46 protein-coding genes and 1 riboswitch (2 of these 47 only partly in view) are annotated in these 56868 nt (G+C 69.3%); of the genes, 16 read left to right on the top strand and 30 right to left on the bottom strand.

Annotated elements, in window-relative coordinates:
- From ABTV91_RS16550 to ilvC, 5 genes are all read right to left on the bottom strand, one after another.
- Positions 1-1182, bottom strand: partial view of a 2-isopropylmalate synthase gene (locus tag ABTV91_RS16550; RefSeq protein WP_433852406.1) — the 5' portion only. The gene continues 372 nt to the left of window position 1, outside the view; the window shows 1182 of its 1554 coding nt (coding positions 1-1182); the start codon lies at positions 1180-1182; its stop codon lies beyond the left edge, outside the window.
- Positions 1179-2297 carry a threonine dehydratase gene (locus ABTV91_RS16545; protein ID WP_433852405.1) on the bottom strand — a complete coding sequence of 373 codons (1119 nt, stop codon included), beginning with the start codon at positions 2295-2297 and terminating at the stop codon, positions 1179-1181. The genes ABTV91_RS16550 and ABTV91_RS16545 overlap by 4 nt, the downstream gene beginning before the upstream one ends.
- Before the next feature lie 162 nt (positions 2298-2459).
- A complete protein-coding gene (locus tag ABTV91_RS16540; RefSeq protein WP_433852404.1) occupies positions 2460-2717 on the bottom strand; it encodes an ACT domain-containing protein in 258 nt (85 codons plus the stop codon).
- A complete protein-coding gene (gene ilvG, locus ABTV91_RS16535) occupies positions 2701-4428 on the bottom strand; it encodes an acetolactate synthase 2 catalytic subunit (RefSeq protein ID WP_433852403.1) in 1728 nt (575 codons plus the stop codon). Before ilvG ends, ABTV91_RS16540 begins: the two co-directional genes overlap by 17 nt.
- Positions 4429-4465: 37 nt before the next feature.
- On the bottom strand, positions 4466-5440 hold the full coding sequence (ilvC, locus tag ABTV91_RS16530; RefSeq protein WP_433852402.1) for a ketol-acid reductoisomerase: 975 nt from the start codon (positions 5438-5440) through the stop codon (positions 4466-4468).
- A gap of 91 nt (positions 5441-5531) precedes the next feature.
- Between ilvC and ABTV91_RS16525 the strand changes: the two genes are divergently transcribed.
- Positions 5532-5915, top strand: a complete 384-nt coding sequence (locus ABTV91_RS16525; RefSeq protein WP_433852401.1) for a hypothetical protein — start codon at positions 5532-5534, stop codon at positions 5913-5915.
- Positions 5916-6251: 336 nt separating this feature from the next.
- Positions 6252-7067: an AfsR/SARP family transcriptional regulator gene (locus tag ABTV91_RS16520; RefSeq protein ID WP_433852400.1), complete on the top strand. Its 816-nt coding sequence runs from the start codon at positions 6252-6254 to the stop codon at positions 7065-7067.
- Positions 7068-7099: 32 nt separating this feature from the next.
- Here ABTV91_RS16520 and ABTV91_RS16515 read toward each other — a convergent pair whose 3' ends face one another.
- The 15 genes from ABTV91_RS16515 to ABTV91_RS16445 form a co-directional block, all read right to left on the bottom strand.
- On the bottom strand, positions 7100-8389 hold the full coding sequence (locus ABTV91_RS16515; RefSeq protein WP_433852399.1) for a type II secretion system protein: 1290 nt from the start codon (positions 8387-8389) through the stop codon (positions 7100-7102).
- Complete coding sequence (locus ABTV91_RS16510; protein ID WP_433852398.1) at positions 8386-9471, bottom strand: hypothetical protein; 1086 nt, start codon at positions 9469-9471, stop codon at positions 8386-8388. Before ABTV91_RS16510 ends, ABTV91_RS16515 begins: the two co-directional genes overlap by 4 nt.
- Complete coding sequence (locus ABTV91_RS16505) at positions 9468-12086, bottom strand: hypothetical protein (protein ID WP_433852397.1); 2619 nt, start codon at positions 12084-12086, stop codon at positions 9468-9470. Before ABTV91_RS16505 ends, ABTV91_RS16510 begins: the two co-directional genes overlap by 4 nt.
- Positions 12087-12172: 86 nt before the next feature.
- Positions 12173-12892, bottom strand: a complete 720-nt coding sequence (locus ABTV91_RS16500) for a type II secretion system protein (protein ID WP_433852396.1) — start codon at positions 12890-12892, stop codon at positions 12173-12175.
- A 14-nt stretch (positions 12893-12906) separates the two neighbouring features.
- Positions 12907-14163, bottom strand: coding sequence for a type II secretion system F family protein (locus tag ABTV91_RS16495; protein WP_433852395.1), 1257 nt, complete (start codon positions 14161-14163; stop codon positions 12907-12909).
- Positions 14160-15869: a GspE/PulE family protein gene (locus ABTV91_RS16490; RefSeq protein ID WP_433852394.1), complete on the bottom strand. Its 1710-nt coding sequence runs from the start codon at positions 15867-15869 to the stop codon at positions 14160-14162. Before ABTV91_RS16490 ends, ABTV91_RS16495 begins: the two co-directional genes overlap by 4 nt.
- Positions 15856-17265 (bottom strand): AAA family ATPase, encoded by a 1410-nt coding sequence (locus ABTV91_RS16485; protein WP_433852393.1) that lies wholly within the window; start codon positions 17263-17265, stop codon positions 15856-15858. The genes ABTV91_RS16490 and ABTV91_RS16485 overlap by 14 nt, the downstream gene beginning before the upstream one ends.
- A gap of 8 nt (positions 17266-17273) precedes the next feature.
- Entirely contained in the window at positions 17274-18170 is an 897-nt protein-coding gene (locus ABTV91_RS16480; RefSeq protein WP_433852392.1) for a tetratricopeptide repeat protein, read from the bottom strand.
- Positions 18170-19930 (bottom strand): pilus (MSHA type) biogenesis protein MshL, encoded by a 1761-nt coding sequence (gene mshL, locus ABTV91_RS16475; RefSeq protein ID WP_433852391.1) that lies wholly within the window; start codon positions 19928-19930, stop codon positions 18170-18172. Before mshL ends, ABTV91_RS16480 begins: the two co-directional genes overlap by 1 nt.
- Positions 19931-19969: 39 nt before the next feature.
- Positions 19970-20707 (bottom strand): type II secretion system protein, encoded by a 738-nt coding sequence (locus tag ABTV91_RS16470; RefSeq protein WP_433852390.1) that lies wholly within the window; start codon positions 20705-20707, stop codon positions 19970-19972.
- A gap of 25 nt (positions 20708-20732) precedes the next feature.
- On the bottom strand, positions 20733-21362 hold the full coding sequence (locus tag ABTV91_RS16465; RefSeq protein ID WP_433852389.1) for a hypothetical protein: 630 nt from the start codon (positions 21360-21362) through the stop codon (positions 20733-20735).
- Complete coding sequence (locus ABTV91_RS16460) at positions 21359-21898, bottom strand: hypothetical protein (protein WP_433852388.1); 540 nt, start codon at positions 21896-21898, stop codon at positions 21359-21361. Before ABTV91_RS16460 ends, ABTV91_RS16465 begins: the two co-directional genes overlap by 4 nt.
- Positions 21895-23304 (bottom strand): hypothetical protein, encoded by a 1410-nt coding sequence (locus tag ABTV91_RS16455; RefSeq protein WP_433852387.1) that lies wholly within the window; start codon positions 23302-23304, stop codon positions 21895-21897. Before ABTV91_RS16455 ends, ABTV91_RS16460 begins: the two co-directional genes overlap by 4 nt.
- The gene (locus ABTV91_RS16450) at positions 23301-23846 is read right to left on the bottom strand and encodes a hypothetical protein (protein ID WP_433852386.1); all 546 of its coding nucleotides are present in this window, start codon (positions 23844-23846) and stop codon (positions 23301-23303) included. Before ABTV91_RS16450 ends, ABTV91_RS16455 begins: the two co-directional genes overlap by 4 nt.
- Positions 23847-23853: 7 nt before the next feature.
- Positions 23854-24669, bottom strand: coding sequence for a prepilin-type N-terminal cleavage/methylation domain-containing protein (locus ABTV91_RS16445; RefSeq protein WP_433852385.1), 816 nt, complete (start codon positions 24667-24669; stop codon positions 23854-23856).
- A 288-nt stretch (positions 24670-24957) separates the two neighbouring features.
- Between ABTV91_RS16445 and ggt the strand changes: the two genes are divergently transcribed.
- Positions 24958-26661 (top strand): gamma-glutamyltransferase, encoded by a 1704-nt coding sequence (ggt, locus tag ABTV91_RS16440; protein WP_433852384.1) that lies wholly within the window; start codon positions 24958-24960, stop codon positions 26659-26661.
- Between the two features lie 105 nt (positions 26662-26766).
- Here the strand turns inward: ggt and ABTV91_RS16435 are convergent, their stop codons facing one another.
- On the bottom strand, positions 26767-28347 hold the full coding sequence (locus ABTV91_RS16435; RefSeq protein ID WP_433852383.1) for a BCCT family transporter: 1581 nt from the start codon (positions 28345-28347) through the stop codon (positions 26767-26769).
- A 381-nt stretch (positions 28348-28728) separates the two neighbouring features.
- Positions 28729-28830, top strand: a riboswitch (TPP riboswitch).
- A gap of 101 nt (positions 28831-28931) precedes the next feature.
- On the opposite strand from ABTV91_RS16435, the gene thiC reads away from it, so the two are divergent.
- From thiC to ABTV91_RS16415, 4 genes are all read left to right on the top strand, one after another.
- Positions 28932-30857, top strand: a complete 1926-nt coding sequence (gene thiC / locus ABTV91_RS16430; RefSeq protein WP_433852382.1) for a phosphomethylpyrimidine synthase ThiC — start codon at positions 28932-28934, stop codon at positions 30855-30857.
- Between the two features lie 503 nt (positions 30858-31360).
- Positions 31361-33697 (top strand): winged helix-turn-helix domain-containing protein, encoded by a 2337-nt coding sequence (locus tag ABTV91_RS16425; RefSeq protein ID WP_433854212.1) that lies wholly within the window; start codon positions 31361-31363, stop codon positions 33695-33697.
- A gap of 112 nt (positions 33698-33809) precedes the next feature.
- The gene (locus ABTV91_RS16420) at positions 33810-34712 is read left to right on the top strand and encodes a helix-turn-helix domain-containing protein (protein WP_433852381.1); all 903 of its coding nucleotides are present in this window, start codon (positions 33810-33812) and stop codon (positions 34710-34712) included.
- A 45-nt stretch (positions 34713-34757) separates the two neighbouring features.
- The gene (locus ABTV91_RS16415) at positions 34758-37613 is read left to right on the top strand and encodes a TonB-dependent receptor (RefSeq protein ID WP_433852380.1); all 2856 of its coding nucleotides are present in this window, start codon (positions 34758-34760) and stop codon (positions 37611-37613) included.
- A 378-nt stretch (positions 37614-37991) separates the two neighbouring features.
- On the opposite strand, the gene ABTV91_RS16410 is transcribed toward ABTV91_RS16415, so the two are convergent.
- The 3 genes from ABTV91_RS16410 to ABTV91_RS16400 form a co-directional block, all read right to left on the bottom strand.
- Complete coding sequence (locus ABTV91_RS16410; RefSeq protein ID WP_433852379.1) at positions 37992-39107, bottom strand: HDOD domain-containing protein; 1116 nt, start codon at positions 39105-39107, stop codon at positions 37992-37994.
- A gap of 161 nt (positions 39108-39268) precedes the next feature.
- Positions 39269-39805 (bottom strand): inorganic diphosphatase, encoded by a 537-nt coding sequence (ppa, locus tag ABTV91_RS16405; RefSeq protein WP_433852378.1) that lies wholly within the window; start codon positions 39803-39805, stop codon positions 39269-39271.
- A gap of 213 nt (positions 39806-40018) precedes the next feature.
- The gene (locus ABTV91_RS16400) at positions 40019-40600 is read right to left on the bottom strand and encodes a hypothetical protein (RefSeq protein WP_433852377.1); all 582 of its coding nucleotides are present in this window, start codon (positions 40598-40600) and stop codon (positions 40019-40021) included.
- Between ABTV91_RS16400 and ABTV91_RS16395 the strand changes: the two genes are divergently transcribed.
- A complete protein-coding gene (locus ABTV91_RS16395) occupies positions 40599-41183 on the top strand; it encodes a hypothetical protein (protein ID WP_433852376.1) in 585 nt (194 codons plus the stop codon). The two genes, ABTV91_RS16400 and ABTV91_RS16395, sit on opposite strands and share 2 nt — an antisense overlap.
- A 47-nt stretch (positions 41184-41230) precedes the next feature.
- Positions 41231-41908, top strand: coding sequence for a Vgb family protein (locus ABTV91_RS16390; protein ID WP_433852375.1), 678 nt, complete (start codon positions 41231-41233; stop codon positions 41906-41908).
- A 387-nt stretch (positions 41909-42295) separates the two neighbouring features.
- Here ABTV91_RS16390 and ABTV91_RS16385 read toward each other — a convergent pair whose 3' ends face one another.
- Entirely contained in the window at positions 42296-44350 is a 2055-nt protein-coding gene (locus tag ABTV91_RS16385) for a sodium-translocating pyrophosphatase (RefSeq protein ID WP_433852374.1), read from the bottom strand.
- Between the two features lie 331 nt (positions 44351-44681).
- Here ABTV91_RS16385 and ABTV91_RS16380 point away from each other — a divergent pair, with 331 nt between their 5' ends.
- Positions 44682-45200 (top strand): hypothetical protein, encoded by a 519-nt coding sequence (locus ABTV91_RS16380; RefSeq protein WP_433852373.1) that lies wholly within the window; start codon positions 44682-44684, stop codon positions 45198-45200.
- Between the two features lie 41 nt (positions 45201-45241).
- Here the strand turns inward: ABTV91_RS16380 and ABTV91_RS16375 are convergent, their stop codons facing one another.
- Both ABTV91_RS16375 and ABTV91_RS16370 read right to left on the bottom strand, forming a co-directional pair.
- Positions 45242-45370 (bottom strand): hypothetical protein, encoded by a 129-nt coding sequence (locus ABTV91_RS16375; protein ID WP_433852372.1) that lies wholly within the window; start codon positions 45368-45370, stop codon positions 45242-45244.
- Positions 45371-45480: 110 nt separating this feature from the next.
- Entirely contained in the window at positions 45481-46737 is a 1257-nt protein-coding gene (locus tag ABTV91_RS16370) for a 6-phosphofructokinase (RefSeq protein WP_433852371.1), read from the bottom strand.
- 150 nt (positions 46738-46887) lie between these two features.
- Between ABTV91_RS16370 and ABTV91_RS16365 the strand changes: the two genes are divergently transcribed.
- The 3 genes from ABTV91_RS16365 to ABTV91_RS16355 all read left to right on the top strand — a co-directional run bounded on the left by ABTV91_RS16365 (position 46888) and on the right by ABTV91_RS16355 (position 49947).
- Complete coding sequence (locus ABTV91_RS16365; protein ID WP_433852370.1) at positions 46888-47451, top strand: adenylate kinase; 564 nt, start codon at positions 46888-46890, stop codon at positions 47449-47451.
- Between the two features lie 308 nt (positions 47452-47759).
- Positions 47760-49250 (top strand): UDP-N-acetylmuramate:L-alanyl-gamma-D-glutamyl-meso-diaminopimelate ligase, encoded by a 1491-nt coding sequence (gene mpl, locus ABTV91_RS16360; RefSeq protein WP_433852369.1) that lies wholly within the window; start codon positions 47760-47762, stop codon positions 49248-49250.
- Positions 49251-49338: 88 nt separating this feature from the next.
- The gene (locus tag ABTV91_RS16355) at positions 49339-49947 is read left to right on the top strand and encodes an LON peptidase substrate-binding domain-containing protein (protein ID WP_433852368.1); all 609 of its coding nucleotides are present in this window, start codon (positions 49339-49341) and stop codon (positions 49945-49947) included.
- A gap of 394 nt (positions 49948-50341) precedes the next feature.
- Here the strand turns inward: ABTV91_RS16355 and ABTV91_RS16350 are convergent, their stop codons facing one another.
- A complete protein-coding gene (locus ABTV91_RS16350; protein WP_433852367.1) occupies positions 50342-52345 on the bottom strand; it encodes a bifunctional DedA family/phosphatase PAP2 family protein in 2004 nt (667 codons plus the stop codon).
- Positions 52346-52480: 135 nt separating this feature from the next.
- Between ABTV91_RS16350 and ABTV91_RS16345 the strand changes: the two genes are divergently transcribed.
- Positions 52481-53143, top strand: coding sequence for a phosphotransferase (locus tag ABTV91_RS16345; protein WP_433852366.1), 663 nt, complete (start codon positions 52481-52483; stop codon positions 53141-53143).
- A gap of 277 nt (positions 53144-53420) precedes the next feature.
- Here the strand turns inward: ABTV91_RS16345 and ABTV91_RS16340 are convergent, their stop codons facing one another.
- A complete protein-coding gene (locus ABTV91_RS16340; protein WP_433852365.1) occupies positions 53421-54107 on the bottom strand; it encodes a hypothetical protein in 687 nt (228 codons plus the stop codon).
- A gap of 120 nt (positions 54108-54227) precedes the next feature.
- Here ABTV91_RS16340 and ABTV91_RS16335 point away from each other — a divergent pair, with 120 nt between their 5' ends.
- Positions 54228-55046 carry an SDR family oxidoreductase gene (locus ABTV91_RS16335; protein WP_433852364.1) on the top strand — a complete coding sequence of 273 codons (819 nt, stop codon included), beginning with the start codon at positions 54228-54230 and terminating at the stop codon, positions 55044-55046.
- Between the two features lie 139 nt (positions 55047-55185).
- On the opposite strand, the gene ABTV91_RS16330 is transcribed toward ABTV91_RS16335, so the two are convergent.
- Positions 55186-56178: an ion transporter gene (locus ABTV91_RS16330; protein WP_433852363.1), complete on the bottom strand. Its 993-nt coding sequence runs from the start codon at positions 56176-56178 to the stop codon at positions 55186-55188.
- A 72-nt stretch (positions 56179-56250) separates the two neighbouring features.
- On the opposite strand from ABTV91_RS16330, the gene ABTV91_RS16325 reads away from it, so the two are divergent.
- A protein-coding gene (locus tag ABTV91_RS16325; protein ID WP_433852362.1) for an acetylornithine transaminase crosses the window boundary here: on the top strand, positions 56251-56868 show its 5' portion. Its footprint extends 609 nt past the window's final position; 618 of the gene's 1227 nt are visible here — the first part of the coding sequence; its start codon is at positions 56251-56253; the stop codon falls past the right edge of the window.

Genomic DNA, 56868 nt, shown 5'->3' with positions numbered 1-56868 from the left:
GTAGCCGTCGCCGCCGGAGTTGCCCTGCATCAGGGTCTGCAGGTCGGCGTCGGTGACCACGCGCTGCTGCTCGCACAGCGCCTTGAACTGGTCGAACACCAGCTTCAGCTCTTCCTCTTCCAGCCAGTAGCCCAGCGCACGCAGGCGCGCCTCGACCGCGGCGCGGCCGCTGTGGCGGCCCAGCACCATCTGCGAGGACTCCCAGCCCACGTCTTCCGGGCGCATGATTTCGTAGGTGTTGCGGTTGCGCAGCATGCCGTGCTGGTGGATGCCCGATTCGTGCGCGAAGGCGTTGGCGCCGACGATGGCCTTGTTGCGCTGGACCGGCATGCCCACCAGGCGCTGCAGCAGCTGCGAGGTCGGCACGATGCGGCGGGTGTCAAAGCCCGTGTCGAAGTTGTAGAAGGCGTTGCGTACCTTCAGCACCATGGCGATCTCTTCCAGCGCGCAGTTGCCGGCGCGCTCGCCGATGCCGTTGATCGAGCCTTCCACCTGGCGCGCGCCGCCCTCGATGGCGGCCAGCGAGTTGGCCACGGCCAGGCCCAGGTCGTTGTGGCAGTGGGCGCTGAAGATGACCTTGTCGGCGCCGGCGGCGTTGCCGATGACGTGCTTGAACATCGCGCGGATCTCGTCCGGCGTGGTGAAGCCGACGGTATCGGGCAGGTTGATGGTGCGCGCGCCGGCGGCGATGGCCACCTGCGCCACCTCGGTCAGGAAATCCAGTTCGGTGCGGGTGGCGTCCTCGGCCGAGAACTCCACGTCGTCCACGTAACCGCGCGCCATCGTCACGTGCTTGTGCACCGATTCCAGCACCTGTTCCTTGCTCATGCGCAGCTTGTGCTCGCGGTGCAGCGGGCTGGTGGACAGGAACAGGTGCAGGCGCGGGCGTGCCGCCGCTTCCAGCGCCTTGACCGAGGTCTCGATGTCGGCGGCCAGGCAGCGCGACAGCACCGCCAGCACCGGCTCGCGGACCTCGCGGCCGATCAGCGCCATGGCCTCGCGGTCGGATTGGGAACTTGCCGGGAAACCGGTTTCGATCACGTCCATGCCCAGCTCGGCCAGGGCGCGCGCCATCACCAGCTTCTGCGGTGGGGTCATGCTGCAGCCCGGTGACTGTTCGCCATCGCGCAGGGTCGTGTCGAAGATGGTAATTCGGGGGGTGTTGATGGTTGGAGTAGTCACCAGAGGGTCTCCTCGACAGCGGGTGCGATGATGTTGGGGTGTTCGTTTCGGGTGGGCCGCGGCGCGTTGGGGGCGACGCGGCTTCTAAGTCGTTCGGCGTTGCGCCGTCGCGGTTTGCGCGGCGGGCTGGGGCGCACTTCGGACAACAGCGTGGACAGCACGGTGGCGTCGATGTTGCCGCCGGAGACCACGGCGCACTTGCGCCTGCCGGCCACGCGGCGGCCGGCGGCCAGCGCCAGCGCGCCGGCGCCTTCGGCGATCACGTGTTCTTCCAGCGCCAGCCGCACCAGGGTTTCGCGCAGCTCGGCCTCGCGCACGATGACCACGTCGTCGAGCAGGCTGGCGCACAGGCGGCGGGTGAGGAAGCCGGGGATCTTGACCTTGACGCCGTCGGCCAGCGTGGCAACCGGCGCGATCTCGCGCACGTCGCCCTTGATCGCGCGCGCCATCGAATCCACGCCCTCGACCTGCGCGCCGACGATGCGCACGCCCTGCGATTTCAGCGCCAGCGCCACGCCCGAGGCCAAGCCGCCGCCGCCGATCGGCACGATCACCACGTCCGGCGCGTGCGGGGCGATCTCGATGCCCAGCGTGCCCTGGCCGGCGATCACGTCCGGGTCGTCGAACGCGGACAGGAAGCGGTAGCCGTTCTGCTCGGCCAGTTCGCGGGCGAAGGCGTAGGCCTCGTCGTAGCTGTTGCCATGCTGGCGAACGGTGGCGCCCCAGTGCTGCACGCCGGCGATCTTGGTGGCCGGCGCGCCATGTGGCATCACAGTGATGGCCTGCACGCCGAGGCGGAAGGCGGCCCAGGCCACGCCCTGGGCGTGGTTGCCGGCCGAGGCGCAGATGACCGGGCGTTCGTCGCCGCGCTCCAGCGCCGCCAGCATCGCGTTCAGCGCGCCGCGCACCTTGTAGGAGCCGGTGCGCTGCAGGTTTTCGAGCTTGAGCCAGGTGCCGAAGCGCTCGGCGTAGTGCAGCGGGGTGGGCGGCAGGAAGCGGCGCAGGCGTGCCTGCGCGGCCAATACGTCGGCGACGCTGACGTTTACGCCGCCGGCGCTGACGTTTACGCCGCCGGCGCTGTCGGCATCTGCGGTGGCGCGGCCGCGGTCAGGCATTGCCGGAAAGCGGGGAGCGGGGAAGCGGGAACGGGGAAAGAAGTTGCGCGGCGCTGCGTCGAAGAAGACGCCTCCGCTGCGGACGCGCAGGAACGGCGCACAGGGAACAGGCATTCCCCGTTCCCTGTTCCCCGTTCCCGCGCCGTACGGCTACGTCGGGGTTCATGCCGCTACCCCGGCCGGGTCCAGCGCCACGATCCGTACCGACTCGCAGTCGTAGACCTTCTCCAGCTGCCGGCACAGCGTTTCCGGCGGGCGCTCGCCGCTGACTTCCATCTGCACATGCCAGCGGCCGGCGTCGGTGGCCTCGCGGCTGCCGGCGATGTTGCGCGGGGAGAAGCCCCGGCGTTCGACCATGCCTAGCACGCGCAGCAGCGCGCCTTCGGCGGGCGTCAGCACCAGGTCAAGCCGGTATTGCATTGGAACTCTCCTGAGTGGCCTTGGCGTGGGCGGGGTTGCCTTCCAGCATGGTGCTGTTGGCGTTGTTCGGCGGCACCAGCGGCCACACGTTGGCGCGCGCGTCGATGGCCACGTGCAGCAGCGCCGGGCCGGGGGTGTCGAGCAGCGCGGCCAGCGCGTCCTCGACGTCGGCGCGCTGGGTGATGCGCGTGGCCGGGATGCCGAACACCTGCGCCAGCGCGGCGAAATCCGGGTTGTCGGACAGGTCGATCTCGCTGTAGCGCTCGGCGAAGAACAACTCCTGCCATTGCCGCACCATGCCCAGCGAGGAATTGTCCAGCAGCACGATCTTCACCGGCAGGCGGCAGCGGGCGATGGTGACCAGCTCCTGCACGTTCATCATGAAACTGCCGTCGCCGGAGACCAGCACCACGGTGCGGTCCGGGCAGGCGAACTGCGCGCCCATCGCCGCCGGCAGGCCGAAGCCCATGGTGCCCAGCGCGCCGGAGGTCAGGTGGTTGCGCGGGTGGTTGAAGCGGCAGTGCTGGGCCACCCACATCTGGTGCTGGCCGACGTCGCAGGCGATGACGGTGTCCGGCGGCGCGATCTCGCTCAGGCGCTTGAGCAGCGCCGGCGCGTAGATGTCCTGGCCGGGCGCGTCGTAGCGGGCGGCGAATTTCTCGCGGTTGGCGGCGCAGCGCGCACGCCAGCCGTTGCAGTTGCCGCGGATGCCGGACAGCGCGCGCAGGCCGGCCTTGAGGTCGCCGGGCACGCCGATGTCGGCCTCGCGCAGCTTGCTGATCTCGTAGGCGTCGCCATCCAGGTGGATGACGCGCGCGAACGGCGCGAACTCGGCCAGCTTGCCGGTGGCGCGGTCGTCGAAGCGGGCGCCGACCACGACCAGCAGGTCCGACTCCTGCACCGCCATGTTGGCGGCGCGGGTGCCGTGCATGCCCAGCATGCCCAGGTACTGCGGATGGTTGGCCGGTAGCGCGCCCAACCCGCGCAGGGTCAGCACGGTGGGAATGCCGGAGGCCTCAACGAACTGGCGGAAATCCTCCACCGCCTCGGCCAGGGCGATGCCGCCGCCGCCGTAGATGACGGGCTTTTCGGCGGCGGCGATCATCTCCACCGCCGCGGCCAGGCGCTGCGCGTCCGGTGCCGGCACCGGATCGACCGAGGCCGGCACGTGGTCGGGCAGGTGCGTGGCATCGGCCAGCTGCACGTCCTTGGGCAGGTCGATCAGCACCGGCCCGGGGCGGCCCTCGCGGGCGACGCGGAACGCTTCGGCCACCACCTGCGGCAGGTCGTCGACGCTGCGCACCAGCCAGCTGTGCTTGACGATGGGCATGGTCATGCCGAACACGTCCAGCTCCTGGAACGCATCGGTGCCCAGCAGCGGCGTGCCGACCTGTCCGGTCAGGCACACCATCGGTACCGAGTCGAGCATCGCGTCGGCGATGCCGGTGACCAGGTTGGACGCGCCGGGGCCGGAAGTGGCCACGCATACGCCGACCTTGCCGCTGGCGCGGGCGTAGCCGTTGGCGGCCAACGCCGCGCCCTGCTCATGGCGCACCAGGATGTGCTTGAGGGTGGAATCCACCAATGCGTCGTAGAACGGCATGATGGTGCCGCCCGGGTAGCCGAACAGCGTCTGCACGCCTTCGGCCTCCAGGGCCTGCGTCAACCAGCGTGCGCCGTTGCGTGGCGCGCCGTGGGTGGGAGTGTTCATGCAGCGACCTTTGCCTTTGCGGGTGGGGGACCGCGGGTTACGCGCTCTGCGCCTGCAGCCAGACCATCTTGGCGCGCAGTTCCTTGCCGACCTTCTCGATCGGGTGCTCCAGGTCGGCCTGCTTGAACCGGTTGTAGTTCGGCAGGCCCGCTTCGTATTCGGCCACCCAGTTCTTGGTGAAGGTGCCGTTCTGGATGTCGGTCAGCACGTCCTTCATGCGCGCCTTGGTGCCGGCGTCGATCACCCGCGGGCCGCTGACGTAGTCGCCGTACTGCGCGGTCTCGGAGACGAATTCCAGCATGCGGGTGATGCCGCCTTCGTAGAACAGGTCCACGATCAGCTTCAGTTCGTGCAGCACTTCGTAGTAGGCGATCTCCGGCTGGTAGCCGGCTTCCACCAGGGTCTCGAAGCCGGCCTGCACCAGCGCCGAGGCGCCGCCGCACAGCACCGCCTGCTCGCCGAACAGGTCGGTCTCGGTCTCTTCCTTGAAGGTGGTGCGGATCAGGTTGGCGCGGGCGCCGCCCAGGCCGGCCGCGTAGGCCAGCGCGAACTGCTCGGCCTTGCCGCTCCTGTCCTGGTAGACCGCCCAGATGCACGGCACGCCGCGGCCGATCTCGTACTCGCGGCGCACCAGCGCGCCCGGGCCCTTGGGCGCGACCAGCACCACGTCCAGGTCCTCGCGCGGGGCGATCATGCCGTAGTGCACGTTCAGGCCGTGGGCGAACAGCAGGCACGCGCCCTGCTTCATGTTCGGCGCCAGCACGTCCTCATAGAGCTTCTTCTGCACCATGTCCGGGGTCAGCACGGCGACCAGGTCGGCGTCCTTGACCGCTTCGGCCGGCGCCTTGACCGCGAAGCCGTCGGCCTGGGCCTTGGCTTCGGTTGGGCCGCCGGCACGCAGGCCGACGGTCACGTCGAAGCCGGACTCACGCAGGTTCAGGGCATGGGCGCGGCCCTGGCTGCCGTAACCGATGACGGCGATCTTGATCTGGGGCAGTTCGTTGGAGCTCATGGGACTTGGTTCCTTGCAGTGATAGATGGAGCGCAAAAGAAAACGGCCGTCGCGTCAGGACGCGGCGGCCGTCGGGGGAGGGAGGAGCGCCATGCACGCCGCGGCGGTGCGCATGGCATCGCGGGCGGTGTGTTTCTGCGTGGCGGTATCGGTGGTGAACATGGTTTCAGTTGAAATGGATGCTGGAAACGAAAAACCCCGCACCGGGGCCGGTGCGGGGTCTTTGATCGAATCTGGCTTTTTTCTGCTACGCGCCAGCTCGTCCCGCACCTGTGGGTTCGGTAATAAGCACGAGTACGAGCAGCGCCGCGGCGGAGGCCGGGATGCGGGTCGGGTTGGCGGTGGTGTGGCGTTGCAGCATGGGGTCGAGATAACCACGGCGCTTTCGGCGCTGTCAAGCGTGGTGGCGCATCGCGGCGGCGCATGCGGTGACTTCGTCCGGAAAGCCCCGCCACCGCGGCATGGTTGCGGTTGAAAGTTGTTCGATGCGCAAGGCCGACGATGCCGATGGGCGCCCGCGTGCGCGGGCCGTGGGGCATTCCAGCAGGTGCGCGGCCATCATGCCGGCAGCGCCGGACTCCATGTTCCATCCGGGACCAGTGCGCGGGCGCATAGCGGAGAGGTGTCGCGAAAGCAATTGAAAGCGAGTGATAGGAACCGGACGGTTTTCACGGTTTGGTTAGTGAGTCCCGCGAAACAGCGGGACCGCCAATCCGAAACGCCTGGGGAACCGCATGAACCGTTTTCTCGCCTGCCGTATGGGGAATGGAAGCCCGCGCACTCCGTCGACCGCCGCCATGGGATGGATGCCATGAGCGCGTGGCCGGGCCACGTACAGCCCTTGATCCGCCTGCTGGGCGAATGCCGCATCGGGACCGCCGCGCGGCCGGGCCGGCTGGTCTACCGCAAGGGCTGGGCGCTGCTGGCCTACCTGGCGATCGAGCGCCCGCGCGTCCATCGCCGCAGCCGGATCGCCGCGATGCTCTGGCCCGACCTGCCGCACGGCGCCGCGCTGACCAACCTCCGCCAGGTGCTGACCGACCTGAACCGGGCGATCGTCGCGGCCGCGGGCGAGGGCGTGCTGCTGATCGACCGCGAGAGCGTGCGCCTGTGCCCGGACGCATCGCAGGGGCTGTTCGATATCGATCTGCTGGAACCGGCGCTGCCGGCCGGCGACCGCACGCGGGAGTGGCTGGGGGAGGCGGGCGAACTGCTGGAAGGCGTTTCGCTGGAGCAGTGCGACGAGTTCTGCGAGTGGTTGCCGGGGGCCAGAACGTGGGCGCGGCAACGGCTGCTCAAGGCGCTGGAGCGGGCGCGCGACGCGGCGACGGCGGCAGGCGATGTCGAGCATGCCCTGGGCCTGGCGCGTCGCCTGACGGTGCTGGATCCGTGGGACGAGGCGCAGCACCGCAGCCTGCTGGCGCTGTATCTGCGCCTTGGCGAAACCGGCCTGGCGCTGAGCTGGTATCGATCGCTCGAACGCGGGCTCAGGCGGGAGCTGGCGGTCGAGCCCCATCCGGCGACCCGCGCCCTGGGCATGGAAATCGAACGCCGGATCGCCCGCGTCTCCCAGCCCATGCCTACGTCGAGGGCGTGGGATCGCATCTCCGTCGCCGCCATGGCCTGACGGCGGGCGGCGGCGGGCACGCCCGCCGATGATCAGGGTGTGGGCGCGCTGGTGGCGGGCGGCACATAGGCCTTGGCCGTCGCCTGGGATTGCAGGTCGGGGTACAGCCCCAGCATGTCGGCGCGATACAGCTCGGTGTCCAGGCTGGTTTCGAGCGCGGCGGCATTGGCCGGAAACGTGGTGTTGAACTCCGCCGCCAGGCTGGAGGCCTGGCCCTTGTAGGCATCCGCCTTGCCTTTGGCGATGCCGGCGGCGATCACCGAACCCACCGCACTGCCGATGCCGACGATGGACAGGTTGATGCGCCAGTTCCATGCGCCCAGGGTAGCCAGCGTCTCGCCGACGGTATCGAACACGCCGCCGGTGGCATAGCCGACCTGGGCGATGGAGCCGACCAGCGCCGCGTTGGCGCTCAGCACGCCAGCATCGGCCATCTGGTCCATGATCGCCAGCTGTTCCTTGTAGTCGTACATCGCCGGGACGTTCAAGGTGGCGGCGGCGGCGGCGTTGGCCTGCCCGTAGGTAGCGGCGCCCAGCGCGTCGCCGCAGTTCAATCGTGACCACATCTGGTCCAGGCCGACGGCGACCACCTTGTCGCCGTAGTTCGGGGAACTGGCCTGCCGCGGCGATGCGAATGCGAGAGACGTACCGGTATGCAGCGCGTTCGCCTGGCCCGGCGCGCTGCTGGAAAGGGCATAGGCCACGTTGCCCGCGATCTCCATCGCGGGCAGGACCGGGCGCAGTGTGTGTACCCGGCTGGCGTCGGTCGGATGCTGCATCGCGTTGCGCAGGCCCACGCAGAAATCCAGCCCGTTCAGTTGCAGCTGCGGCATGGCGGCGCACTCCGCGCCGCAACCGGGCAGGGTGAAAACCTCGCCGAGGACTACGCCGGTACCGGCCATGGCGGTGACCTGCAGCACCCTGTTGCGGTCATGCAGCACGGCAAGATCGGCGTCCGCGCCTTCCGGCCGGGTGTCCTCGCCACGGTAGACACCGTAGCGGAGCAGGCCGGCGCGGCTGTCGGGCAGCCCCAGGCTGCGGAACGGAAGCAGGCCCACCGCGCGCGAACAGTCCTCGCCACCGCCGGTGTCGGCCGCCGGACAGGGCAGTCGGCCGTTGCTGGCCGCGAAGGCGGTGATGGCATCGTCGGCGCGCTGCAGCAGCGTGCGCTGGACCAGCTGCGAGCGGTCCTCCGATTCCATGCCGATCCAGCGGGCGAGCAGGATGCCGATGACGCCGAGGATCACCAGTGAAAGGGTCAGTTCCAGCAGGGAGAAACCTGCGGCGGCGCGGTGCGCGCGATACGGAGCGTGGATGTTCAACGTCGGGTTCCTCCGGCGGCGAGCCGCAGTGCGGCCTCGACGCTGTCGACATAGAGCTGGTCGGTTTTCTTCTTCTGCGCTTCCACCCGCTCCAGCGCATCCTCGGCGTCGGCCAGCGTCTGGTTGGCGGAATCCAGGTCGTTCTTGGCCAGGACGACGCTGGCGATCGCGTAGCCGATCGACGTCATCGAGGTGATGTTCTCGGCAATGCCGACAGCGATGGCGAACCCGTCGGGCGGCCAGCCCGCGGCCATCAGGATGACGCCCATGGCCTGGTCGAACAGGCCCATGGCCAGGCCCACGCTCGCGAACGCCAAGGCCGCTTCCGACTGCGCCTGCACGAGCTTGGCGATGCGCACGTCGAATGCCCGGAAATCGCGGTTGAAGCTGGCCGCCTGGCGGATGCTGTAGGCGGTCATCGCCGCCTGCGCGGCGCCGTGCGCACGCGCCAGCAGCTGCGGGCAGGCCATGCGCGATGCGAGTTCGCCCGGCCCGGCGGCCGTGCTGAGCATCGGCTTCCCGGCGGCATCCTCGCTGCCGGGAAGCGGAATCGCCACGGGTGGGCCTGCCATCGCCGCCCCGGGATCGGCGGGTGCGGCAAGCGCATAGGCCGCAGGCAGGCCGAGGATGCCGAGCGTGCGGTTGTCGCGCTGCTGGGTGAACAGGCGTATGCACAGGTCCAGCCCGTTGGGCGTGGACGATACGCGTGCCTCCTCGCCTGGAGGCAGGTGGGGCGCGAACTGGCGGCTGGCCTCGGCCGCCAGTTGCGCATCCACCTCGTAACGGACGCGCAGCCGTGGCGGCAGTCCAAGGGTGCGTACCGGCAGCCAGCCACTGGAGGTGCCCGCATCGGCTTCGCCGTCGCCATCGCCATCGGCGAAGGGCAGGTGGTAGTGCGACAGGCCGAAACCCAGCAGCGCTTCTTCCGACTGCGCCAGCTGCCGCTGCTGCAGGTCGCCAGTGGCGGCCTGCCTGCCCAGCGGCAGCAGTGCGAACAGCAGCCCGGTGAGCAGGGCGGCGATGACCAGGCTGACGGCCAGTTCGATCAGCGACCAGCCCGATTGTCGATGTCGGTTGTTCATGGCGAAGGACAGGTTCCTGGCGTATTGGGCGTGCTGTTGGCGGGCGGCAGCGCCGCGCCCACCGAGCCGAGCTGGTCGGCCATGCGCAGGATCGCTTCCGTGCCTAGCACGAGATTGACCTGGCAGGCGCCGCCCGCGCCGGGTGTGACCAGGTTCTTGAGCTTTTCGCACCTGTCGTTCATGAGCACGTACTGGTCATCGAGCTGCCTGTAGTTCGTCTCGGCCTCGTCGGCGGCGATCTTGGCGGTCCTGTAGTCGTTGTAGGCGCGGCTGTACGGGTAGTGCTCGCACAGGGTTCCGTTGATCCACGGGTTGATGCCGAAGATGCAGTTGAAGATGCTGATCGAGGTATTGGTGCGCAGCAGTTCGTGCTCGTCGGCGTAGTAGAACGGCGGCGCCTCGTTCGACGTGTTGTTCGGGTTGTAGGCACTGCCGTTCTGCCGCCATTCGTACTTGGGATTGCCAAGCGCGGTCTTGCCCACCTCGACCAGGCTCCACCACGACCAGTCTTTCTGCGGATAGTTCAGGTAGGGGGACGGCAGGCCGTCATAGCTGGATTTCCGCGCCGCGACATTGCTGGCGGCGTTGTCCTTGGTGGCCTGGGCGGCGTCGAGTTTGTCCTTCAGGCGCGGCATGCAGGAGGCGTTGGGCTCGGTATCGGTGGTTTCCACTTCGACCATGCTGCCGTCGGGCAACTGCTTGCGCTCGGTCTTCTTGCAGGTCTGGGTGTAGCGCACCGATGCCTTGTCGTTCTCGCATACCTGCCTGAACCTTTCGCGTTCCTCGGTGGTCGACGCGCTGCTGGCTTTTGCGCAGTCACTGTCACGCTGGCTCAGCATGGCCGGCAGCAGCGTGTCGTTCCACTGGTTGTAATTGTTCCTGGCCAGCTTGAGGGCTTCCTCGGCCTCGGAGGCCGCGCGGTTGGCGTCCGACCAGGCTTCGGCCGCCTTGCGCTTGGCGATGGCGTCGGCGATCGCCACGTCCCACTTGAATCGCTTGACCCACTCGTAACCACCCGGGACGAGCTTGCCGTCGGAGTCGTAGACGTAGTCGCAGGCGCCGTTGCTCCAGCTCCGCTGCCCGCCAGAGACGCCCTCGCACACCCACATCCTGTAGCGGCCGTTGTGCATGTCGATCGATTTCGCCTCGTCGATGCGGTAGCGGATCTGTCCGTCGCTGAACGGAGTGATGCGACGGGCGTAGATCTGATCGCGATGGGCCGCCAGCTCGTCGTAGACCTCCTTGGCCTGCTCCTTCTGCTGTTTCAGTCCGTCCTGCCAGACGTTCTTCTGGTCCTCGAACTCGTACTGCGGGGCGAAGTTCTCGTCGAAGACCTGCTTGCCGCTGGAGTCGAGGACCGGAATGAGGTTCCCGTCCGCGTCGCGCTTGAGCACGCGCTTGTCCACGTAACCGCCGTTGGCGGCCGCACAGACCTTGTCGGCCGCCTCGCTGACGTCCTCCACTGGTGGGATGACCGCATTCTTGGCACGCTCCCGGACCTCGATGGTCTTGTTCAGGGCGACGGCCGACAGCGAGACCGTGCCGATGTTCACACCCAGCGCCGCGCCATAGGAAATGATCGAGCCTATCTCCATGGCCACGGCGGAGGCCTTGATCGGGACTTCCCAGCAGGTGGCGCCAAGGGAGGCGATGCAGGTGCCGATGGCGCGTATCAGGTCGGCGATGTCGGTGATGTTGCTGGAGACGGTGTCGGCGATGTGGCCAGCGGCCAGCAGCACCTGGGCTGCCGACATCGCCTGGGCGAAGCTGGCGTCGCGCACGGCGGATTCAGCATTGCCGATGTTGTTGTCCTGCAGGCCGGCCACGCTGTCGTGCAGGGTGAGAGCGGCGGCGAGCGCATCCACCGAGGCGGTGGAGATGTTGTAGGGCGTGGTGTTGATGCTGGAATCGGCGATCTGGCGGCAGCCGACCGCATGGGCGACGCCGGCAAAGGTCTGCACCCGGACGCGGTCGTCGTAGTCGGAGCTGCCCTCGCGCCAAGGCGACTCCAGCGCATTGCCGGTGCCATTGCCGCCGTCGAAGCGGTTGCCCGCGGCGCTGTTTGGGCCAGCGGCGGCGATGCCATAGGCGATGTTCAACGGCAGCGCGTTGCGGTCGGAGGTCGCGGCCAGCGCGCCATTGGCGGTGGCCGCGCCGGCCAGGCCCAGCGTCTGGCAGAAGTCCAGGCCGTTGACCGCGTCGTAGCTGCCATCGGTGTCGTCGTCGTTCTTGAACGTGCGCGGTTCACCGGCCAGGTCGCGAGGCTGGTAGGCGTTGAGCGGCTGGGTCAGATCCAGGTGGCTGCCGGCATCGCCGCGATAGACGGCGTAGCGCAGCGGGCCGACGCCGGGGGCGGTACCGGAGGCGCCGGCCAGCGTGCGCAGGGGCAGCCAGCCGCTGTCGCGGCTGACCGAGCAGTCTTCCTCGCCATCCAGGGTCGTGGCGGGGCAGGGCAGGCGCGAGTTCGAGGCGGCGAAGGAGGTCACCGCTTCCTCGGCCCAGCGCAGGCTGTCTTCCTGGGTCCGGGTCTGCTCGGCGCTGCGGCGGGACTGCAGCAGCACGACGCCGGCGACCAGGGCCGAACTGACCAGCAGCAACAGCACCAGAGCCTGCACCAGTCCGAAGCCGCGGGACGGCGAGGTTACGTGGCGGAGGCGGGAAGGCGATACGGGAGGCATGGCGTGGATCCGTGTCGGAGGGCTTACTGGTTCATCTTCAGATAGGCGGTCATGGTCACTGACTGCCCGTCCGGCTTGCCGTCTTGGGTGTCTACGCCTGTCCGGCTCCAGGGGTTCGCCGCCGGCGGGCTGCCGATCGCGCTGGTGAGGTTGTATCTGGCGGCGCCAGGAGTGGCTTCGCGCAGGCGGCCGAAGCGCGCATCGACGCGGCCATCGATGCGGTTGTCGAGCTGGTTGGCCAGCTCGGGCGTCAGGCCGCGCAGGACCATCACGTTGCGGACGCGCTGCACATAGGTGTCGTCTGGACCAGGTTCGGCCCAGTCGATGACCGAGGTGAAGCACACCTGCACTTCCTGGGGGATGCCGTTGCTGTCCTGGAAGGCATAGCGCGATTCCATGCCCTCGGCCCGTCCGGCCGGCAGGGTGATGCCACGCTTGAGCATCTCGTTGCGCAGGTCCCTGGCGCTCGTGGTGTCGCAGAGCGGATCGGTACTGCCGTTCCTCACGCGACCGCTGGGATTGGCGAGGTTGTCGAGCGGCACGGTGCCGACCTGGGCGACGTAGCGGTCGTAGGCGATGATCCACCCCTGCACGAACTCGGTGCTGATGCGTTCGGCCACGGCGCTGCGGTAGACGTCGCGGCCGACGCTGACCGCGCCGATGATCAGCGCGATCACCACCAGCACCACCGACATCTCCAGGATGGTGAAGCCGCGCTCGCGGCGTGCCTGCATGGACGACATTGAGTTACCTCGTTTCATAGCTTTGGCCCGGTGATCGCCTGCTGGACCAGGTCGTAGACGGGCAGCAGCAGGGCGACGATCAGGAACACGAACATGCCGCCGGCCAGCAGCACCACCACCGGCTTGATGACTTCGGAAAGATTGGTGATCAGCCGCTGCAGGCGCAGGCTGTACTCGGCGGAAAGACGCGCGAACTGCGAGTCGAGCGTGCCGGTTTCCTCGCCCACGCCGATCATGCGCACCATCATCGAGGGGAAGCCGCCGACCTGGCGCATTGCCGATGACACGCGGTCGCCGCGCTCGAGCACCTGGCGGATGGCGATGATGCGGTCGCGGTAGTACTCATCGCGCATCGCCCGCTCCATCACCTGCAGGCTGCTGACCATGTCCACGCCGGCGCGAATCAGCAGCGCCATGTACTCGGTGAAGAACGCCAGGCCGGAGGAGAACATGATGGTCCTGGCGATCGGCAGCTTGTGCAGGGTGTAGTGGATCGCGCGCCGGAAGCCGCGGCTGTAGCGCCAGGTGACCCAGAACACGAACACGGCCACCACCAGCCCGGCCAGGATCCAGGCGATGTGCGCGATCAGCCACTCCGAACCGGCCATCACCGCGATGGTCAGCGGGGGCAGCTTGGCGTTCATCTGCTTGAACAGGTCGGCGAGATTGGGGATGACGTAGTAAATCCAGAAGCCGCCGGCGGCGAAGATCGCCGAGAACACGAACGCCGGGTAGATCAGCGCCTGGCGGGTGTCGGCGGTCATCTTGGAGATGCGCTCGATGTGGTCCGCCGCTTCGCCCAGCATGCGATCCATGGTGCCGGTCTCGTCGCCGATCATGACCAGGTTGCGCACCGTTTCCGGGAACGCGTCGGGGAAGCGCGAGAAGGCGTCGCTGAGCGACGCGCCGGCATCCAGTTCCTCGAGCAGGCGCCGGGCCAGCTTGGCCGGGTTCGAGGTGCGGCCGCCGCCGACTTCGTTGGCCACGGCACGCAGCGCCTCCAGCACCGGGATGCCGCTGCTGGTCATCACCGCCAGGTCGCGCAGCATGCCGGCCAGTTCTGCCGGCCGGATGCTGGGCTTGACCAGGTGCGAGATCGAGCGCTGGGTCTCGGCCAGCCATCCTGGCAGGCGGTAGAGCGACAGCACCACCGCGTCGAAGTTCTTTTCCAGCCACATCCGCGCCGAGGCGTCCTGTTCGACGGCAAGCTGGGTGACGCCGCTGCGCACGCGGCCGCTGGAGAGCAGCAGGCGGTAGTAGTAGACGTTCATGGCGCCGGCCCCACGCCGGCCACGCGCATCACTTCCTCGCTGGTGGTCTGGCCGGCGACGACGCGCGCCTTGGCCACGTCCTCGATGCCGCGGAAGCCGGCGTTCATGGCCAGGTTGCGCAGCGCTTCGCGGCCGGCATCGTCGGCGATGCCGTTGGCCAGTGCGTCGTCGACCATCATGATGTCGTAGACCGGCAGGCGGCCGTAGAAGCCGCTGCCGCGGCAACGCTCGCAGCCCGTGCCACGCTTGCCGCAGCTGCCGGCCGGCAGGCCCAGCCACTCCAGTTCGCGATCGCTGAAGGGCGACTCCTGCGCGCAGAAGGGACAGTTCTGCCGGACCAGGCGCTGGTTGACCACGGCCAGCAGGTTGTCGGCGATGACCTGCGCTTCCAGCCCGAGCGGGCGCAGGCGCGGCACCACGCCGAACACGGTGGTCACGTGCAGCGTCGAGAGCACGAGGTGGCCGGTGGCCGCCGCCTCCAGCGCGGCCTGCGCGGTTTCGGCGTCGCGCATTTCGCCCAGCAGGATCACGTCGGGGTCGTGGCGCAGGAAATGGCGCAGCGCCGAGCCGAACTCGTAGCCGGCGCGCCGGTTCACTTCGGTCTGGCCGGCGCCGGGCACGCGGTATTCGATGGGGTCTTCCACGGTGAGCACGTTGCGCTCGATCAGCGACTGCATGCGCAAGGCCGCGTGCAGCGAAGAGCTCTTGCCCGAGCCGGTGGGGCCGGTGATCAGGATCAGGCCGGCCGGGCGCGCGAACAGGCGTTCCAGCGCGGCCACGTCCTGTTCGAAGAAGCCCAGTTCCTTCAGCCCGTCCAGGTCGCTGTGTTCGGGCAGCAGGCGCATGACCACGCGCTCGCCGGCGTCGGTGATGATGGTGGAGATGCGCACGGTGAGCGCCGAGTCCAGCACCGTGGCACGGAAGCTGCCGTCCTGCGGGCGGCGCTGTTCGGAGATGTCCATCTCCGCGGCGAGCTTGATGTAGCCCAGCAGGCGGCTGAGCGAGGTCGGCATGGCGAACATCGGCCGCAGCACGCCATCGACGCGGAACAGCACGTGCAGGCTGTCGTCCGACGGCGCGATGTGGATGTCGGTGGTGCGCTCGCGCACCGCGTAGTGCAGCAGGTAGTCGAGCAGCTTCTCGGGGCTGTAGGCATGGTCGTTGTCGGCCGACAGCCGCTTGATCTCGCGCTCCAGCAGGCTCTCGACCGGGTTCTGCGCGAAGTAGTAGGTATGGCGGATCAGCCGCGCGACCTTGCCGTACTCGCCCTGCAGGAAGCGGCAGCGCAGGCCGCAGCGCTGCAGCACCAGCTGCTGCACCGCCTGCGGATCGGCGTCGCCGATCAGCACCTCCAGCGCGTCGCCGGCGCGGCGCAGCGGCAGGAACTGGCGCAGCTGGCACAGTTCGCGGTTGAAGATCGCCAGCACCTGCGGATCGGCCTGCGGCAGGGTGTCCACCTGCACGTAGTCGATGCCGTTCATCTCGGCCAGCGCCTGGACGATGTCCGACTCGTTGGCCAGGCCATGCTTGATCAGGATGCGCCCCAGGCGCTGTTTCTCGACTTCGTTCTTCTGCAGCGCGTACTGCAGCTGCGTGGCGTCGATCAGGCCATGGGCCAGCATTCTCTCGCCCAGGCGCATGCCGTCCTTCTGCGGCGCGCTCGGGGGCTGGGGGCGGAGCGAGGAGGTGGGGTCAACCGTGGCCATGCTGTTGCGTTTCCGGAGAAGTGGGGCCGGCACCGGAGCGTGCGGCCAGGAGTGTGTCGAACAGGAGCAGGGTGGCGGGATCGGGCAGGCCGCTGGCCGGCAGGCCGCTGCGGCCCTGGAATTGCCGGATCGCCGCGCGCATGCGTGGGCCGTAGCGCCCGTCCAGCGCGCCGTCGTAGAGGCCGTGGTCAGCCAGCAGCGCCTGCAGCGCCAGCAGGCGCCGGCGGTCGCCCAGGCCGTCGAGGAAGTCTTCCGCGCGCAGGCCGGCACGCCAGCCGGCGAGCCAGCCGTGGCCCTGGCGGCGCAGGCACAGGTGCTCGGTGCTGGACAGGCGTGCGAGCAGCGCGTCGTCGATGGCCTGCACCTGCACGGGATGGTCCCCCAGGCGCTGCAGGCAGGCATTCCATTGCCGCGCGCTTTGCTCCGCGCCGGTGGCGACCGGGGCCGGGCGGATATCGGCACGTTCCTCGGCATGGCTGTCGCCGCTGCGCAGGGCGAGCGCGGAGATCGCCACCACCAGCAGGCCCGCCAGCGACGCCGCCAGCGCGACCGGCAGCCTGCCGCGCATCCGTACCGGTTGCACGCCGGCTTCGGCGGCGGCGGTGCGCACCAGCGCGGTGTCGACGCTGCGTGCATCGGCGCGCCGTCCGTACAGGCCATACAGGCAGCGGTCCATGATCAGGTGGACGCGGCGCGGATTGCCGCCGCTGGCGCGGTGCAGGGCCAGCGCCGCGCCGGGCGACAGCGCGATGCCCGGCGAGGGATTGCCGGCCGCGGCGAGGCGGAAATGCACGTAGCGCTCGATTCCGGCCGGGTCCAGCGCCTCGAGGCGCACGTGCTTGCAGATGCGGCTGGTGAGCTGGCGGATGCAGGGCTGTTCCAGGTTGTGGTGCAGCTCCGGCTGTCCCGCCAGCACGATCTGCAGCAGCTTCTCCTGCCCCGTCTCCAGGTTGGTCAGCAGGCGCAGCAGCTCCAGGCTTTCCAGGGTCAGGTTCTGCGCGTCGTCGATCACCAGCACGCAGGTGATCTGCGCGCGCCAGCGCTGGATCAGGAAACGGTTGAGGGTTTCGATGTCGGCGGCGGGGTTGCCCCTGGCCTCGAGCCCGAAGTCGCGCAGCACGGCCGCGAGCAGGTCCGGTCCCTGCAGGAAGGTGTTGAACACCATCGAGGTGACGACGCCTTCGCCGTCGAGCGCGAGCAGCAGGCGGCGCAGGAACGTGCTCTTGCCGGTGCCGACCTCGCCGGTCAGCAGCACGAAGCCGGCGCGGGTGCGCAGGCAGTGCGCGGCCTCGACGAGATCCGCCTCCAGGCGCGTGGTCTGGAACCAGGCGGCCGCATCCGGCGTGGGCGGGAACGGGGCGCGTTCCAGTCCCAGCGTCTGCAGGTGGCGGGCCATGGCCGGATTCATTGCTGCGCCGCTTCCAGTTCGGCCAGGGCCTGCGCGACCTGCGTCGAGCGTCCGTTGCGCGAAGCCAGGTGGCCCAGCCGCGTGCGCGCCTCGGCGACGTTGCCGCGCCGCGCGTCGAGCAGGGCGAGATTTACGCCGGCGGTCTCGTCGTCGGGCACGCGGTCGAGGATGGCGCGGTACAGCCGCTCGGCCTCGGCATAGTCGCCGCCGCCATGGGCCACCCAGGCGCGGGCGCGCAGCAGGGTCAGGCTCTGCGGCGGCAGCAGCGCCTGCAGCCGGGTGACCGCGTCGTCGATGCCCGCCTCGTCACCGCCGGCGACGGCGGTGTTGAGCGCGTTCATGGCCATGCGCACGGCCACGGTGGTGGATTCGTCGCCGGCGTCGCGTTTGGCGTCGGCGGGGTCCTGCTGGCGTACCGAGAGCTGTATCTGCGCGCGTGCGGGTGGTGCGGATTCATTGCCCGCAATGCGGGCGTCGGATGGTGGATCCGCGGGCGCGTTGTCGGGGGCCATGGACGCGGCAGGCGGCGCGGCAGGCGTGGCGACACGGGGTGGCGCGGCGGGAGCGGGTGCCATGGGATCCACTGGACGGGTTGCCGCGTTGCCGATGCTGTCGACCGGAGTGGCCGGAGGCAGGGGCGCGGCGGCAGGCGGAACCACCGCCGCCACCGGCATGACAGTGGCGATCGTTGGCACGGCGGAAGGGGCAGGGGGCGCGGGGTGGCGCGGAATCAGGAAGGCGACCGGCATGGCGACCACGACACCGGCCAGCAGCCAGGCGACCGGAAAGCGGCGGCCGTCGGCCAGGCGCCGCGGCGACGCATGCGTCCGCGACGGCGCGCCGTTATCGGTCGTCGTTGCCGGTTGCCGCAGCGCGTCGTGGATCAGGCTCATCAGATCACCTTCACCCGCAGCACGAGGACCAGTTCGCGGGTGTTGTGGGTCTTGCCGCGCGAGCCGAACATGCGGCCGAAGACCGGCACGTCGGACAGGCCGGGGATGCCGGCGTCGCTGGTGGTGCTGTTCTGGTCGATCAGACCGCCGAGCATCACCGTGTCGCCGTCCTTGAGGTTGAGCGTGGTGGTGATGCCCTTGACGTTGATCACCGGCAGGGTGACCGCGTTGCCGTTGGGGAAGTTCTTCAGTGCCAGGCTCGACGGCTCGACCTCGGTCTGCATCGGGTGCACCAGCAGCTCCACCGAACCGTTCTCGTGGATCATCGGCGCCACGCCGATCACCACGCCGGAAAACAGCGAGTCGGTCTGGATGTCCGAGGAGGTGAAGCCCGAGCCGGTGCCGGAGCCGCCGGAAAAGTTGGTGGTGGACTTGGTGACGTAGCGGATGTTGGTGCCCACGCTCAGATAGGCCGGGCTGCCGTTGCGCACGCGCACGGAGGGGTTGGACAGGATCTTGACGTTGCCGAACTGGCGCAGCACGTTCAGCGCCGCCGAGAAGGTGTCGCTGATGTAGCTCAGCCCCAGCGCGCGGCCGGCGGCCGAGCCCAGGTTCTGCTCCGGAAATACGATGGTGCGACCCTGGTTGCCGTAGCGGTTGCCGCTGAAGTTGCTGTGCGGGTCGCTGCCCTGGTAGCCGCTGTAGTCCAGGGAGTTGGGATTGGTGTCGGTACCGGGCGTGGGCCGGATCACGGCTGGCGTATCGCCATACAGGCCGGCGACGCGGTTGCGCAGCAGGTTCCAGTCCACCCCGTAGTTGGAGTTGTCGTTCAACGAGACATCAAGGATCTGCGCCTCGACCAGCACCTGTCGGCGCAGCTTCTTCTTGCTGTGTTCGATCAGGTCCTCGACCGCACGCATCTGCGAAGGGCGCGCGCGCACGTAGAGCGTGCCGCTGCCTGCATCGAGATTGAAGCGCGGGAGCTCCGGCGGCGGCGGGTCGTTCGGGCCGCGGGCGGCCGGCGCGGCAGCCTTGTCCGTGCCGAGAATGGTCTCGATCGCGGTGCCAAGCTGCTTGTAGGGGTCGTTGTCCTTGCCGACGGCGCCGGTCATGGTGAGCGTGCCGCGCAGCTGCTGGCCGCCACCGCCGCCGCTCTGCATGCCCGCGCCAAACACGTCGCCGCCGGTGGACAGGTCCAGCGAGGTGTTGGAGTCGAGCATGTCGACGTTGAAGATGCGCTCGCTCATCTGCGAGACCACCAGCGTGCCGCCGCGGACCTCGCCGTGCAGGTCGAAGCCTTCCAGGATGTGGTTGTAGACCTCGCGCGCACTGACGTTGCGCAGGTGCAGGCTGGAGCGCTGGCGCTGTTCGAGCACGCGCGGGTCGACGATCAGGTTCATCTTCAGTTCGTCGGCCAGCGCCCACAGCAGCTGGCCGACGTCGGCGTCGTACATGCTGATGCTGACCACGCTGTTCTCCAGCGGGTCGTAGGCCGGCGCGACCGGCGCGATCGCGGCCACGGGGCTGGATGACTGTTCGAGCTGCTCGCGCAGCTTGTCCTGCTGCGCGGCCAGCTTGGCCGACTCCTCGGCCACGGCGGTGCCGGTACGTTCCAGCGCCTTGTACTCGGTCGGCGGCAGGTCCTTCACGCTGCGGGGAGGCATGTTGGCGCACGAGGCCAGCAGCAGGCCGCCGACGGTACCGGCAAGCAGCCGGAGCGCGGGATGGCGGGAGTGCGGGGCGTTGGGGCGAAGGATCATGTCGATGGGCCTTGGAGGAATGCGGAAGGACGTGTCGGGTCAGCGGGTGGACGTGGCCAGCCAGCCGAGCAGCGTGGTCGCGCTCTCGGCGACGACCACGTCGTCGTAGCGGTTGTTCGGTGGCCGCGCGGGCGTCGCCACGCACTGGCTGGCGCCGGTGGCGAAGCTGCGGTTTGGTCCGTCGAAACCGGGCGCAGGATCGCCCGAGCCATCCAGGTCCGCTGCCGGCGCGACCAGGACGAATGCGGGATTGGTGGGGAAATCGCCGGCGCAGCCGGCGCCGGTATCGCTGGGATCGGGGGCGGCGGCCGAATACCAGGGCGCGACGGTGGTCGGAGCCGCGTTGACCAGCGCGTCCAGTACCGTGGCCAGACCGCTGCGCCCCTCGATGTCGGGTTCGTCGACCGAGGATGCGGCCGGGTCGACCAGATCGATCGTGCCGTTGCGATACACGCCGTAGCGCAGCCGGCGGTTGCGCTCTGGGATATCCAGTCCGAGCGTCTCGTAGGGCAGCCAGCCGCTGCCTCCGCTGCAGACCGCATCGCTGCGGCCGCGGTCGCCGCCGGTGCTGGTGTCCGGGCAGGGCAGCCGTTTGTTGCGCAGCACATAGGCACGCAGCGCCTGGCGGGCGGCCTCGGCATCAGCCTGGGCGGCGTTGTACAGACGCGCCTGTTGCATGGATTCGACGGCCGAATTCATGGTGAGGGTGAGCACACCGAGGATGCCGAGCACGGTCGCCAGTTCCACCAGCGTGTAGCCGCCCTCCCGTACAGCCATCGCCCGGGTCCGCTGCCGGCGCATGTCACTGCGTCCTGCCTGGCGTTGCCGCGGTGGATACGGCGGCCGCTTCCAGGTTGACGTCGTAGCGCAGCTGACTCTTGAGCTGCTGCAGCTCGGCGATGATCGCGTTCATGCGCGGCTGCGTATCCGTGCCGGCCGGAGCCGCGACCAGGTCGCCCATCTCCCGCGCCAGTTCCTGCGTGCGCTTGGCGATCAGCAGGTTGTTGCGCAGGGCCTCGGCATTGATGTTCGGCGGCAGCTTGCCGCTGGCCTGCATCGCATCGAGCTGGCGCAGCAGTTCGTTGGCGGCACGGTCGTTCTGCGCAGCCTTTTCGCGGATCTGGAGCAGGGCCTGGGCCAGCTCCGCGCGGGTGGGCTGGCGTCCTCCGAACACGGCAGGGGGCTGGCGCGCGACGGTAGCCGCCGCCGCGGTACCCGGCGCGCCATTGTTCATCCACGGCGGAGGCGGTTCGGCCGTGTGCCCGGCAGGGACGACGGGCGCGGGAGGCGCAGCGCCGGTTTCCGGCGCGGAGGAAACTGGCGCGGCGATACCGGGATTTTCCGGCGTGCCTTGGCGAAGCAGCACCACGGTCAGCAGGCCGACGGCAACCAGCGCGCCGGCCCAGAGCACGGGCTTGACGGCCGGTTTCATGGGCGGCCTCCGCCCTGCACGGGCTGCAGGGGATTGAGCACGCGCAGGGTCTGGCGGGTACCCGCGGCATCGTCCAGGCGTACCCAATCCTGGCCGATGGCGCGGACGCGGGTGCCGTCGGCGAGGCGGGAGCCGACCTGGACATACTGGCCATCGATCACCGCGACCCGGCGGCCATTGGTCACCAGTACCAGCGAGAGTGCGCGTGCTGCAGGGGCCGCTCCAGGCTCGGCACCGGCCTGGTTACCGGTTGTTGTGCCAGCGACGGAGGCGGTGGAAACCGGAGCCGCGACCGGCAGTGCGATCACGCCGTTGCCATCGGCAACGGGAAATGCGGCGTCGCGCAGCGTGGCGATCGCCGCCGCGGTCTGCCGGTTGCGCGCTATGCCGTTGCGAAGCTCCGCCATCTCGGCGGTTTCCTCGGCCTGGTTGCCCAAGCGAAGCACGGCAGGCTTGGCGATCACCATGCTGGCCAGCCAGCCGACGACCAGCAGCCACGCCAGCAACGCGGATGCGGCGGTGTATTTCATTTTCATGGAGTGGCTCCGGTGACCGCCGGTGCGGGAGCGGCGGCGGCCGCGCGCCTGAGCAGATAGGAGAAGAAGCCGCCGGCTGAACGCGTCGCCGCCGTGCTGGCCTGCGGATCCAGCGGCACCGGATCGAATCCGGCCCGCCGCAGGCGCTCGACGAACGTGGGGATCTGCAGGCCGGCATCGCCGTGGTCGGGATCGACCACGGCATCCACGCGCAGGGTCGGTTCGCTCACGTCCGGAGCATCGGGGGCGCGGACGGGCGAGCCGGCGGGCGCGGGCTCCTCCACGCGCACGCGCAGGATCCGCACCTGGCCGTCGGCGGCCTCGCGCACGAGGTTCATGCCTGCCACCGGATCGATGCCACCCTGCAGTTTTCCGGCGCGTTCGATGAATTTCAGCACGTCGTCGAAACGGTCCGGCATGGCCGATTTCGGGGCCAGTGCGGTGATCTGCGCGTCGAGCCCCGATATCTGCGCGTTGATCTCCTCCGAGCGGGTGTTGGCCTCGTGCGCGCTCAGCGTCCAGCGCGCGCCCAGCGTGCCGAGCACCAGGGCGAACAGCAGCGAGGCGGCGCTGGCGTAGGGCAGGGCCCACTCGGCCAGGTAGGCGGCGCGGCTGCCGCCCGGATTCACCGCGATGGCGGCGCCGGCAACGCGTTCCATCCATGCCGCGCCGCTACGGTATTCGTTGCCCGCCTCGTCCAGCACGCGCCGCACCGGCACGGTGGCCACTTTCAGGCCGCTGCGCGCGGAGAATATCTCGCGCAGGCTGTCGTCCGGCCAGGGCCGCTCTTCGCCGGGATGGCGCACGAGCAGCGGGCACCATTTCATTTCCAGCGGATCGAGGTTGTCCTCGCCGCGCGCCAGGTCGTCGGCGATCTGTTCGGCCAGCGAGCCGGCGGTCATGGCCAGATCGTCGGGGTCGTCGCTGTAGGCCAGCGAGCTGCGGTAGACCATGCCGTGCCTGAGCAGGGCCAGCACGCTGAGCTGGCGCCCCGATTGCAGGACCACGCCCTGGCCGGGCTTGAGCGCCTTGAACAGCAGCGAGGTCATGGGCACCAGAAGGCAATGGTCCGGCTGCGACTCCGACCAGGCGTAGGTCTGTTGCCAGGTGTCCAGCGGGATGGCGGTGAACAGTGCCTGGTAGCCGGCGCCGACGCCATGGGTCTTGTGGATCAGGACCTTGGCGTCGCCATCGACCAGGCCGTCGGAACGCAGTCGGCGCTCGATGAGCGCCACCGCATGCGCCGGGCTGCCTTCCAGGGCGATCACGCTGCTGACCGCGCCTTCGAAGTCGGCGACGGCCATGGCCGCGCGCTGCAGGCGCGGTCGGGTTTCGCTGCGGCTGACATGACCACCATCGAACGTCAGCCAGCCGTTCTGCTGCTGGACGGTGAAAAGCAGGCTCATGGCGCGACTCCGGCGGGAAGGGTGGTCGCCCCGGTGGCGCCGGTGCGGAACAGGATGGCGCCGCGCAGGGTCAGCGACAGCGGCGCGGGTGCGCGGTCGCTGGCAACGGGAGAATTGAACAGGCCTTCGTCGGGATGGGTCACCGACAGCTCGAACGCGTCCGCGCCGAACATGCGGTCGTCACCGCGGGTGACGGCGCCCAGCAGCGCCGCGGTGTCCTCGCGGCTCATCTGGCTCTGCCGCAGGTTGATCAGGCGTTCGCCCCAGGCCTCCGGCTGGAGGCCGTTGCGTTGGGCGCCGGCGAGCAGTTCGTGCGCCGATCGCGCGTAGTCCACGCGCAGTTGTGCCTCCTGTCCGCGCACCTGCGCCTCGGCCAGGGCCTGGTTGCGTTCGCCCAGGCGGGCATAGGCCTCGGCCAGGGCCGAGCGCGCGCTGATGAACCACACGGCGGTGACGATCAGTGCGGCCAAGGTGATGCCGAACGCCGTCAGCGATGCGCGCCGGGACTGCTGCAGGCGCGAGAACAGGGAGGGCACGTTCATGGCGGCGTTACTGGTTCATCTTGTAGTTGGCGACCAGTGTCATCACCTGGTCGTCGTCGGTGGCGGTACCGAAGGTCTTGCCGTCGGTGGTGGCCGAAGCCATCGAGCCGGTGTTGTTGCCGCCCCACTCGGTGCCGATGGTGGCGGTCGTGGCGCCGCCGGACGCGGTGGCCGGGCGGGAGGTGATGCCGACCTGGCGGAAGGTGCCGTTGGCGGCGTCGGCCTTGCCGTCGATCATCTGGTCCAGTGCGCGGGCCAGATCCGGGGTCAGCCCGGTGATGTACATCGAGTTGCCCGAACCCCACAGCGTGCCCGGCTTGTTCCAACCGAAGCAGATGCGGATCTCCTGCGGGTTGCCGTTGGTGTCCAGGTAGGCGTAACGGTCTTCCTTGCCTTCGCCGCGGCCCGGCGGCAGGGTGATGCCTGCCCGGCGCACGAGGTCGCGCAGGTCGAACTCGTTGCCGCCCTGCTTGCCGCGGGTCAGGCCTGCGGCCGTCGGCAGCGCGTCGGCTCCTGAGCAGATCAGTGCCGGCTCGGTGGCGCCGGTCATGTTGCCGCCGGAGAAGCCGGAGGTGTAGTTGGCGCCATTGACCATCAGCTGCGGCGCGGACTGGTTGTCGCCGATCGGCGCGCCGTAGCGCTGCTGGTAGCTGTTGTAGGTGACCACCCACTGGTCGACGAACTTCTGCTTGATGCGGGTGTACTCGGCGTTGCGCTGCACGTCGCGGCCGATCATCACCGCGCCGATGATCACGCCGATGATGACCAGCACCACCGCCATTTCGACAAGGGTGAAGCCGCCCTGGCGGCGCTTGGAAGACATTTGCATTGGATTGCCCCTTTGATGGAAACCTGCGCGGCCCGGCGGACACGGAAGTTCCGTCGGGCGTGTGTTGTTTCGGGCAACTTGATAGGCCACCAGCGTAAGAGGAACGTAAGAGCGCGCCGCGGCCGGAAACTTCGGGTGCCGGCAGCGATGCCGGGTGGGGTATTCCGCGGGCGGCAGGCCATCGCGGGGAAGCGGTCGAGACGGTCCCGTACGGCGCGCCGGATGCGCGCGCACCGCCTGCCGGTTATCGTCCGTGTCCGTTCTCTGCTCCTGGTCCCGCCAATGAAACGCCTGCCGCTGCTGCTCCTGTCCTGCCTTGCCATCCCGGCCCTGCATGCCGCCGACCGCATCACCGGGCCGGGTTTCGCTACGCGCTCGGAGGTGATCGCGCCGCACGCGATGGCGGCGACCTCGCAGCCGCTGGCCACGCAGATCGCGCTGGACGTGATGAAGTCAGGCGGCTCGGCGGTGGACGCGGCGATCGCCGCCAACGCCGCGCTCGGGCTGATGGAGCCGACCGGCAACGGCATCGGCGGCGACCTGTTCGCCATCGTCTGGGACCCGAAGACGCGCAAGCTCTACGGCTACAACGGCTCGGGGCGCTCGCCGCAGTCGCTCACCCTGGCCGAGTTCCAGCGCCGCGGGCTGAAGGACATTCCCGCCACCGGGCCGCTGCCGGTGTCCGTGCCCGGCGCGGTCGATGGCTGGTTCGCCCTGCACGGGCGCTTCGGGCGCAGGCCCATGACCGACAACCTGGCCCCGGCGATCCGCTATGCGCGCGACGGCCACCCTGTGGCCGAAGTGATCGCCTACTACTGGGACCGCTCGGTACCGCGCCTGTCGCAGTACCCGGGCTTCAGGGAGCAGTTCACCGTCGACGGCCGCGCGCCGCGCAAGGGCGAGCTGTGGCGCAACCCGAACCTGGCCGACACCCTGCAGAAGATCGCCGATGGCGGCCGCGACGCGTTCTACAAGGGCGACATCGCCCGCACCATCGATGCCTATTTCAAGGCCAACGGCGGTTTCCTCAGCTACCAGGACATGGCCGCGCACCAGGGCGAATGGGTCGAGCCGGTAAGCAGCAACTACCGCGGCTACGACGTGTGGGAGCTGCCGCCCAACAGCCAGGGCATCGCCGCGCTGCAGATCCTCAACATCCTGGAGGGCTACGATTTCTCGAAGATCCCGTTCGGCTCGCCCGAACACGTGCATCTGTTCGTCGAGGCCAAGAAGCTGGCCTTCGCCGACCGCGCGCGCTTCTACGCCGACCCGGCGTTCTCACCGGCGCCGGTGCAGCGGCTCGTGTCCAAGGACTACGCGGCGCAGCGGCGCGCGCTGATCTCGATGGACAAGGCGCTGAAGGAAGCGCAGCCGGGCACGCCCAAGCAGCTGGAGGAGGGCGACACCATCTACATGACCGTGGCCGACGCTGACGGCATGATGGTCTCGCTGATCCAGTCCAACTACCGCGGCATGGGCAGCGGCATGGCGCCGCCGGGGCTGGGTTTCATCCTGCAGGACCGCGGCGAGATGTTCGTGCTGCAGAAGGGCCATCCCAACGGCTACGCGCCGGGCAAGCGCCCGTTCCAGACCATCATCCCGGCCTTCATCACCAAGGACGGCAAGCCGTTCGCCAGCTTCGGGGTGATGGGCGGGGCGATGCAGCCGCAGGGCCATGCGCAGATCGTGATGAACCTGGTGGACTTCGGCATGAACCTGCAGGAAGCCGGCGACGCGCCGCGCATCCAGCATGAAGGTTCCACCGAACCGACCGGGCAGGGCACGGCGATGCGCGATGGCGGCGAGGTCAACCTGGAAACCGGCTTCCCCTACGAGACCATCCGCGCGCTGATGCGCAAGGGCCACCGCGTGGTGTTCGCCGACGGCCCGTACGGCGGCTACCAGGCGATCATGCGCGACGCGCAGACCGGCGTGTACTACGGCGCGTCGGAAAGCCGCAAGGACGGGCAGGCGGCGGGCTACTGAACCTGGGTTTCATCGCGTCGCCCGCCACGCGTCGATGCGTGGCGGGACGGCGCGCCTTCCGGACAGGGACCGCGCAGCCATGGACGCCACGCGGTCCGCGCGATGTCAGCCCTGCTCCTGCGCCCGTGTCGCCTCCGCGCGGGTTTCTTCCTGCGCCGCCATCTCGCGTTCGATCCAGGACTGCACCGCATGCCGCGCGCGCTGCGCGCGGCGCCGTTCGAGCTGGTATTCCAGGTCCAGCACGCGGTACAGGCAGACCATCACCAGCACCATCAGCAACGCGAACGGCAGCGCGGCGATGGTGATCATGCCCTGCAGCGCGTCCAGCCCGCCGGCCAGCAGCAGGACCGCGGCGATCAGCGCCACCGCCACGCCCCACACCGCCTTGCGTGACAGCGGCGGGTCGCCGGCCTCGTCGGTGGACATGCTGGCCAGCACCAGCACCGCCGAATCGGCCGAAGTGACGAAGAAGATCACCAGCAGCACCAGCGCGATGATGGACAGCAGCAGCGAGGCGGGCAGGCTGTCGAACAGCGCGAACAGCACGGTCTCGTAGCCGTTGCCCAGCGCCTGCAGCAGGTCGGCATGGCCGGTGATCTGCGCCCACAGCGCGCTGCCGCCGAACACCGAGAACCACACGAAGCCGAGCAGGGTCGGCGCCAGCACCACGCCGACCACGAACTCGCGCACGCTGCGGCCGCGCGACACGCGCGCGATGAACGCGCCGACGAACGGCGCCCAGGCGATCCACCAGGCCCAGTAGAAGATGGTCCAGTCCGCCACCCAGGTGCTGCCGGAGAACGGCGACATGCGCAGGCTCATCGTCACCAGCTGGTTGAGATAGGCGCCGAGCGTGGTGGTGAAGGTGTCGAAGATGAAACCGGTCGGCCCCAGCACCAGCAGCAGCGCCGCCAGCAGCAGCGCCGCCAGCAGCAGGTTGAAGTTGGACAGCCACTTGATGCCGCGCTCCACGCCGCTGAGGGTCGAGGCCATGTACAGCACGAAGGCGATGGCGATGATGGTCAGCTGCACCGGTACGCTGGCGGTGATGCCGAACACGCGCTGCAGGCCGGCGGCGATCTGGATGGTGCCGAAGCCCAGCGTGGTCGCCACGCCGATCGCGGTGGCCACCACCGCGGCGATGTTGACCGCATGGCCGACGGCGCCGCGGTGATGGCGGCCGATCAGCGGCTGCAGCATGTCGCTGATCAGCCCGCGGCCGTTGCGGTTGTACTGGAACCAGGCCATCGCCAGGCCGATCAGCGCATAGATCGCCCAGGGGTGCAGGCCCCAGTGGAAGAAGGCGTAGCGCATCGCCGCGCGTGCCGCGTCCACGCTCTGCGGGGCGAGACCTTCGGGCGGCTTGGAGAAATGCGAGATCGGTTCGGCCGCGCCCCAGAACACCAGGCCGATGCCCATGCCGGTGGCGAACAGCATCGCCAGCCAGCTGGCGCGCGAGAAATCCGGCTCGGCATCTTCGCCGCCGATGCGCAGGCTGCCGAAGCGGCCGGCCGCCAGGTACAGCAGGAAGGTCAGCGTCAGGAACACGATCAGCAGGTACAGCCAGCCGACGCTGCGCACGACCTCGGTCAGCGCGGACTGCACGATATCGTTGAACGGGCCGGGCGCGACGCCGGCCAGCAGCACCAGTACGGCGACCAGCGCGATGGAAACACGAAACACCATGGAGGAGCTTCTCCGATCTGGGGATGGGGGAGCGAGCCAGGGCTTGCAGCGAACCGGCCACGAAGCGGCGCGGAGGAGGAGGGGCCGGCACGGCGGCACAGGGCGGCATTAATGCGGCAGCGGCGCATCGTACTGGAAGGGATGTCACGATTTCGTTAGAACCGGCTTCACGCTTCCACCGTGGAATGCGCCGCAGGAGCGCACTTCAGTGCGCGATGGGGCTTGCATGCAGGCCTTTCCGCAACAGCTCATGCAACCACGTGCCAAGGTCCAGAGGGGACGGCTCCATCGCGCACTGAAGTGCGCTCCTACACCAAGCGTGCTCCTGTACGCGCGCTGTTGGAGGCCGGTGCCATTGTTTCCGGCTTCATGCTCTAATGCCGCCCGAAGCGGGGGTACCGCGGCCATGGCGCCACGGTTGAGACAGTCCCTTGGAACCTGATCCGGTTGATACCGGCGTAGGGAAGCTTCGCAATGCCAGGCCGCGTGGATACCTGCCAGGGTGAGTCCATGCGCCTGCGGCAGTGCGCCTTCGCTTCGTCCGGCCCGTGCATCCGCGCGGGCCTCCAACAGGACGATGCCCGATGAACGCACCGCTTTCCGCCCTGCAGCAGCAGGCGCAGCAACTCTCCGGATCCGTGACCCGACCGATCCCCGGTTCGCGCAAGATCCACGTGGCGGGCTCGCGCCCGGACCTGCAGGTACCGATGCGCGAGATCGCCTTGGCGCGCACGCCCACCCTGTTCGGCGGCGAGCACAACCCGCCGGTCACGGTCTACGACACGTCCGGCCCCTACACCGATCCGGACGCACGCATCGATCTGTCCGCCGGCCTGCCGGCGCTGCGCGCGGGCTGGATCGAGGAACGCGGCGATACCGAACGCCTCGACGCCCTGAGCTCGGCATTCGGTCGCGGCCGCGAGCGCGACGCGAAGCTGGACACGGTGCGTTTCCCCGCGCGCAGCCTGCCGCGCCGCGCGTGCGCCGGCGCCAACGTCACCCAGATGCACTACGCGCGGCGCGGTATCGTCACGCCGGAAATGGAGTTCGTCGCCATCCGTGAGAACCAGCGCCTGGACGCGATGCGCGAGGCGCTGCGCGAAACGCCGCGGGCCGATGCGCGGGCCCACGCGCAGGCGCCGGCCCTGCTGCGCCAGCATCCGGGCGAGGCGTTCGGCGCCACCCTCCCGGCGACCATCACCCCCGAATTCGTGCGCGAGGAGATCGCCCGCGGCCGCGCCATCCTGCCGAGCAACATCAACCATCCGGAAAGCGAGCCGATGATCATCGGCCGCAACTTCCTCACCAAGATCAACGCCAACATCGGCAACAGCGCGGTGTCCTCGGGCATCGCCGAGGAAGTGGAGAAACTGGTGTGGGCGATCCGCTGGGGCGGCGACACCGTCATGGATCTTTCCACCGGCAGGCACATCCACGAGACGCGCGAATGGATCGTGCGCAACTCGCCGGTGCCGATCGGGACGGTGCCGATCTACCAGGCGCTGGAAAAGGTCGACGGCCGCGCCGAGGAACTCACCTGGGACATCTTCCGCGACACGCTCATCGAACAGGCCGAGCAGGGTGTGGACTACTTCACCATCCACGCCGGCGTGCTGCTGCGCTACGTGCCGCTGACCGCCGGGCGCGTCACCGGCATCGTCTCGCGCGGCGGTTCGATCATGGCCAAGTGGTGCCTGGCGCACCACCGGGAGAATTTCCTCTACACCCACTTCGAGGACATCTGCGAGATCATGAAGGCCTACGACGTGGCCTTCTCGCTGGGCGACGGCCTGCGACCGGGCTGCATCGCCGACGCCAACGACGCGGCGCAGTTCGGCGAACTGGAGACGCTGGGCGAGTTGACGAAGATCGCCTGGAAGCACGACGTGCAGACCATGATCGAAGGCCCCGGCCATGTGCCGATGCAGCTGATCAGGGAAAACATGGACAAGCAGCTGCGCGAGTGCGGCGAGGCGCCGTTCTACACGCTGGGCCCGCTGACCACCGACATCGCGCCCGGCTACGACCACATCACCAGCGCCATCGGCGCGGCGATGATCGGCTGGTACGGCACGGCGATGCTCTGCTACGTCACGCCGAAGGAACACCTGGGCCTGCCCGACCGCCAAGACGTGCGCGACGGCATCATGGCCTACCGCATCGCCGCGCATGCGGCCGACCTGGCCAAGGGCCACCCCGGCGCGCAGCTGCGCGACAACGCGCTGAGCAAGGCGCGCTTCGAATTCCGCTGGCAGGACCAGTTCCATCTCGGCCTGGATCCGGAAAAGGCGCAGTCGATGCACGACGAGACCCTGCCGAAGGAGGCGCACAAGCTGGCCCACTTCTGTTCGATGTGCGGGCCGCACTTCTGCTCGATGAAGATCACCCAGGACGTGCGCGATTACGCCGCGGCGCAGGGCATCGACCCGGCCACCGCGATCGAGGCCGGCATGGCAGGGAAGTCGGCCGAGTTCCGCGCGCAGGGTGCCGAGGTGTATCGCGTGGAATGACCGGTGGAACGATGCGGGGCACGGACGCGCCGCATCGTGGTCGTGTTGCACGGCGATGACATCGCGGGGCGCGCATCCATCGCAGCGATGGAATCGCTGTGTAATGACCTGTTTATTTTTTCTTCAGCTTCTTGAAACCCGAAACGTTGCCGCCGGGTTGCCGGTTGCCTGTGCAGGCTTCGGTCCTTCATTGCCTTGGCCCCGCAACGTTCCCGCTGTCCTGAGCGCAGCAGGCGCCGCTGCAGGGAAGATGAATGAAACATAAAAAAATCGCGCCCTGGGGCGCGAATTCTGAAGCGGTTATGTGCGTTGCGTCGGCGAGAGAGAGCCTGATGTCTACCCGCATGGCTATACAGGCAACTCCCATAGGCTAATATCGCCGCGCCTCGAAACATTTGCTCATTGCGTTGACGCCATTTGCGGAATTTGGCGGTTCACTGGCGGCAGCGCCTCCAGGGAGCGGGCTCAGGATGCGGCCACCAGCGATTCACTCCCTGATCGGCATGGAAACCATCGATAGCGGCTTCTCCTCTCCTGATCGCCTGAACATCGGCGACTGTCTGATCGTCCTGTCCTCGCGCGAAGTGCATGCGCCCGGTGCGCGCCGTCCTGCGCGCCTGACGCCCAAGGCGATCGGCGTGCTGCTGGTGCTGGCCCGCAGCGCGGGCGATGTCGTCACCCGCGACGAGCTGTTCGCGCAGGTTTGGCCGGACACGCTGCCGACCAACGACGTGCTCACCCAGGCGGTCACGCAGCTGCGCAAGGCGCTTTCGGCCGGTGGCGCGTTCCAGGAAGGGCAGGAGTACATCGAAACGATCGCCAAGACCGGCTATCGCCTGTTGGCGCCGGCGACGTGGGTCTCCGTGCCGGAAGGGCGGGATGCCGGCGGCACGGAGACCGCCGGGTCCGGACCCTCTGCCAGCGATGCATCCTCTTCCCCGGCACCGGCGCCCATTGCGCCCGATGGCCGGTCCGCCGGCTTCCGTCAAGGCACCGGGTTCTGGCGCCTGGCCAGGCGCAGGCTGCTGCTGGCGGCCGGGCTGTTGCTGCTGTGCAGTTCGGTGACGATGGCGTGGCTGTTGTGGCAACGGCCGGCAAGGGAAACCGCGCTGGATGCGGCGACAGCCGATGGAAAGGGCGTGATCGGCAGCCCCGAGCGGCCGTACCGGCTCATCACGGCGCGGCAGGGATTCGGTACGTTCCCGGCGTTGTCGCCCGACGGCGCACTGGTTGCCTTCGCGGACGAGAGCGACGGCGGATCGACGCTCAAGGTGCAGAGCACCGGCAGCGCGACGTCGGCCACGCTGGTGGAGGCACCGGCCGATGCGCTGGATCGCTTTCCGGTCTGGTCGCCCGACGGGCGCGAGATCGCCTACGCGCGTTTCCACCCTCGGGGCGGTTGCGAAGTGCTGGTGATCGGTGCCACCGGCGGCAACCCGCGTCGCGTCACCGCCTGCGATGGCGCGGAGATGCTGAGTTTCAACTGGACGCCCGACGGTCGCGGGCTGGTGTTCGGCTCGATGACCGGGCGCCACGGTGCGCCGGGGATACGGACGCTGGACCTGGCGACGGGGCGATGGACATCGCTGGCGTACGACAGGGCCGATGGCGATTTCGACTATGCGCCGCGTTTCTCGCCCGACGGCAGCCAGCTCGGCTTCATCCGCAACCCGCAGATGGGCGGCCTGTGGGTGATGGCCGCTGCCGGCGGCGCGGCGCGACGCGTCACCGCCGGCAGTACGGAGATGCGCGGCTGGAGCTGGCTGGGCAACGAGGCCGTGGTGTTCGGCCGACGGGTGGACAGCGAGTCGAGGCTGTACCAGGTCGACCTGCGCACCGGCCTGCTGAAGGACCTGGGCGTGGACGATGCGCAGAGTCCGAGCGTGGCCGGGATGGGCAGGATGCTCGCCTTCGTGCACCGCGCTCCGCTGTTCGGCCTGTTCCGCATTCCGCTCGATCATCCGGAGCGGAAGGAGCGCCTGTTCGCGTCCTCGGGGCGCGATGCCCAGCCGATGATCGCGCCCGATGGCCGGCAACTGGTTTTCACCTCGAGCCGATCCGGTGCGTTCGCGCTGTGGTGGGCGCGCCTGGGGGATGATGGTTCCCTGCACCCCGTGGAAGGCCTGCGCCCCGAAGCGCGGCAGCCCCCCGACTGGTCGGCCGACAGCGAACGGGTGCTGGTCAGTGGGCGCGACGACGCGGGGCGTCCGGGTATCTATGAGGTGGCGCCGGAACAGGGGCAGTGGAAGCGCCTGCCCATTCCCATGTCCGAGCCGCTGCAGGCGATCTACGGGCCTTCGCCCGATACGCTCTTCGTGATCGGCGGCGAAGAGAACGGACCGGTGAGCTTGACGCTCTTCGACCGCAGCGGCGGCACCTGGCGGCGCCGGGCCCAGTTGCCGGGCGCTTCCCAGATCCGCTACGACCGCCGGACGCAACGGGTGCTGTTCACGCGGCTGGCCGAAGGCGGCCTGTGGTCGGCCGACGCCGACCTGTCGCCCGCCAGCCTTCGCGAAGTCAGCGGGGATGTGCCGACACGTTGGCGGTTCCGGACCTGGGCCTTAGGCAGCGACAGCGCCGTCGCTTACCTGCACCAGGATGCGGGCTGCTCCGTGCAGCTGAGCCGGCTCGATCTTCCTGAGGCGTCGCGCTGCCTGGAAACCCGGGCATCGAGCGCGACCAATGGATTCAGCATCGCGCCCGACGGCAGTGCGGTCTACATGGCGCTGGCCGTGGCCGATGGCACCGACATCGGCGTGATGCCGGTTCCGGAAACATCCTCGCGGCCGCTGCTCGGCATCCTCAAGTGGTTGCCGCTGCTGGGAAAACTGGATTCGTGATTTCTTCGTGCCGCCTTCCAGAAGAATTCGGAAGGTTATCGGCATAACTTCCTGACGCCTGCCGCCAGAGTTGGCAAAACCATCGGCCATTGAAGGCAAATGATGGTGAGTCATGCGACAGGTAGCCTGGGTCGACCGCGGCCAGTCGGTTTCGTTCGAGAAGCAACTTGAGGAGGGGCCGCGCCCGAACTGCGTGGGCGTCGCCCGCCTTGGCAGCCTGCAGACCTCCGGCACGGTGTTCACCGTATGGATGCAGCTGCGCGGCAGCGCCTGGGTGGAATCCAAGGAAGGCCGCTTCCGCTTGCGCCAGCGCGAGTGGATCGCGTTCGAGAAGGAATCGCGACCGCTGATCCAGGCCAGCCGCGACGGACTGTGCATCGGCGTGGCGCTGGATGCCGACGCGCTGCGTACGCTGGGCAACCTGGCCGACAGCGCGCTCTATGCCGGTCATGGGCTCATGAGCCGCACCGAGGCGCGCACGGCGCTGCACCTGTGGCGCGAGGCCCAGGCCAAGGGGCCGGGCACCCACGTCCTGCGTCCTCTGCTGCTGCACGTGGCATCGCTGCAGCGGGACTTCTCCGACGGCGTGCAGCGCTGCCCGGGGCGCTCGCGCCTGCGCAAGCGCCAGGTGTTCGGGCGCATGCAGCGCGCGCGCATGTACCTGGAAGGCAACAGCCACCGCGTGGTGCGCATCGGCGAACTGGCGGAACTGACCAACTTCTCCAGCTGGTACCTGTCCAAGACGTTCCAGAGCCTGTACGAGGAAAGCCCGCAGTCGCTGTCCGCGCGGTTGCGCCTGGAGCGGGCGGCGACGCTGCTGCGCGATACCGACATGATGATCAGCGAGGTCGCCTCGGCCAGCGGCTTCGACAACTGCTGCAGTTTCGCGCGCGCTTTCCGCGCCCGTTTCGGCATGTCGGCCACGCGCTACCGTGAAACGGTCGTGACGCTCCCGCCACATTCGGCAAAGTCTGCGACTGGTTCGGGCAAACCCATCAGTTCGGTACAAACGTAACGTTCAGGGGTGTTTAACACACCACTAACGTAACCGGAGAGATTGATGAAATTTCGTACTCCCGCAGTGCGGCTGGGCCTGCTCCCGGCCGGCATCGCGATCGCGTTGACCCCTGCCTTCGCTTCCGCGCAGGACGCCACCGGCGCCACCACGCTGGACCGCCTGGAAGTGACCGGCTCGCGCATCCGTGGCGCGAACATGGAAACCCAGCAGCCGATCCTGACGCTGAGCCGTGAGAACCTGGAGAAGCAGGGCTTCACCTCGGTTGCCGACGTGCTGCAGAACCTGACCTCGGCCGGCTCGCCGGCGATCTCGCGCTCCGAAGCCCTGGCTTCCGGCGAGAACGTGGGTGGTTACTACATCGACATCCGCAACCTGGGCGCCACCCGCACCCTGGTGCTGATGAACGGCAAGCGCCTGGGCGCGACCAGCGGCGGCTACCAGGACCTGAGCCAGATCCCGATGTCGGCGATCGAGCGCATCGAGATCCTGAAGGACGGCGCTTCGGCCATCTACGGCTCCGACGCCATCGCCGGCGTGGTCAACGTCATCACCCGCAAGCGTTTCGACGGCGCCGAAGCCAGCGCCTACGTCGGCCAGTTCAGCGAAGGCGACGGTGAAACCAACCAGTATTCCTTCACCCTCGGCGCCGAAGGCGAGCGCGGTGGCGTGACGCTGTCGGCCGAGTACTCCAAGCAGGATCCGGTGTGGGCGCGCGACCGCTGGTTCTCGCGCGACGGCGGCCTGGGCCCGAACACCACCAACGACGATCTGAGCCCGATCGGCCCGAACAGCGTGTGGTGCGACCCGCGCGTCTTCGGCGACTGCAAGCCCGCCAAGGGCAAGCCGGATCCGATCTGGCAGACCCTGAACCCGGGTGGCGATCCGACCAATCCGAACGACTACCACCCGCTGACGCCGGCCGAGTACGCCAACGCCAACCAGCAGATGATGCTGCAGACCGGCATCGAGCGTAAGTCGGTGTACGTCAACGGCAACTACGACTTCACCGACTCGGTGACGTTCAACGCCGACCTGCTGTACAACGACCGCACCACCGACCAGCAGATCGCCGGTTACCCGTACCAGTCGCAGTCGTTCGGCACCCCGCTGTCGGCCGACAGCGCGTTCAACCCGATCGGCCAGGACATCGAGTTCCGTCGCCGCCTGTGGGAAGTGCCGCGCACCACCGAGAGCAAGCTGAAGACCCTGCGCTTCGCGCCGTCGGTCAGCGGCTTCTTCGAGTTTGCCGACCGGAGCTTCGACTGGAACGTCGGCGCGCTGTGGAACCGCAACGAAGTCACCAAGACCAATTACGGCGACATGAGCCTGATCGCCGCGCGCCAGGCGCTCGGCCCGTCGTTCGTCGACGCCAACGGCGTTGCCCGCTGCGGCACGGCCGCCAAGCCGATCGACGGCTGCTATGCGTGGAACCCGCTGCTGCCGGCCGGCGTTGCCGGTCCGGGCTCGCTGGACAACCAGGAACTGCGTAACTTCCTGTTCCCGACCTTCACCACCACCGGCGTGAGCAAGACCACCTCGTTCACCGCCGACCTGAGCGGCTCGATCGTGGCGCTGCCGGCGGGCGACCTCGGTTTCGCCGTGGGCGTTGAGCACCGCAAGGAAGAAGGCCGTTACGTTCCGGACGCGTTCGCGCAGTCGGGTGAGTACACCGGCCTGGCGTCGAGCACGACCAACGGCGAATACAGCCTGGACGAGGTGTACCTGGAGCTGAACGTTCCGGTGCTGGCCGACATGGCCTTCGCCAAGGAACTGACCCTGAACGTCGCCAGCCGTTACTCGGATTACAGCAACTTCGGCGACACCACCAACAGCAAGTTCGGCATCACCTGGCGTCCGGCCGACGACCTGCTGGTGCGCGGCACCTACGCCGAGGGCTTCCGTGCCCCGACCATCGACAACATGTACGGCGGCACCGGCTCGAGCTTCGAGAAGTACATCGATCCGTGCGGCGTGAAGGCTCCGGCCAGCGTTAACGGCAACGCGGCCTGCAACGCCGCCGGCGTGCCGCTGGGCTACGTGCAGCTGGGCCAGGGCCTGGTGCCGTGCTCGACCTATCCGTGCGCGACCCCGGACCAGTTCATCAACGGTTCCAACCCGAATCTGAAGCCGGAAACCTCCAAGAGCAAAACTGTTGGTCTGGTGTGGAGCCCGCGCTGGGTGCAGGGCCTGGACATCTCGCTTGACTGGTACAACTACCAGATCAAGGAGATGATCATCCAGGACAGCGTCGACCGCATCCTGCGCGACTGCTACACCCTGGGCAACAGCGCCCGCTGCGCCGGCATCGTGCGCGAAGCCGACGGCCACATCAGCAAGATGTTCTACGGCCTGGCCAACCTCGGCCAGATGGAGACCGAAGGCTACGACCTGGGCATCAAGTACCGCCTGCCGGAGCTGGCGATCGGCAAGTTCAGCATCGATTGGCAGACCACCTACACCGCCAAGTACGACGAAGCCGGCCAGAACTCCGCTGGCGAGAACATCATCATCGGCAACGTCGGTACGGCGGGCATCTTCCGCCTGCGCTCGAACGTGGGCGTGAACTGGGAGTACGGCGACTTCGGTGTCAACTACACCGCGCGTTACTACTCCGGCATGCGGGAGGGCTGCATCGACCTGGATTCGTTCTGGTGCAACGCTCCGGACCACATCGCCAATGGCGAGGATGATCCGCTGCGCAAGACCGGCTCGAACACCTTCCACGACCTGCAGGTCAACTGGAAGGCGCCGTGGGATGCCACCATCGCCGTCGGTGCGAACAACGTGTTCAACCACCGCGGTGCGCTGCAGTACTCGGCGCCGAACAGCGACTTCGCCTACTACGGCGGCTTCGACATCGGTCGCTTCATCTACATGAAGTACACCCAGCGCTTCTGATCCATCGAAGTTCTGTGCAGCATGACGAAGGGCGGGCCGCAAGGCCCGCCCTTCGTCTTTTCGCTCCTGCAGGCACGTGGAGCCGTGGATGCGGAGGCTCGCTCCGCACGGGCTTTCTCCTGCCGGAGCTTGCGCGCCGGGCAGGCCAGGCACCCGCTTCCGGTCCCGGGAGTGCAGCAGGGGTCGCCTTTTTTTTCCCCGTTCCTGCCGAAGCACGTGGAGCCGTAGATACGGAGCTCGCCCCGCAGGGGCTTTCCTGTCGAGGCTTGCATGCCGGGCAGGCAAAGCACCTGCTTCCGCCGTTGCCGAGTGTTTCAGGGCGCAAAAAAACGGCCGCATCGAATGCGGCCGTTGCGGAGAGCATGCGCTGAGCGCCGCCTAGGCGGTGGCGGCCAGCCCGGCGAGATCGTTGGCCATCTCGCGCCAGCCATCGAGCCGCGGCAGCACCGCGGTGCGCTCCAGGTATTGCTCGTCCACCTGGCTGCCGCTGGCCAGCGCCGTGGCGACATGCACCGCGCCGGTGACCCAGAAGCTGCGCACGTTCGAGCGCTGCGGCTGCAGGTGGAAGGCGACCGCCTCGATGATCGGCATCGGCAGGCCCCACAGGCCGAGCAGGTAGGCGCCGGCTTCCGCGTGCCCGGGGCGGTCGTCGCCCTCGACCGCCGGTTCGCGCTCGTCGCGCACGCCCGGCAGCAGCAGGCCGATGTCGGCCAGCAGCGCCGCGGTCGAGCCCAGTTCGGCGCTGGAGGACGGCAGCATCTTCGCCGCCAGGCGCGAGGCCGTCAGTGCGCGCGCCTGCAGGGCGTTGCGCTCGGCCGGCGAGACCGACGGCAGCGAGAACACCTCGCTGGCCAGCACCAGGTCGCGCAGGGTGGCCAGGCCCAGCCGGGTCACCGCGCCGCGCAGGTCGGAGATCGCGCGGCCGCTGTTGAAGAACGCCGAGTTGGACAGCTGCAGCACCTTGGCGGCGATGGCCGGGTCGGCCGATACCAGCTTGGCGATGTCGCTGGCGTCGGTGCTCTCGTCCTCTTCCAGCGCGTGCATCAGGCCCAGGTACACGTGCGGCGGCGAGGGCAGCTTCTCGACACGGCCAATGGCCGCGCGCAGGCGTGGGCTGTCCAGCAGGTCGCGCAGTTCCTCCAGGCTGGTCAGCGCTTCGAGCAGCACTTCCGGCGACAGCGGCAGTGGCAGGAAGCGGTGCGCCACGCCGATGATGCGGGCCGCGGGCGCGCGCTGGCTCTGCGCGGCGTCGATCAGCGCGATGCGGATCGTTTCCGGGCGCAGGGTCCGGATCTGGCCGAGCAGGGTGGCCGGGGTGAGGTCGGGCAGGACCGGCGCGACGATGACCGCGTCGATGGTGCTGGTGGCCACCGTGGCGATGGCGGCATTGCCGTCCGGGGCGGTCTGGACCTGCCAGTCCTCGCCCAGGTCGGTGATGTACTCGAGGAGATCGGCCGACAGGCTGGCTTCGTCGCCGACTAGCAGGATACGCAAGACATTTCCCCCAATGGAACCGCCCGGCCGCAACGGGAACAGGCCGGAAACCGGCCTGTCAATGTAGCGGAACGCCCCGGCGAGGTCATGCCCCGCGCGGGTGAAACGTGATCGTCGTCGCTGGCGGCGGCAAGGCCCGCAGGCTGCCGCCGCCCGTCGCCTCAGCCCTGCTTGGCGGCGAAGTTCTGCTGGGCCTCGACCAGGATGCGCTTGGCTTCGGCGGCGTCGCCCCAGCCTTCGATCTTGACCCACTTGCCCTTTTCCAGGTCCTTGTAGTGCTCGAAAAAGTGGCCGATGCGCTCCAGCCAGTGGCTGGACACCTGGGCGATGTCTTCCACGTGGCCGTAGCCGCTGAAGATCTTCGACACCGGCACGGCCAGGATCTTCTCGTCGCTGCCGGCCTCGTCGGTCATCTTCAGCACGCCGACCGGGCGGCAGCGCACCACCGAGCCGGGCACCAGCGGCAGCGGCAGCACCACCAGCACGTCGGCCGGGTCGCCGTCGCCGCCCAGGGTGCTGGGCACGTAGCCGTAGTTGCAGGGGTAGCGCATCGGCGTGGAGAGGATGCGGTCGACGAAGATCGCGCCCGATTCCTTGTCCACTTCGTACTTCACCGGTTCCGAATCCTTCGGAATCTCGATGATGACGTTGATTTCTTCCGGGGGGTTCTTGCCCGCGGAAACGAGTTCCAGACCCATGCGCTGCTCCGAATCGTACGTTTGACAGAAGGCCGCCATTCTACGCCGGCCGCTGGTGCGGCGCACCAAAGGCCGGTGCCGTGGGCTGAGGCGCGGGACCGGAGCGCGGGCGCGCGGATGCGCCCGTGGAGGCGGGCGGGTAGCCTGCCGCGATGGATTCCCTGATCGCCGCCTCCGCGCGGGCCCTGGCCGCGGGCGATGTGCTCGCCGCGCTCAACCACGTCGCGCTGCGCTCGGACCCCCGGCGGCGCTGGCCCTGCGCGGCATCGCCATGGCCCGGCTCGGCGAGCTGGGCCGCGCGCGCGATCTGCTGCGCCGGGCCCACCGCGGGTTCGGCCCCCACGAGGTGTGCTGGCCCGCGCGCGCTGCACGCTGGCCGACGCCGAGGTGGCGCTGGCGATGCGCGAGCTCGGCGGCTCGCCGGCGCCGCTGCAGGCCGTGGCGGCGCTGCTGGAGGCGCGCGGCGACCATGCCAATGCCCTGCAGGCCTGGCTGGTCCTGGCGCGGCGCCTGCTGCTGCTCGGCCGGCTGCAGCCGGCGGCCGACGCGCTGGCCAGGCTCGACGGCAAGCGCATGTCGCCCGCGCTGGCGGCCATGGCCGGGCTGACCGCCGCGACGCTGGCGCTGCATTCCCTGCAGGTGGCGCAGCGCGCGCGCCGCGCTCGAGGACGCCCGCGCGGCCGCGCGCAATGCCGGCATTCCGGCGCTGCAGGCCGAAGTCGACGACGCCTGCGCGCGGCTGGAGCAGCCCGCGGCCCGCTGCGTGGGCGGCGGCGCCGATACGCCGTTGCGCATGGAACAGGTGCAGGCGCTGCTGGCTTCCGGGGTGCTGGTCGTGGACGCGTGCCGGCGCGGCGTGCGGCTGGGACGCAGCTGGCGTTCGCTGGCGAGGCGTCCGGTCCTGTTCGCGCTGGCGTGCGCGCTGGCCGAGGCCTGGCCCGGGGATGTCGAACGCGACACGCTCGTCCGCCGCGTGTTCGGCATGCGCCATTGCGACGAGACGCTGCGCGCGCGGCTGCGCGTGGAGATCGGCCGGCTGCGGGCACTGGTCGACGGCCTGGCGCGCATCGAGGCGACGCCGGACGGTTTCCGCCTGCAGCCCTGCGCCGACACCACGGTAACGGTGCTGGCGCCGCCGATCGAAGGCGAGCAGGCGGCGCTGGCCGCCCTGCTGGGCGATGGCGCGGCCTGGTCCACCTCGGCGCTGGCCCTGGCGCTGGGCGCCAGCCAGCGCAGCGTGCAGCGGGCGCTGGCCGCGCTGGAAGCAGCGGGACGGGTGCGTTCGAGCGGGCGCGGGCGGGCGCAGCGCTGGCGTTCCCTGCCGCTGGCCGGATTCACGACGATCTTGTTACTCCCTGCCGCGCTGCCGGTTGACTAGTGTCGGCGGCAGGCACCGATTCCCGCATGTGCCAGGAGACTGCAGCGATGAACACTGGAACCCCCGCTTCCGAAACGACCACGGCCAAGGTGCGCCCGGCCGAGGTAGTGCGCGACTATGGCCCGTTCGCCGGTTCGGATTGCATCCACGGCGTCAGCTTCGACGGACGCAACGTCTGGGCCGCCACCGGCGAGGCGCTGGTGGCCTTCGATCCGGCCGATGGCGAGCCGGTGCGCACGCTGGCGCTGGCCTGCGACGCCGGCACCGCGTTCGACGGCACCCACCTCTACCAGATCGCCGAGGCCCGCATCGACAAGATCGATCCGCGCAGCGGGCAGGTGCTGTCGTCGATCCCCGCGCCCGGCGCCGGCGCCGATTCCGGCATGGCCTGGGCCGAAGGCAGCCTGTGGGTTGGGCAGTACCGGCAACGCCGCATCCACCAGATCGACCCGGCCGACGGCGCCGTCCTGCGCACCATCGAATCGGACCGCTTCGTCACCGGCGTGACCTGGGTGGACGGCGAGCTGTGGCATGCCACCGGCGAAGGCGGGGAGAGCGACATCCGCCGCATCGATCCAGACACCGGCGCGGTGCTGGAACGGCTGCAGATGCCCGCGGGCATCAGTGTCAGCGGCCTGGAAGCCGACGGCGGTGGGCTGTTGTTCTATTGCGGCGGCGGCCGCAATGGCCGGGTGCATGCGGTGAAACGGCCGCGTACGCGCTGAGGCTGTGCCGGGGGCGCGTCCGGAAGCGCGCTTCCCTGCCGTCCCTTCCCCCCAGGTGGGGAAGGGCCGTCTGCCGCGAAGACGACGGCCGTTCGTCCGACCCAAGCAGCCTGTCCCCTGCAAGCAGGGAAAGGCGAGGGCGCCGTACGTAGTCGACGCGGTCTACAGCAACGGCACCAGCAGCGCCACGGTGTTGATGATCCTGATCCCAGCCTTGCAGCTCATCCCATCCCGTTCCCTTCCCCCGCAGGCGGGGGAAGGGCGACGGGACCAGCAGCAGCGCCACGATGTTGATGATCCTGATCCGAGCCTTGCGGCTCGCCCCATCCCGTTCCCTTCCCCCGCAGGCGGGGGAAGGGCGAAGGTGCCGTGCGCAGCCGGCTTCGGTTACAGCAATGGCACCAGCAGCAGCGCCACGATGTTGATGATCTTGATGAGGGGGTTGATCGCCGGGCCGGCGGTGTCCTTGTAGGGGTCGCCGACGGTATCGCCGGTCACCGCGGCCTTGTGCGCCTCGCTGCCCTTGCCGCCGAAGTGGCCGTCCTCGATGTACTTCTTGGCGTTGTCCCAGGCGCCGCCGCCGGTGGTCATCGAGATCGCCACGAACAGGCCGGTGACGATGGTGCCGATCAACAGCCCGCCGAGCGCGCGCGGCCCCAGCAGCAGGCCGACGATGATCGGCACCACCACCGGCAGCAGCGAGGGCACGATCATTTCCCGGATCGCCGAGCGGGTGAGCATGTCCACCGCCTTGTCGTACTGCGGCTTGCCGGTGCCCTGCATGATGCCGGCGATCTCGCGGAACTGGCGGCGCACTTCTTCCACCACCGCGCCGGCGGCGCGGCCCACCGCCTCCATTGCCATCGCGCCGAACAGATAGGGAATCAGGCCGCCGATCAGCAGGCCGATGATCACCGTGTGGTCGGACAGGTCGAAGGCGAACGTCTCGCCCGGGTGTGCGGCCTGCAGGTTGTGGGTGTAGTCGGCGAACAGCACCAGCGCGGCCAGCGCCGCCGAGCCGATCGCATAGCCCTTGGTCACCGCCTTGGTGGTGTTGCCCACCGCATCGAGCGGGTCGGTGATGTCGCGGATCTCGCTGGGCAGCTCGGCCATCTCGGCGATGCCGCCGGCGTTGTCGGTGATCGGGCCGTAGGCGTCGAGCGCGACGATCATGCCGGCCATCGACAGCATCGCGGTGGCGGCGATGGCGATGCCGTACAGTCCACCGAAGTGGAACGCGCCCCAGATCGCCGCGCAGACCGCCACCACCGGCAGCGCGGTGGATTTCATCGACACGCCGAGGCCGGCGATGATGTTGGTGCCGTGGCCGGTGGTCGAGGCCTGCGCCACGTGCTGCACCGGCTTGTACTGGGTGCCGGTGTAGTACTCGGTGATCCACACGATCAGCCCGGTCAGCACCAGCCCGATCAGCGCGCAGTAGAAGATGTGGGTCGACGACACCGCCAGCGTACCGTCGAGCGTGGTCAGCCCGTCCGGGAGCAGGTTGGCGGTGACGAACCAGAACGCGACCGCCGACAGCACCGCCGACACGATCACGCCCTTGTACAGCGCGCCCATGATGTGGGTGCTGCCATCCTTCACCTTGACGAAGAACGCGCCGATGATCGAGGCGATGATCGACACGCCGCCCAGCACCAGCGGGTACAGCACCGCGTTCGAATCCTGGGCGAACATCAGCCCGCCCAGCAGCATGGTGGCGATCACCGTCACCGCGTAGGTTTCGAACAGGTCGGCGGCCATGCCGGCGCAGTCGCCGACGTTGTCGCCGACGTTGTCGGCGATCACCGCCGGGTTGCGCGGGTCGTCCTCGGGAATGCCGGCCTCGACCTTGCCCACCAGGTCGGCGCCCACGTCCGCGCCCTTGGTAAAGATGCCGCCGCCCAGGCGCGCGAAGATCGAGATCAGCGAACTGCCGAACGCCAGCCCGACCAGCGCATGCAGCGCGGGTTCGCCGGTCACGCCCAGATAGCGGGTCAGCAGCAGGTAGTAGCCGGCCACGCCCAGCAGGCCCAGCCCCACCACCAGCATGCCGGTGATCGCGCCGCCCTTGAACGCCACGTCCATCGCCGCGCTCATGCCCTTGCGCGCAGCTTCGGCGGTGCGCACGTTGGCGCGGACCGAGACGTTCATTCCGATGTAGCCGGCCGCGCCGGACAGCACCGCGCCCACCGCGAAGCCGACCGCGGTGTACCAGCTCAGGAACACGCCCACCAGCACGAACAGCACCACGCCGGCGATGGCGATGGTCAGGTACTGGCGGTTGAGGTAGGCGCGCGCGCCTTCCTGGATCGCCGAGGCGATTTCCTGCATGCGTGCGTTGCCGGCGGGCTGGCGCAATATCCAGCGCGCGGCGAACAGGCCATAGGCGATGGCGATGACCGCACATGCCAGGGCGAAGACGAGACCGTAGTTTTGCAGCATGAACCCCTCCAGCACAGGTGGATGTCGTCCAGCAGCGCTGAACGCGGGACACGCCGGGATGAAGCACTGGAACAGACCCGGAGCCATGCAGCGGCCGTGGTACGTGTCGCGGTGTTCAACTTTTCCTGGAGCCGCAGCGAGTATGGGTCAGCTGCCGTTCACTGTCACGGGGCAGTAGCGGGCGTTCGTCCGCGCTTCCGTTGCCCAGTTGAAGGGCTGCGGTCGCGCCACTGCCGGCGGCCGGGCCTGTGGGGTGCGTTTGCGCCCGTGCCACGGCGTTCAGCACCGCACTGGCACCGTGCGGCTTTCCGCTGACGAACGAGACAAGGCGATGAAGACCGTATGTGGAGTGCTGTCGCTGCCGTGGCTGGTCCTGCTGCCGCTGGCCGCGCAGGCACAGGGGCCGGCGGCGCAGCCGGAAATCCAGCGGCCGCCGGGCACCGCGCAGGCGCTGGGCGCCGTGCATACCGTGCGCCAGATTCCCGAAGCCTGCGTCCGTATCGAAGGCCGCTTTACCGGCCAGGCCGATGCGCCCTACGCCATGCAGCTGGTGCGTACCGACGCACGCTGCCAGCCGCGCGCGGCCCTGCTGGATGCGGCCCAGGTCACGCCGGGCGCGAACGGATGGCGGCTCAACGACCGCATCCGGATTCCGGCGGCGGCGTGCCCGGGCCAGCAGGCGGTGGTCGAGGTCTGGCGGCGGCCGGTCGAACAGCCGCTGACCCGCGATGGCCAGGGGCAGGTGCGCGTGTACCTGGGCGAAGCCCGGCAGCAGGCCGAAGCCGGCAAGCTGGCGTCGCTGCCCGCGTTCGCGGTGAACATGGCGGTGGAGGGCAAACCCTGCCGCTGAGCCGGTGGAGCAGGGCGGCAGCGGCTGGCGGGATTCCTGGCTCAGGCCGGGGTGTGCTGCGTGGCGGCGCTTTTGTGTCCGGCCAGATGCTGGCCCAGGCGGTAGCCCGCGCCGCCGATCAGGCAGACCAGAAGAAAGCCGAGCATGCCGATCAACACCTTGCGGATCATGGCGCCGTACCTGTGCGGGAAACGCGGCATCAGGGTGCGCGCCGCGGGCGCCGCCGGGCACCTGCCTGAAGTCACCGCGACGCAAGGCAGGGGCGGCGTCGGCAGCGGGTTCAGCCCTCCCAGTCGGGAAGCTTCTTCGCCACCGCCACGTTCTTCAGCGTCACGTACTTCGGCAGGCCGTCGCGGCCCCACGGCAGCGGCGCCTCGCCGCGGATCAGCGGCTGCAGGTAGCGCCGCGCTTTTTCGGTGATGCCGAAGCCGTCCCTGCGGATGAAGCCGGCCGGCATCTTCTTTTCGTGGTTGGCCACCTTCGACAGCGGCGCCGCCTCGATCTTCCAGCGGTACGGCGCATCGGCGGTGCGCACGATCACCGGCATCACCGAGTTGCGGCCCTCCAGCGCGAAGCGTACCGCCGCCTTGCCGACCGCCTGCGCCTGCTCCCAGTCGGTCCTGCTGGCGACATGGCGGGCCGAGCGCTGCAGGTAGTCGGGCAGCGTCCAGTGCACCTTGTAGCCCAGCTCCGCCTTGACCCGGCCGGCTAGGTACGAGGCGACGCCGCCGAGCTGGGTATGGCCGAAGGAATCGGTGGCGCCGCCGGCGTCGGCGACGAAGCGGCCGTCGGCGGTGTGGATGCCTTCGCTGGCCACGACCACGCACCAGCCTACCTTCGCCACCACCTGCTTCACTTTCGCCAGGAAGGCGGCTTCGTTGTAGGCGCGTTCGGGCAGCAGGATGATCTGCGGCGCGTCGTCAGGGTTTTCCCCGGCCAGCCCGGCCGCGGCGGCCAGCCAGCCGGCGTGGCGGCCCATCGCCTCGTAGATGAAGACGCGGGTGGAGGTCTCGGCCATCGCCGCGACGTCCAGCGCGGCCTCGCGTACCGACACGGCGGTGTACTTGGCGGCCGAACCGAAGCCCGGGCAGGTGTCGGTGACGGCCAGGTCGTTGTCGATGGTCTTGGGCACGCCCACGCAGGTCAGCGGGTAGCCGAACTCCTTGGCCAGCTGCGAGACCTTCAGTGCGGTGTCGGCCGAATCGTTGCCGCCGTTGTAGAGGAACCAGCGCACGTCGTGCGCCCTGAGCACGTCCAGCAGGCGCTCGTACTTGGCCCGGTCCGCTTCCAGCGACTTGAGCTTGTAGCGGCACGAGCCGAACGCGCCGCCCGGGGTGTGGGCCAGCGCGGCGATGCTGGCCGCCGGCTCCTTCGAGGTGTCGATCAGGTCCTCGCGCAGGGCGCCCAGGATGCCGTTGCGCGCGGCCAACACCTTGATTTTCTTCGCCCGGGCTTCGGCGATGACGGCCGAGGCGGTGGCGTTGATGACGGCGGTCACGCCACCGGACTGGGCGTAGAGCAGGGTACCTCGGGACATGGACGGGACTCTCCGGGCGGGGGACATTTCCGGGACATTGGCCGGATGCGGTAAGCTGTGTTATTGCGGTGCAGCGTGAATCGGCCCATGAGTCTAACGCCGCTGTCCGTCCCTGAAAGAAATCGTCCTCTACATACAAGGGAGTCAGGAATGCGATTGGTTCTGTTGGGACCGCCCGGTTCGGGCAAGGGCACGCAGGCGACCCGCCTGAAGGAAGAACTGCAGATTCCGCACATCTCCACCGGCGACCTGCTGCGCGCCGAAGTGGCCGCCGGCACCGAGCTGGGCAGGCAGGCCAAGGCGGTGATGGACGCCGGCAACCTGGTGTCCGACGACATCCTGCTGGGCATGCTGGAATCGCGCCTGGCCCAGGCCGACGTCGCCAACGGCTTCATCCTCGACGGCTACCCGCGCAACGTGGCCCAGGCCAATGCGCTGGGCGAACTGCTGACCCGCCTGGACCAGCCGCTGGACGCCATCGTGCAGCTGGACGTGCCGACCGAACTGCTGGTCGAGCGCATCGCCGGCCGCGCCAAGGAACAGGGCCGCGCCGACGACAACCCCGAGTCGGTGCGCCAGCGCCTGCAGGTCTACAACGATTCCACCGCGCCGGTGATCGACTTCTACGCGGCCAAGGGCACCCTGGCCCGCGTCGACGGCGTGGGCGCGCTGGACGAAGTGCTGGCCCGCATCCTGGCCGCCATCAAGCGCTGATGCCCGCCCGCCCCGGCATGGCCGGGGCAGGCCGGAAGACCGGCATGCGCATAAAAGAACGCCCGGACCAGTGCATGGTCCGGGGCGTTCGTCGTACAGGGGCCAGCAGGTGGGCGTGCTCAGGGCCCCGCAGCATGAGCTCCCTGGGGACGGCCTCTTGGGGAGTAGGACCTGAGGGATACTGCGGCTGGCCCGTGCATTCTCGGTATGAATGCCCCCGAACGGTATAGGAGTTTCCCCTACAGATCAGTAGGGGTAGTGCCGGGACGACGTATCCGGCGCGCCGGCGCATCGGCGACAATCGGCGCATGAGCAAGATCCATATCCTCGGCATTGCCGGTACTTTCATGGGCGGCGTGGCCGCCCTGGCCCGCGAACTCGGCCACCAGGTCGAAGGCAGCGACCAGGCGGTGTATCCGCCGATGTCTACCCAGCTGGAAACGCTGGGCATCGCCCTGTCGCAGGGCTATCTGCCGGGTAACATCGGCGACGACTGCGACGAGATCGTGGTCGGCAACGCGCTCTCGCGCGGCAACGCCGCGGTGGAGGCGGTGCTGGATGCCGGCCGGCGTTATACCAGCGGCGCGCAGTGGCTGGCCGAGAACGTGCTGCCCGGGCGCGACACCGTGGCCGTGGCCGGTACCCATGGCAAGACCACGACGACGACGATCCTGGCCTACCTGCTGCAGGCCGCCGGGCGCGAGCCGGGCTTCCTGATCGGCGGTGTGGCGGAGGATTTCGGGGTGTCGGCGCGGTTGGGCCGTCCCCTTCTCCCTGCGGGAGAAGGTGCCCGCAGGGCGGATGAGGGGCAGGCGCACCCCGTGGGCCTGGTCCATCAGGACACCATCACCCCTCACCCCAACCCCTCTCCCGAGGGGAGAGGGGCTTCAGGCCGACCGCTTTTTGTCGTGGAAGCCGACGAATACGACACCGCGTTCTTCGACAAGCGCAGCAAGTTCGTCCACTACCGGCCGCTGGTGGCGATCCTCAACAACCTGGAATACGACCACGCCGACATCTTCCCTGACGTGGCGGCGATCCAGCGCCAGTTCCACCACCTGGTGCGCACCGTGCCCGGCCGCGGCCGGCTGATCGTCAACGGCGAGGACGCGCGCCTGGCCGAGGTGCTGGCGATGGGCTGCTGGACGCCGGTGGAACGCTTCGGTTTCGACTCCGCGCTGGAGTGGAGCGCGCGCCTGCTCGAGCAGGACGGCAGTGCGTTCGCGGTGCTGCACGATGGCGTGGAAGTGGCGCAGGTGCGCTGGCCGCTGCTGGGCCGGCACAACGTGCTCAACGGCCTGGCCGCGCTGGCCGCCGCGCACGCGGTGGGCGTGGAGGTGGCCACGGTGGCACCGGCGCTGGCCGGCTTCCGCAGCGTCAAGCGGCGCCTGGAAGTGATCGGCCAGGCGCGCGGCGTGACCGTCTACGACGATTTCGCCCACCACCCCACCGCCATCCGCACCACGCTGGAAGGCCTGCGTGCGAAGGTCGGCGATGCGCGGATCGTGGTGGCGATGGAGCCGCGCAGCAATTCGATGCGCCTGGGCGCGCACGCCGAAGCGCTGGCGCCGTCGCTGGACATCGCCGATGCGGTTGTGTTCCTGGCCCGTCCGGAACTGCCGTGGGACGCGGCCCGGGTGATCGCGGCGGTGCGCGGCGACGCGCAGGCGGTGCCCGATACCGACGCGCTGCTGGCGCGGTTGGGCGGGGCGGCGCGCGATGGCGACCACGTGGTGTTCATGTCCAACGGCGGCTTCGACGGCGCACCGCGCCGCTTTCTGGCGCAGCTGCAGGGCTGATGCGCGCGGCCACATCGTGGCGGGGGCATAACCCGCCCTGCGATACCCTCGCCCTGCATCCCTTCGCTTCCGGAGTACGGCCGGCCCGATGACAGACACGCAGACACTGCCCCTGTTCCCGCTGCACGGCGTACTGCTGCCCGGCGCCGCGCTCGGCCTGCGCGTGTTCGAGGCGCGCTATCTGGACCTGGTGCGCGAATGCGGCCGCCAGGGCGGCACCTTCGGCATCTGCCTGATCCTGGAGGGCGAGGAAGTCGGTGCGCCGGCCACGCCCGCGGCCTGGGGCGTGGAGGCGCTGGTCGAGGATTTCGATGTCGGCGCCGATGGCGTGCTGCAGCTGCGCCTGCGCGGCGCGCGGCGTTTCCATGTGGAGCGGACGCGGGTGCGCGACAACGGCCTGGTGGTAGGCCAGATCCAGTGGCGCGACCCCGACCACGACGACGAACTGCGGCCCGAGCATGCGCTGCTGGGCCTGCTGCTGGAACGCATCCTCGAGCAGGCCGGCGGCGAATTCGCCGGCGCCGGCCCGGCGCAGCTGGACCAGGCGGCGTGGGTGGGCTGGCGCCTGGCCGAACTGCTGCCGCTGGAAGACGAGCAGCGGCTGGTGCTGCTGCAGGAAGACGATCCGCACCAGCGGCTGGATCGCCTGCTCACCTGGATTCCCGATTTCGAATCGCCGGCGGAATCCGAACTGTAGAGGGGCAAGCCCCGGCCTCTACGGAGTGCGAGAGTTGCGGCGATGTGCGTAGGTGCCGGGCTCGCCCGGCACGGGCTTCGCTGGGAGGCTTCATGCAGGGCAAGCCCTGCATCCACGGAATGCGAGGATTGCGGCGACGCGCGCAGGTGCCGGCTCGTCCGGCACGGAGCTTTGCCGGGAAGGCTTCATGCAGGGCAAGCCCTGCATCTACGGAGTGCGAGGATTGCGGCGGTGCACGCAGGTGCCGGGCTCGCCCGGCACGGCTTCGCTGGGAGGCTTCATGCAGGGCAAGCCCTGCATCTACGGAATGCGAGGATTGCGGCGGTGCACGTAGGTGCCGGGCTCGCCCGGCACGGGCTTCGCTGGGAGGCTTCATGCAGGGCAGGCCCCGCCTCTACGGTTGCGGTTCGCTGCGGATCATCAGCAGCGGCATGCCGCTTTCCGGCAGCGTCCGGGTGCGCGTTTCCATGCCGTCCAGCGATTGCGTCACGGCCTCCAGCGCCGGATCGACGCCGCGCAGCGGCAGCCACAGGCCGAACAGCCGGAAATGGCGCTGGTAGCGCAGGGTCTGCGCGCTGCCCAGCCACAATGGCGCCTGTCCGGGCTGCAGCCGCACCGGTGCCGGCCACAGGCGCAGCGCATGCACTTCGTCGGCGCGTGCGCCCTTGCGCACCATCAGCAGCGATTCGACATTGGTGTCCAGCGTGGCCGGCAGCACCGGCACCTGCTCCGGCGCGGCCTTGCTGTCGAGCATGACCAGCGCCTGCTGCCAGCCGGCCTGCGGCTGCAGCTTCCAGCCGTGGCGTTCCAGCTGCTGCTGCAAGGGCGCCAGCGGCCCGGCCACCTGCACGTCCAGCGGCCAGCGCTGGTCGTCGTCGAACTCGTTGCGGCGCGACGGCAGCTCGTGCCAGCCGTCCTGCCACCAATAGTCCACTTCCATCATGCGCGGGGCTTCGGCCACCGGCTCGAACTTGGCCAGCTTGGCCGGCACGTTGCGCGGCGCGTACCAGAGCCCGGCCAGCACGAACACGCCGTAGAACAGCCACGTCACCGGCTTGACCCAGAACGAGCGGTTGAAGCGGCGCCGGTAGGCGATGCCCAGCACCAGCAGCCAGAAGATGCCGAACAACATGCCGCCGATGACGTCGCTCAGCCAGTGCGCGCCCAGGTAGATCCGCGCAAAACCAATGATGGTGACCACGATGCCCGACACCAGGTACGGCCATACGCGCGTGCGACCGGGCAGCTCGCGGCCGATCAGCACGGCGAAGAAGCCGAAGGTGATGGTGGCCATGGTCACCGACACCGAGGGGAAGCCAAAGCCGCTGCTGGCCGCGGGCGGCCGCACCACGTCCACGGTGGCGCCGAGCAGCTTGGTCAGCGCCAGGCCGAAGGCCAGCGCCGCCAGCCAGTGCGCGGCGGCCATCCAGCGCCGGCGCCAGCACAGGTAGCCCATGCCCGCGGCGGTGGCCGGCAGCAGCACCTGCCAGTCGCCCAGCGAGGCCAGCGCCGCCATCGGGTAGTCGGCCAGCGGATTGCGCAGGGCCAGCATCAGGTGGTGCACGGCCAGGTCCAGCGCCAGCGGCTCGCCATGGCCCACCACCACCATCAGCAGCACGAACCAGCCCCAGCCCAGCAGCAACAGCATCAGCGCCAGCATCGCCAGCGGCACCGATTCGCGCCGGCGCGGGTCGAACAGGTCGTTCCAGTAGCGGCCGAGCAGGTGCGGATGGCGCTGCGACCAGCGCAGCAGGCGCGCCAGCCAGCCGTCCATGCGCGCGGCCGACCAGCGGTAGCCGTACAGCACGATGGCCCACACCAGCCCCAGCATCACCCCGAGCAGGGCCACCACCACGAACAGCCGCCCGGCCACCGCCGCCACCGCGTCGTAGGCCTGGCCCAGCGCCCAGCCCGGCAGCAGGAACAGCACCGCCCACGACAGGCTGGCCACCACGCTGGGCTGCGCGTAGCGCGCCAGCGGCATTTTCGCCATGCCGGCGATGGCCGGCACGAACGGGCGGATCGCGCCGACATAGCGCGCCACCAGGATGCTCTTGAACGCATTGCGCCTGAACAGCAGTTCGCCGCGCTCCAGCAACTGCGGGTAGCGGCTGAACGGCCACACCCCGCGCAGGCGGTCACCCCAGCGCCGGCCGACCCAGTAGCTCAGGCCGTCGCCGCAGAACGCGCCGAGCGCGGCGCAGGCCACCGCGTAGGGGCCCGATATCTCGCCCATGCCGATCAGCACGCCGATGGCGATCATCAGCGGCAGCGCCGGCACGATCGCGCCGAGGATGATCACGGCGTCGCAGAAGGCGATGGCGAAGATGACGACGCCGGCCAGCATCGGGTGCGCGGCGATCCAGGCCAGGGTGGTGTCGATCCAGGATGAATTCATCGACGGATTATAAAAGGGCGCGGGCGCAGGACCGGCGCCCGGCGAAGGGGTTCCGGACAGCGGCGGTGCAGGTAGGAGAAGTACGCGTGCACGCGTCGCCGGCCGCGGCGGGGGCGGCCCGCTAGAATGGCGGCGATGGCGAATACGAACGACGACGGCGTCCAGATCCTCAAGTCCGACAGCTTCGGGCGCATCCTGCGGGTAAACGAAGGCGGGCGCTGCTTCGTGCGCCGCGACCTCGGCGCCACGCCCTGGTGGCTGCGCCTGCCGGCCTGGTGGCTGGCGCGGCGCGAGGCGCGCGCGCTGGCCAGGCTGGGCGGCATGGAGGCGACGCCGCGGCTGCTGGGCTGGGATGGACGCTGGCTGGACCGCAGTTACATGGAAGGAGCGGCGATGTACCAGCGCCCGCCGCATGGCGACGTGGCCTGGTTCCGCGCCGCGCGCCGCCTGCTGCAGCGGGTGCACCGCCAAGGCATCGCCCACAACGACCTGGCCAAGGAAGCCAACTGGCTGGTGCGCGCCGACGGCTCGCCGGCGCTGATCGATTTCCAGTTGGCGGTATGCGGCAACCCGCGTTCGCGCTGGATGCGCCTGCTCGCCCGCGAGGACCTGCGCCATCTGCTCAAGCACAAGCGCACGTACTGCCGGCAGGCGCTGACGCCGGTGGAACTGCGCCTGCTCAAGCGCCATTCGTGGGTGCGTGAGCTGTGGTTCGCCACCGGCAAGCCGGTGTACCGCTTCGTCACCCGCCGTGTCCTGCATTGGGAGGACAACGAGGGGCAGGGGCCGAAGGCGTGACGCAGCCCGCGTAGCGGGCTGCGTCCCCAAAGTTCTGCACGGCAGAACTTTGGGCCCCGACTCCTTGCCTGCCTATCCCCCGCGCCTTTGGCGCGCCCCCCCTTACAAAGGGGGGCTCTGCTCCATCGTGTTGGCGCGAGTGTGTAGCGCGACGCTTGCCCGCTGGGGTCTTGCCGGGAAATCACAGCGGGGCGAGGCCTGTTCTACGGTGGGTTCGCTGGAGCGGTGCGGCTTTGTGGGGCTGGCTTGCGCCGACCGCACGAGACGACGTTACGACTCAGCGCACTTCCAGCACCTGCCGGCCGATGTAGCGGCGCTGGGCGTCGAAGTCGTAGCCCAGGGTGAGCGTGCCGGCGTCGGCGCAGGCGTGGCAGGGGCGCAGCGGCGTGCTGTAGTGCAGGCGCACGCCGCCATCGGGCAGCGGCGCGGTGCCGGCGGGCTGTGCCGGCGCGAATGGCACGGCGTCCGGATGCTTGTCGAAGAACGCCTTGACCTGTGCATCGGCGCGCGCGCTGTCGTCCAGCACGTCCGCGTCCACATCGATGGTCCTGCCGCTGGCATCCACCAGCCAGGTGCCCTGGTTGGTGTTGGCGCGCAGCGGGAATTCCAGCGTGGCGATGCCGACGCCGGACTGGTCGTCCCACGCGCTCACGTAGCCGGGCGTGTCCTGCGCGGCCAGCCGTTGCGCGGCGGCGATGGCGGCCGCCGTCGCGCCCGCCGCGCGCATGGCCTGGACCACGCAGCCCTCGCCGCCGGGCGGGGTGTCGCTGCGGCAGGCGTCGGTCGATCCGCTCCATACCGCGCCCGCGTCGATCCGCACCGCCGTGGCGTCGTTGCCCAGGCCGGTGGTCTGCACGGCGACGTCGCGCGGGCGCGCCGTCTCGGCGGGCGATACGGCAGGTTTCTGGCAGGCGGACAGGGCAAGGACGAGCAGCAGGGGGACGGCGACGGACAGCGGTTTCATCGGAACGCACGGCGGATACGGAAGGGCGCCAGTATCGCCATCGCGCATTAACGGCAGGTGTTCGGCCACAGGCATGGCGCATAATGCGCCCCGCTTCCATCGGGTACCGCGGAGTCGCGCATGAGCAGCCTGCAAGGCAAGACCCTCTTCATCACCGGCGCCTCGCGCGGCATCGGCCTGGCCATCGCGCTGCGCGCCGCGCGCGACGGCGCCAACGTCGCCATCGCCGCCAAGTCGGCGGTGCCCAACCCCAAACTGCCGGGTACCATCCATACCGCGGTGGAGGCGGTGAACGCGGCCGGCGGCCGCGGCCTGGCGCTGAAGTGCGACATCCGCGAGGAGGACCAGGTGCGCGCGGCGGTGGCGGCCACCGTCGACACCTTCGGCGGCATCGACATCCTGGTCAACAACGCCTCGGCGATCTGGCTGCGCGGCGCGCTGGACACGCCGATGAAGCGCTTCGACCTGATGCAGCAGGTCAACGCGCGCGGTAGCTTCCTGTGCGCGCAGGCCTGCCTGCCGCACCTGCTGCAGGCGCCCAACCCGCACATCCTCACCCTGGCGCCGCCGCCGAGCCTGGACCCGAAGTGGTGGGGGCCGCATACCGGCTACACCCTGGCCAAGATGGGCATGAGCTTCGTGACCCTGGGCCTGGCCGCAGAGTTCGGCCCGCAGGGCGTGGCGGTCAACGCGCTGTGGCCGCGCACCATCATCGCCACCGATGCGATCAACATGATCCCCGGCGTCGATGCCGCCGGCTGCCGCCGCCCGGAGATCATGGCGGACGCCGCGCACGCGGTGCTGGTGCGCGAGGCGGCCGGTTTCAGCGGCCGCTTCCTGATCGACGACGAGGTACTGGCGCAGGCCGGCATCACCGACCTGTCCGCCTATGCGGTGGACCCGTCGCGGCCGCTGCTGCCGGACCTGTTCCTGGATTGACCGGCTGTTCCGGATGGGGCCGCTCGTATCCTGCGGCCCCGCATCCAGCACCCCATCGTAGGAGCGGCTTCAGCCGCGAAGGGACTTTACCGGTAGAGCCGCTTTCGCGGCTGAAGCCGCTCCTACGGAAGACGGTAGGTCAGGGATCCAGCGGTTCCGGCAGTTCGTGCCCGCAGCGGTTGCAGTAGCGCGCCTCCGGGTCGTGGCCCTCGTGGCCGCAGACGATGCAGCCGCGGTCGTCGCGGCGGCGCCGGCCGGCTTCGGCCTGGCGCATGCCGTTGGCCAGCTCGGCGGTGTAGATGCCGGTGGGCACGGCGATGATGCTGTAGCCGATCAGGATCAGCACCGAGGTGACGAAGCGCCCCAGCGTGGTCTGCGGCACGATGTCGCCGAAGCCGACCGTGGCCATGGTCACCACCGCCCAGTACATGCTGGACGGGATGCTGCTGAAGCCGTGGCTGGGGCCTTCGATCACGTACATCAGCGACCCGGCGATGATGGCGATGGTGATCACCATCGACAGGAACAGCAGGATCTTGCGGCGGCTGCGCCACAGCGCCCGCAGCAGGACGCCGCTTTCCTCGATGTAGCGGGTCAGCTTGAGGATGCGGAACACGCGCAGGATGCGCAGGGCGCGCACCACCAGCAGGGACTGCGCGCCGGGCACCAGCAGCGACAGGTAGGTGGGCAGGATCGCCAGCAGGTCGATGATGCCCCAGACGCTGAGCGCGTAGCGCAGCGGCCGCCGCACCACCAGCAGGCGCAGCGCGTACTCGGCGGTGAACAGGACGGTGAAGCCCCATTCGACCACGTAGAACCACGACGCCCAGGCGGCATGGACGTGCTGCACGCTGTCCACCACCACCACCAGCACGCTGGCGACGATGGCGTAGACCAGCAGCAGGTCGAAATTGCGCGAGGGGCGGGTGTCGTGCCGGTAGATGATGTCGAACCAGCGGCGGCGCCAGCCGGTCTCGGACGCGGGGTTGAGCTGCGGGGTGGAGAACAGGCGCATGGCGGCATTGTGCCGCAGCCCCGTGGAATGGGGGACCCGGTAGATGATGTCGAACCAGCGGCGGCGCCAGCCGGTCTCGGACGCGGGGTTGAGCTGCGGGGTGGAGAACAGGCGCATGGCGGCATTGTGCCGCAGCCCCGTGGAATGGGGGACAATGCCGCTTTCACCCACCACACCTACCGGAACGCCATGACCGCCGTCGCCGAACCGCTGCTGTCCCTGTCCCAGTACTACCTGCCGGTGTACCGGCCCCGCCAGCTCGTGCTCGAGCGCGGCCAGGGCGCCCGGCTCTGGGATACGCAGGGGCGCGAGTTCATCGACCTGGCGGCCGGCATCGCGGTATGCAGCCTGGGCCACAACAACCCGGAACTGAAGGCCGCGCTGCTGGCCCAGGCCGACAAGCTCTGGCACACCAGCAACATGTTCTACAGCGAGCCGCCGCTGCACCTGGCGCAGGAACTGGTGGACGCCTCGCGTTTCGCCAGCCGCGTGTTCCTGTGCAATTCCGGCGCCGAGGCCAACGAGGTGGCGATCAAGCTGGTGCGCAAGTGGGCCGCCGCGCAGGGCCGGCCGCCGGAGCAGCGCGTCATCCTCACCTTCCGCGGCAGCTTCCACGGCCGCACCCTGGCCACGGTGACCGCCACCGCCCAGCCCAAGTACCAGGAAGGCTACGAGCCGCTGCCCGGCGGTTTCCGCTATGCCGACTTCAACGACGTGGCGCAGCTGGAAGCGGCCATGGCCGGCGGCGACGTGGCCGCGGTGATGTTCGAGCCGGTGCAGGGCGAGGGCGGGGTGATGCCGGCTTCG

Source organism: Stenotrophomonas nitritireducens (assembly GCF_050984405.1).
Taxonomy (GTDB): domain Bacteria; phylum Pseudomonadota; class Gammaproteobacteria; order Xanthomonadales; family Xanthomonadaceae; genus Stenotrophomonas; species Stenotrophomonas nitritireducens_B.
This window is presented reverse-complemented; position numbering and strand designations above follow the sequence as displayed.

What these genes read in the sequence shown, in the direction of transcription:
- ABTV91_RS16545 (WP_433852405.1), bottom strand. Translation starts at nt 2,297, where the DNA reads ATGCCTGACCGCGGCCGCGCCACCGCAGATGCCGACAGCGCCGGCGGC.
- ABTV91_RS16540 (WP_433852404.1), bottom strand. Translation starts at nt 2,717, where the DNA reads ATGCAATACCGGCTTGACCTGGTGCTGACGCCCGCCGAAGGCGCGCTG.
- ilvG (WP_433852403.1), bottom strand. Translation starts at nt 4,428, where the DNA reads ATGAACACTCCCACCCACGGCGCGCCACGCAACGGCGCACGCTGGTTG.
- ilvC (WP_433852402.1), bottom strand. Translation starts at nt 5,440, where the DNA reads ATGAGCTCCAACGAACTGCCCCAGATCAAGATCGCCGTCATCGGTTAC.
- ABTV91_RS16525 (WP_433852401.1), top strand. Translation starts at nt 5,532, where the DNA reads ATGCACGCCGCGGCGGTGCGCATGGCATCGCGGGCGGTGTGTTTCTGC.
- ABTV91_RS16520 (WP_433852400.1), top strand. Translation starts at nt 6,252, where the DNA reads ATGAGCGCGTGGCCGGGCCACGTACAGCCCTTGATCCGCCTGCTGGGC.
- ABTV91_RS16510 (WP_433852398.1), bottom strand. Translation starts at nt 9,471, where the DNA reads ATGAACAACCGACATCGACAATCGGGCTGGTCGCTGATCGAACTGGCC.
- ABTV91_RS16500 (WP_433852396.1), bottom strand. Translation starts at nt 12,892, where the DNA reads ATGTCGTCCATGCAGGCACGCCGCGAGCGCGGCTTCACCATCCTGGAG.
- ABTV91_RS16495 (WP_433852395.1), bottom strand. Translation starts at nt 14,163, where the DNA reads ATGAACGTCTACTACTACCGCCTGCTGCTCTCCAGCGGCCGCGTGCGC.
- ABTV91_RS16490 (WP_433852394.1), bottom strand. Translation starts at nt 15,869, where the DNA reads ATGGCCACGGTTGACCCCACCTCCTCGCTCCGCCCCCAGCCCCCGAGC.
- ABTV91_RS16485 (WP_433852393.1), bottom strand. Translation starts at nt 17,265, where the DNA reads ATGGCCCGCCACCTGCAGACGCTGGGACTGGAACGCGCCCCGTTCCCG.
- ABTV91_RS16480 (WP_433852392.1), bottom strand. Translation starts at nt 18,170, where the DNA reads ATGAGCCTGATCCACGACGCGCTGCGGCAACCGGCAACGACGACCGAT.
- mshL (WP_433852391.1), bottom strand. Translation starts at nt 19,930, where the DNA reads ATGATCCTTCGCCCCAACGCCCCGCACTCCCGCCATCCCGCGCTCCGG.
- ABTV91_RS16470 (WP_433852390.1), bottom strand. Translation starts at nt 20,707, where the DNA reads ATGGCTGTACGGGAGGGCGGCTACACGCTGGTGGAACTGGCGACCGTG.
- ABTV91_RS16465 (WP_433852389.1), bottom strand. Translation starts at nt 21,362, where the DNA reads ATGAAACCGGCCGTCAAGCCCGTGCTCTGGGCCGGCGCGCTGGTTGCC.
- ABTV91_RS16460 (WP_433852388.1), bottom strand. Translation starts at nt 21,898, where the DNA reads ATGAAAATGAAATACACCGCCGCATCCGCGTTGCTGGCGTGGCTGCTG.
- ABTV91_RS16455 (WP_433852387.1), bottom strand. Translation starts at nt 23,304, where the DNA reads ATGAGCCTGCTTTTCACCGTCCAGCAGCAGAACGGCTGGCTGACGTTC.
- ABTV91_RS16450 (WP_433852386.1), bottom strand. Translation starts at nt 23,846, where the DNA reads ATGAACGTGCCCTCCCTGTTCTCGCGCCTGCAGCAGTCCCGGCGCGCA.
- ABTV91_RS16445 (WP_433852385.1), bottom strand. Translation starts at nt 24,669, where the DNA reads ATGTCTTCCAAGCGCCGCCAGGGCGGCTTCACCCTTGTCGAAATGGCG.
- ggt (WP_433852384.1), top strand. Translation starts at nt 24,958, where the DNA reads ATGAAACGCCTGCCGCTGCTGCTCCTGTCCTGCCTTGCCATCCCGGCC.
- ABTV91_RS16435 (WP_433852383.1), bottom strand. Translation starts at nt 28,347, where the DNA reads ATGGTGTTTCGTGTTTCCATCGCGCTGGTCGCCGTACTGGTGCTGCTG.
- thiC (WP_433852382.1), top strand. Translation starts at nt 28,932, where the DNA reads ATGAACGCACCGCTTTCCGCCCTGCAGCAGCAGGCGCAGCAACTCTCC.
- ABTV91_RS16425 (WP_433854212.1), top strand. Translation starts at nt 31,361, where the DNA reads ATGGAAACCATCGATAGCGGCTTCTCCTCTCCTGATCGCCTGAACATC.
- ABTV91_RS16420 (WP_433852381.1), top strand. Translation starts at nt 33,810, where the DNA reads ATGCGACAGGTAGCCTGGGTCGACCGCGGCCAGTCGGTTTCGTTCGAG.
- ABTV91_RS16415 (WP_433852380.1), top strand. Translation starts at nt 34,758, where the DNA reads ATGAAATTTCGTACTCCCGCAGTGCGGCTGGGCCTGCTCCCGGCCGGC.
- ppa (WP_433852378.1), bottom strand. Translation starts at nt 39,805, where the DNA reads ATGGGTCTGGAACTCGTTTCCGCGGGCAAGAACCCCCCGGAAGAAATC.
- ABTV91_RS16395 (WP_433852376.1), top strand. Translation starts at nt 40,599, where the DNA reads ATGGAACAGGTGCAGGCGCTGCTGGCTTCCGGGGTGCTGGTCGTGGAC.
- ABTV91_RS16400 (WP_433852377.1), bottom strand. Translation starts at nt 40,600, where the DNA reads ATGCGCAACGGCGTATCGGCGCCGCCGCCCACGCAGCGGGCCGCGGGC.
- ABTV91_RS16390 (WP_433852375.1), top strand. Translation starts at nt 41,231, where the DNA reads ATGAACACTGGAACCCCCGCTTCCGAAACGACCACGGCCAAGGTGCGC.
- ABTV91_RS16385 (WP_433852374.1), bottom strand. Translation starts at nt 44,350, where the DNA reads ATGCTGCAAAACTACGGTCTCGTCTTCGCCCTGGCATGTGCGGTCATC.
- ABTV91_RS16380 (WP_433852373.1), top strand. Translation starts at nt 44,682, where the DNA reads ATGAAGACCGTATGTGGAGTGCTGTCGCTGCCGTGGCTGGTCCTGCTG.
- ABTV91_RS16375 (WP_433852372.1), bottom strand. Translation starts at nt 45,370, where the DNA reads ATGATCCGCAAGGTGTTGATCGGCATGCTCGGCTTTCTTCTGGTCTGC.
- ABTV91_RS16370 (WP_433852371.1), bottom strand. Translation starts at nt 46,737, where the DNA reads ATGTCCCGAGGTACCCTGCTCTACGCCCAGTCCGGTGGCGTGACCGCC.
- ABTV91_RS16365 (WP_433852370.1), top strand. Translation starts at nt 46,888, where the DNA reads ATGCGATTGGTTCTGTTGGGACCGCCCGGTTCGGGCAAGGGCACGCAG.
- mpl (WP_433852369.1), top strand. Translation starts at nt 47,760, where the DNA reads ATGAGCAAGATCCATATCCTCGGCATTGCCGGTACTTTCATGGGCGGC.
- ABTV91_RS16355 (WP_433852368.1), top strand. Translation starts at nt 49,339, where the DNA reads ATGACAGACACGCAGACACTGCCCCTGTTCCCGCTGCACGGCGTACTG.
- ABTV91_RS16350 (WP_433852367.1), bottom strand. Translation starts at nt 52,345, where the DNA reads ATGAATTCATCCTGGATCGACACCACCCTGGCCTGGATCGCCGCGCAC.
- ABTV91_RS16345 (WP_433852366.1), top strand. Translation starts at nt 52,481, where the DNA reads ATGGCGAATACGAACGACGACGGCGTCCAGATCCTCAAGTCCGACAGC.
- ABTV91_RS16340 (WP_433852365.1), bottom strand. Translation starts at nt 54,107, where the DNA reads ATGAAACCGCTGTCCGTCGCCGTCCCCCTGCTGCTCGTCCTTGCCCTG.
- ABTV91_RS16335 (WP_433852364.1), top strand. Translation starts at nt 54,228, where the DNA reads ATGAGCAGCCTGCAAGGCAAGACCCTCTTCATCACCGGCGCCTCGCGC.
- ABTV91_RS16330 (WP_433852363.1), bottom strand. Translation starts at nt 56,178, where the DNA reads ATGCGCCTGTTCTCCACCCCGCAGCTCAACCCCGCGTCCGAGACCGGC.